Source organism: Micromonospora sp. NPDC000663 (assembly GCF_042898105.1).
GTDB lineage: Bacteria > Actinomycetota > Actinomycetes > Mycobacteriales > Micromonosporaceae > Micromonospora.
Genome location: NZ_JBIAYR010000007.1, coordinates 166,495 through 221,330, shown reverse-complemented (window position 1 = coordinate 221,330; position 54,836 = coordinate 166,495). Strand labels below are relative to the sequence as shown.

46 protein-coding genes, 2 pseudogenes and 2 riboswitches (1 of these 50 running past the window's edge) are annotated in these 54,836 nt (G+C 72.3%); of the genes and pseudogenes, 25 read left to right on the top strand and 23 right to left on the bottom strand.

The window, feature by feature from the left end; all coding sequences use genetic code 11:
- Positions 1 to 176: 176 nt before the first annotated feature.
- The gene (locus ACFY1S_RS23335) at positions 177 to 773 is read right to left on the bottom strand and encodes a hypothetical protein (RefSeq protein WP_387121697.1); all 597 of its coding nucleotides are present in this window, start codon (positions 771 to 773) and stop codon (positions 177 to 179) included.
- A 251-nt stretch (positions 774 to 1,024) separates the two neighbouring features.
- Here ACFY1S_RS23335 and ACFY1S_RS23330 point away from each other — a divergent pair, with 251 nt between their 5' ends.
- Positions 1,025 to 6,631: a GH92 family glycosyl hydrolase gene (locus ACFY1S_RS23330; RefSeq protein ID WP_387121694.1), complete on the top strand. Its 5,607-nt coding sequence runs from the start codon at positions 1,025 to 1,027 to the stop codon at positions 6,629 to 6,631.
- Between the two features lie 142 nt (positions 6,632 to 6,773).
- On the opposite strand, the gene ACFY1S_RS23325 is transcribed toward ACFY1S_RS23330, so the two are convergent.
- Genes ACFY1S_RS23325 through ACFY1S_RS23315 form a run of 3 tightly spaced genes read right to left on the bottom strand, consistent with a single transcriptional unit; the run spans position 6,774 to position 8,319 of the window.
- Entirely contained in the window at positions 6,774 to 7,361 is a 588-nt protein-coding gene (locus ACFY1S_RS23325; protein ID WP_387121691.1) for a histidine phosphatase family protein, read from the bottom strand.
- The gene (locus tag ACFY1S_RS23320) at positions 7,358 to 8,125 is read right to left on the bottom strand and encodes a CbtA family protein (protein ID WP_387121688.1); all 768 of its coding nucleotides are present in this window, start codon (positions 8,123 to 8,125) and stop codon (positions 7,358 to 7,360) included. The genes ACFY1S_RS23325 and ACFY1S_RS23320 overlap by 4 nt, the downstream gene beginning before the upstream one ends.
- Entirely contained in the window at positions 8,116 to 8,319 is a 204-nt protein-coding gene (locus ACFY1S_RS23315; protein ID WP_387121686.1) for a CbtB-domain containing protein, read from the bottom strand. The genes ACFY1S_RS23320 and ACFY1S_RS23315 overlap by 10 nt, the downstream gene beginning before the upstream one ends.
- Positions 8,320 to 8,377: 58 nt before the next feature.
- Positions 8,378 to 8,456: riboswitch (cobalamin riboswitch) on the bottom strand.
- Between the two features lie 282 nt (positions 8,457 to 8,738).
- On the opposite strand from ACFY1S_RS23315, the gene ACFY1S_RS23310 reads away from it, so the two are divergent.
- The 5 genes from ACFY1S_RS23310 to ACFY1S_RS23290 all read left to right on the top strand — a co-directional run bounded on the left by ACFY1S_RS23310 (position 8,739) and on the right by ACFY1S_RS23290 (position 13,948).
- Complete coding sequence (locus ACFY1S_RS23310; RefSeq protein WP_387121683.1) at positions 8,739 to 9,617, top strand: amidohydrolase family protein; 879 nt, start codon at positions 8,739 to 8,741, stop codon at positions 9,615 to 9,617.
- A 421-nt stretch (positions 9,618 to 10,038) separates the two neighbouring features.
- The gene (locus tag ACFY1S_RS23305; RefSeq protein ID WP_387121680.1) at positions 10,039 to 11,046 is read left to right on the top strand and encodes an ABC transporter permease; all 1,008 of its coding nucleotides are present in this window, start codon (positions 10,039 to 10,041) and stop codon (positions 11,044 to 11,046) included.
- A gap of 40 nt (positions 11,047 to 11,086) precedes the next feature.
- Positions 11,087 to 12,139, top strand: coding sequence for an ABC transporter substrate-binding protein (locus tag ACFY1S_RS23300; RefSeq protein WP_387121677.1), 1,053 nt, complete (start codon positions 11,087 to 11,089; stop codon positions 12,137 to 12,139).
- Positions 12,139 to 12,951 (top strand): ATP-binding cassette domain-containing protein, encoded by an 813-nt coding sequence (locus tag ACFY1S_RS23295; protein WP_387121674.1) that lies wholly within the window; start codon positions 12,139 to 12,141, stop codon positions 12,949 to 12,951. Before ACFY1S_RS23300 ends, ACFY1S_RS23295 begins: the two co-directional genes overlap by 1 nt.
- Positions 12,952 to 12,985: 34 nt before the next feature.
- Positions 12,986 to 13,948: an aldo/keto reductase gene (locus tag ACFY1S_RS23290; RefSeq protein WP_387121671.1), complete on the top strand. Its 963-nt coding sequence runs from the start codon at positions 12,986 to 12,988 to the stop codon at positions 13,946 to 13,948.
- Positions 13,949 to 13,958: 10 nt separating this feature from the next.
- On the opposite strand, the gene ACFY1S_RS23285 is transcribed toward ACFY1S_RS23290, so the two are convergent.
- The 3 genes from ACFY1S_RS23285 to ACFY1S_RS23275 all read right to left on the bottom strand — a co-directional run bounded on the left by ACFY1S_RS23285 (position 13,959) and on the right by ACFY1S_RS23275 (position 17,338).
- Positions 13,959 to 14,681: a FadR/GntR family transcriptional regulator gene (locus tag ACFY1S_RS23285; protein ID WP_364376677.1), complete on the bottom strand. Its 723-nt coding sequence runs from the start codon at positions 14,679 to 14,681 to the stop codon at positions 13,959 to 13,961.
- 13 nt (positions 14,682 to 14,694) lie between these two features.
- Complete coding sequence (locus tag ACFY1S_RS23280) at positions 14,695 to 16,089, bottom strand: L-fuconate dehydratase (RefSeq protein ID WP_387121668.1); 1,395 nt, start codon at positions 16,087 to 16,089, stop codon at positions 14,695 to 14,697.
- A 148-nt stretch (positions 16,090 to 16,237) separates the two neighbouring features.
- Positions 16,238 to 17,338, bottom strand: coding sequence for an ROK family protein (locus tag ACFY1S_RS23275; protein ID WP_387121666.1), 1,101 nt, complete (start codon positions 17,336 to 17,338; stop codon positions 16,238 to 16,240).
- A gap of 41 nt (positions 17,339 to 17,379) precedes the next feature.
- Here ACFY1S_RS23275 and ACFY1S_RS23270 point away from each other — a divergent pair, with 41 nt between their 5' ends.
- The 3 genes from ACFY1S_RS23270 to ACFY1S_RS23260 all read left to right on the top strand — a co-directional run bounded on the left by ACFY1S_RS23270 (position 17,380) and on the right by ACFY1S_RS23260 (position 22,484).
- Positions 17,380 to 18,606: an MFS transporter gene (locus ACFY1S_RS23270; protein ID WP_387121663.1), complete on the top strand. Its 1,227-nt coding sequence runs from the start codon at positions 17,380 to 17,382 to the stop codon at positions 18,604 to 18,606.
- 75 nt (positions 18,607 to 18,681) lie between these two features.
- Positions 18,682 to 18,898: riboswitch (cobalamin riboswitch) on the top strand.
- Positions 18,899 to 19,089: 191 nt separating this feature from the next.
- Entirely contained in the window at positions 19,090 to 21,435 is a 2,346-nt protein-coding gene (locus tag ACFY1S_RS23265; RefSeq protein WP_387121723.1) for a ribonucleoside-diphosphate reductase subunit alpha, read from the top strand.
- Positions 21,436 to 21,488: 53 nt separating this feature from the next.
- Positions 21,489 to 22,484 carry a ribonucleotide-diphosphate reductase subunit beta gene (locus tag ACFY1S_RS23260; protein WP_387121720.1) on the top strand — a complete coding sequence of 332 codons (996 nt, stop codon included), beginning with the start codon at positions 21,489 to 21,491 and terminating at the stop codon, positions 22,482 to 22,484.
- 228 nt (positions 22,485 to 22,712) lie between these two features.
- Here ACFY1S_RS23260 and ACFY1S_RS23255 read toward each other — a convergent pair whose 3' ends face one another.
- A complete protein-coding gene (locus ACFY1S_RS23255; protein ID WP_387121660.1) occupies positions 22,713 to 23,339 on the bottom strand; it encodes a TetR/AcrR family transcriptional regulator in 627 nt (208 codons plus the stop codon).
- A gap of 119 nt (positions 23,340 to 23,458) precedes the next feature.
- On the opposite strand from ACFY1S_RS23255, the gene ACFY1S_RS23250 reads away from it, so the two are divergent.
- Positions 23,459 to 23,929: a nuclear transport factor 2 family protein gene (locus tag ACFY1S_RS23250; RefSeq protein WP_387121657.1), complete on the top strand. Its 471-nt coding sequence runs from the start codon at positions 23,459 to 23,461 to the stop codon at positions 23,927 to 23,929.
- 61 nt (positions 23,930 to 23,990) lie between these two features.
- On the opposite strand, the gene ACFY1S_RS23245 is transcribed toward ACFY1S_RS23250, so the two are convergent.
- The 6 genes from ACFY1S_RS23245 to ACFY1S_RS23220 all read right to left on the bottom strand — a co-directional run bounded on the left by ACFY1S_RS23245 (position 23,991) and on the right by ACFY1S_RS23220 (position 31,344).
- Positions 23,991 to 24,689: a cellulose binding domain-containing protein gene (locus ACFY1S_RS23245; protein ID WP_387121654.1), complete on the bottom strand. Its 699-nt coding sequence runs from the start codon at positions 24,687 to 24,689 to the stop codon at positions 23,991 to 23,993.
- A gap of 90 nt (positions 24,690 to 24,779) precedes the next feature.
- Positions 24,780 to 25,163, bottom strand: a complete 384-nt coding sequence (locus ACFY1S_RS23240) for a DUF742 domain-containing protein (RefSeq protein ID WP_387121717.1) — start codon at positions 25,161 to 25,163, stop codon at positions 24,780 to 24,782.
- Complete coding sequence (locus ACFY1S_RS23235; RefSeq protein ID WP_364376650.1) at positions 25,138 to 25,587, bottom strand: roadblock/LC7 domain-containing protein; 450 nt, start codon at positions 25,585 to 25,587, stop codon at positions 25,138 to 25,140. Before ACFY1S_RS23235 ends, ACFY1S_RS23240 begins: the two co-directional genes overlap by 26 nt.
- Complete coding sequence (locus ACFY1S_RS23230) at positions 25,584 to 27,497, bottom strand: nitrate- and nitrite sensing domain-containing protein (protein ID WP_387121651.1); 1,914 nt, start codon at positions 27,495 to 27,497, stop codon at positions 25,584 to 25,586. The genes ACFY1S_RS23235 and ACFY1S_RS23230 overlap by 4 nt, the downstream gene beginning before the upstream one ends.
- The gene (locus ACFY1S_RS23225; RefSeq protein WP_387121648.1) at positions 27,494 to 30,070 is read right to left on the bottom strand and encodes a LuxR C-terminal-related transcriptional regulator; all 2,577 of its coding nucleotides are present in this window, start codon (positions 30,068 to 30,070) and stop codon (positions 27,494 to 27,496) included. Before ACFY1S_RS23225 ends, ACFY1S_RS23230 begins: the two co-directional genes overlap by 4 nt.
- 5 nt (positions 30,071 to 30,075) lie before the next feature.
- Positions 30,076 to 31,344 (bottom strand): Hsp70 family protein, encoded by a 1,269-nt coding sequence (locus tag ACFY1S_RS23220; protein WP_387121645.1) that lies wholly within the window; start codon positions 31,342 to 31,344, stop codon positions 30,076 to 30,078.
- A 289-nt stretch (positions 31,345 to 31,633) separates the two neighbouring features.
- Here ACFY1S_RS23220 and ACFY1S_RS23215 point away from each other — a divergent pair, with 289 nt between their 5' ends.
- The 7 genes and pseudogenes from ACFY1S_RS23215 to ACFY1S_RS23185 all read left to right on the top strand — a co-directional run.
- Positions 31,634 to 32,530 (top strand): IniB N-terminal domain-containing protein, encoded by an 897-nt coding sequence (locus ACFY1S_RS23215; protein WP_387121642.1) that lies wholly within the window; start codon positions 31,634 to 31,636, stop codon positions 32,528 to 32,530.
- A gap of 115 nt (positions 32,531 to 32,645) precedes the next feature.
- The gene (locus ACFY1S_RS23210) at positions 32,646 to 34,496 is read left to right on the top strand and encodes a dynamin family protein (protein WP_387121714.1); all 1,851 of its coding nucleotides are present in this window, start codon (positions 32,646 to 32,648) and stop codon (positions 34,494 to 34,496) included.
- Positions 34,493 to 35,953: a hypothetical protein gene (locus ACFY1S_RS23205; protein WP_387121639.1), complete on the top strand. Its 1,461-nt coding sequence runs from the start codon at positions 34,493 to 34,495 to the stop codon at positions 35,951 to 35,953. The genes ACFY1S_RS23210 and ACFY1S_RS23205 overlap by 4 nt, the downstream gene beginning before the upstream one ends.
- Positions 35,954 to 36,037: 84 nt before the next feature.
- On the top strand, positions 36,038 to 36,307 hold the full coding sequence (locus tag ACFY1S_RS23200; RefSeq protein WP_387121636.1) for a metal-sensitive transcriptional regulator: 270 nt from the start codon (positions 36,038 to 36,040) through the stop codon (positions 36,305 to 36,307).
- A 146-nt stretch (positions 36,308 to 36,453) separates the two neighbouring features.
- The gene (locus tag ACFY1S_RS23195; RefSeq protein ID WP_387121633.1) at positions 36,454 to 37,854 is read left to right on the top strand and encodes a rhodanese-like domain-containing protein; all 1,401 of its coding nucleotides are present in this window, start codon (positions 36,454 to 36,456) and stop codon (positions 37,852 to 37,854) included.
- 15 nt (positions 37,855 to 37,869) lie between these two features.
- The gene (locus ACFY1S_RS23190) at positions 37,870 to 38,466 is read left to right on the top strand and encodes a rhodanese-like domain-containing protein (protein WP_387121631.1); all 597 of its coding nucleotides are present in this window, start codon (positions 37,870 to 37,872) and stop codon (positions 38,464 to 38,466) included.
- A pseudogene (locus ACFY1S_RS23185) lies at positions 38,463 to 39,218 on the top strand (sulfite exporter TauE/SafE family protein); the annotation flags it as partial. The gene ACFY1S_RS23190 and the pseudogene ACFY1S_RS23185, both read left to right, overlap by 4 nt.
- Positions 39,219 to 39,241: 23 nt before the next feature.
- Here the strand turns inward: ACFY1S_RS23185 and ACFY1S_RS23180 are convergent.
- Together ACFY1S_RS23180 and ACFY1S_RS23175 are read right to left on the bottom strand one after the other, a co-directional pair.
- Positions 39,242 to 39,439: pseudogene (locus ACFY1S_RS23180) on the bottom strand (STAS domain-containing protein); the annotation flags it as partial.
- Positions 39,440 to 39,588: 149 nt separating this feature from the next.
- Entirely contained in the window at positions 39,589 to 39,936 is a 348-nt protein-coding gene (locus tag ACFY1S_RS23175) for an ArsR/SmtB family transcription factor (RefSeq protein ID WP_387121628.1), read from the bottom strand.
- A gap of 100 nt (positions 39,937 to 40,036) precedes the next feature.
- Between ACFY1S_RS23175 and ACFY1S_RS23170 the strand changes: the two genes are divergently transcribed.
- Positions 40,037 to 40,531: a GNAT family N-acetyltransferase gene (locus ACFY1S_RS23170; protein ID WP_387121626.1), complete on the top strand. Its 495-nt coding sequence runs from the start codon at positions 40,037 to 40,039 to the stop codon at positions 40,529 to 40,531.
- Positions 40,532 to 40,545: 14 nt separating this feature from the next.
- A complete protein-coding gene (locus ACFY1S_RS23165) occupies positions 40,546 to 41,949 on the top strand; it encodes an FAD-dependent oxidoreductase (RefSeq protein ID WP_387121623.1) in 1,404 nt (467 codons plus the stop codon).
- A gap of 21 nt (positions 41,950 to 41,970) precedes the next feature.
- On the opposite strand, the gene ACFY1S_RS23160 is transcribed toward ACFY1S_RS23165, so the two are convergent.
- The 3 genes from ACFY1S_RS23160 to ACFY1S_RS23150 are packed head-to-tail and all read right to left on the bottom strand — an operon-like array spanning position 41,971 to position 44,163.
- Positions 41,971 to 42,324, bottom strand: coding sequence for a TraR/DksA family transcriptional regulator (locus ACFY1S_RS23160; RefSeq protein ID WP_387121620.1), 354 nt, complete (start codon positions 42,322 to 42,324; stop codon positions 41,971 to 41,973).
- Positions 42,325 to 42,368: 44 nt separating this feature from the next.
- Positions 42,369 to 43,274 (bottom strand): ion transporter, encoded by a 906-nt coding sequence (locus ACFY1S_RS23155; RefSeq protein WP_387121616.1) that lies wholly within the window; start codon positions 43,272 to 43,274, stop codon positions 42,369 to 42,371.
- Between the two features lie 49 nt (positions 43,275 to 43,323).
- Complete coding sequence (locus ACFY1S_RS23150) at positions 43,324 to 44,163, bottom strand: alpha/beta fold hydrolase (RefSeq protein ID WP_387121613.1); 840 nt, start codon at positions 44,161 to 44,163, stop codon at positions 43,324 to 43,326.
- A 58-nt stretch (positions 44,164 to 44,221) separates the two neighbouring features.
- On the opposite strand from ACFY1S_RS23150, the gene ACFY1S_RS23145 reads away from it, so the two are divergent.
- Positions 44,222 to 44,911 (top strand): TetR/AcrR family transcriptional regulator, encoded by a 690-nt coding sequence (locus ACFY1S_RS23145; protein ID WP_387121610.1) that lies wholly within the window; start codon positions 44,222 to 44,224, stop codon positions 44,909 to 44,911.
- A 64-nt stretch (positions 44,912 to 44,975) separates the two neighbouring features.
- Here the strand turns inward: ACFY1S_RS23145 and ACFY1S_RS23140 are convergent, their stop codons facing one another.
- Positions 44,976 to 45,833 (bottom strand): NAD(P)H-binding protein, encoded by an 858-nt coding sequence (locus tag ACFY1S_RS23140; protein WP_387121607.1) that lies wholly within the window; start codon positions 45,831 to 45,833, stop codon positions 44,976 to 44,978.
- An 88-nt stretch (positions 45,834 to 45,921) separates the two neighbouring features.
- Here ACFY1S_RS23140 and ACFY1S_RS23135 point away from each other — a divergent pair, with 88 nt between their 5' ends.
- The gene (locus tag ACFY1S_RS23135; RefSeq protein ID WP_364376581.1) at positions 45,922 to 46,317 is read left to right on the top strand and encodes a helix-turn-helix domain-containing protein; all 396 of its coding nucleotides are present in this window, start codon (positions 45,922 to 45,924) and stop codon (positions 46,315 to 46,317) included.
- On the opposite strand, the gene ACFY1S_RS23130 is transcribed toward ACFY1S_RS23135, so the two are convergent.
- Positions 46,314 to 47,261 carry a DMT family transporter gene (locus ACFY1S_RS23130; protein WP_387121603.1) on the bottom strand — a complete coding sequence of 316 codons (948 nt, stop codon included), beginning with the start codon at positions 47,259 to 47,261 and terminating at the stop codon, positions 46,314 to 46,316. The two genes, ACFY1S_RS23135 and ACFY1S_RS23130, sit on opposite strands and share 4 nt — an antisense overlap.
- Between ACFY1S_RS23130 and ACFY1S_RS23125 the strand changes: the two genes are divergently transcribed.
- Positions 47,260 to 48,666, top strand: coding sequence for a PLP-dependent aminotransferase family protein (locus tag ACFY1S_RS23125; RefSeq protein ID WP_387121600.1), 1,407 nt, complete (start codon positions 47,260 to 47,262; stop codon positions 48,664 to 48,666). The two genes, ACFY1S_RS23130 and ACFY1S_RS23125, sit on opposite strands and share 2 nt — an antisense overlap.
- Here the strand turns inward: ACFY1S_RS23125 and ACFY1S_RS23120 are convergent.
- On the bottom strand, positions 48,663 to 49,307 hold the full coding sequence (locus ACFY1S_RS23120; protein ID WP_387121597.1) for a DUF6624 domain-containing protein: 645 nt from the start codon (positions 49,305 to 49,307) through the stop codon (positions 48,663 to 48,665). The two genes, ACFY1S_RS23125 and ACFY1S_RS23120, sit on opposite strands and share 4 nt — an antisense overlap.
- A gap of 55 nt (positions 49,308 to 49,362) precedes the next feature.
- Positions 49,363 to 50,325: a helix-turn-helix transcriptional regulator gene (locus ACFY1S_RS23115; protein ID WP_387121594.1), complete on the bottom strand. Its 963-nt coding sequence runs from the start codon at positions 50,323 to 50,325 to the stop codon at positions 49,363 to 49,365.
- Positions 50,326 to 50,729: 404 nt separating this feature from the next.
- On the opposite strand from ACFY1S_RS23115, the gene ACFY1S_RS23110 reads away from it, so the two are divergent.
- The 3 genes from ACFY1S_RS23110 to ACFY1S_RS23100 all read left to right on the top strand — a co-directional run.
- The gene (locus ACFY1S_RS23110; protein WP_387121591.1) at positions 50,730 to 51,392 is read left to right on the top strand and encodes a hypothetical protein; all 663 of its coding nucleotides are present in this window, start codon (positions 50,730 to 50,732) and stop codon (positions 51,390 to 51,392) included.
- Between the two features lie 85 nt (positions 51,393 to 51,477).
- A complete protein-coding gene (locus ACFY1S_RS23105; RefSeq protein WP_387121588.1) occupies positions 51,478 to 53,442 on the top strand; it encodes a Xaa-Pro dipeptidyl-peptidase in 1,965 nt (654 codons plus the stop codon).
- Positions 53,443 to 53,545: 103 nt separating this feature from the next.
- A protein-coding gene (locus ACFY1S_RS23100) for a phosphoesterase (protein WP_387121585.1) crosses the window boundary here: on the top strand, positions 53,546 to 54,836 show its 5' portion. The gene runs 218 nt beyond the window's last position; 1,291 of the gene's 1,509 nt are visible here — the first part of the coding sequence; it begins with the start codon at positions 53,546 to 53,548; the stop codon falls past the right edge of the window.

Below are 54,836 nucleotides of genomic sequence, written 5' to 3'. Positions count from 1 at the left end.
GGCCCGCGGCGCCGCCCCGCTTTTGTTTCCCCCGGCCCCCGGGCTTCTTTTCTTACTTCGTCGCGTCCCGCCCCCCCCCCCCCCGGCGGCGCCCGGCGGGGGGGGGGGGGGGGGCCCCCCCCCCCCCCCCGCCACAGTGCTGTTCGGGATTGTCGTTGATGGACGGCCCGGGTCGGTCACCTGAGCCAGGGCAGGCGCCGCACGATGGGCAGCCGGGCCCACACCGTGCCGAGGCCGAGGGTGTCGCCGGCGCCGGTCAGGGCGAGGACGGCGAGGACGGCGGCGTAGATCAGGTGGTCGTCCATGACCGGGTTGTTCTCCGGAGGGAGTACCGCGGTGAACATGAGGACCAGCAGCAGCCCGCCGGCGACCGCGGCGATCCGCATGCCGATGCCCAGGATCAGGGCCGTGCCGATCGCGGCGAGACCTGTCATGAAGAGCCAGTCCGCCCAGGCGGCGCCGGCGAAGTTCCGGTAGATGTCGGCGAAGGGGCCGGCGACGGCGTTGCCGAGGAACCCTTTGGTGGGGCTGCCGCCGTCGATCCAGCCGTTCCCGGCCTTGGTGGCGAAGCCGAGCCCGAAGACCTTGTCGATGAACGCCCATAGGAAGATCCAGCCGAGGGCGATGCGCAGGCCGGCGAGGGTGTACCGGGTGGCCTTGCGGGCCGGGGTCTCGGTGGTGGCGAGGACGCTCGCGGGAGCGGCAAGCGGGGTGCCGTTGCGCCCCGTCGTGGTGTGGCGCTGCGCGGTCCGGGGGAGCTGTGTGGCGGTCATGGCGTCCACGTCCTTTCTCGTTCGTCGATGTCGTCCTCATTCCACAGTTCGTCGGAGTCGTCGAGCAGTGCCGCCGTACCGCAGTTGACGGGACCTTCGGCCCCCCGGTAAGCCGTCAGCCTGTTTCGCGGCGATCAACCCGTTGACACCGCCGTGCTCCGCCCGGAACCATCAGCGGCAGTCCACAGTCCTCGCCTTCATCGTCACGAGTTCCATGACAACGATGTCAGGCCGACTCCAAAGGAGAGCGCATGCCCCCTGCGCGCCCCCTGTCTCCCCGACTGGTCGCCGCGACGACCGCACTCCTGCTGCCCGTGGGAGTACTCGTCGCCGCCCCCCTGGCCAGCGCCGCGCCTCCGCCACCTGGCGCCTTCAGTTCCTCGTTCGAGTCGACCGACCCCCGCCCCGCGGCGAGCACAGTGGAGGTCGACGCGAACGGAAAACCCGTCCAGGGCAACCTGAGCGGCACCCCCACCACCCTGCCCGGCAGCCTGCTCGACCAGGTCAGCGCGGTGACCGCGAGCGGTGAGAACGCGCCGAACGAGGTCGCCGCCAACCTCAGCGACGACGACTCGTCGACCAAGTGGCTGGTCTTCGACGAGACCGGCTGGGTGACCTACCGACTGGCGAAGCCGGCGACGGTCCTGCGGTACTCGCTGACCTCCGCGAACGACGCCCCCGGCCGGGACCCCCGGGACTTCGTCGTGCAGGGCTCGACCGACGGCAGCACGTGGACCGACCTGGACCGGCGGACCGGCCAGACGTTCGGCGGACGCTTCGCCACCAAGGTCTACAGCTTCACCAACACCACCGCGTACGGCTACTACCGCCTGAACGTCACCGCGAACTCCGGTGACACGCTCGTGCAACTCGCCGACTGGAACATCAGCGACGGCTCCGACGTCCGGCCACCGGCCACCCCGATGGTCACCGAGGTCGGCGCCGGCCCGGAGGGCGGCTACACCACGAAGCCGGGCGTCGGGTTCACCGGGCTGGGCGCGCTGCGCTACTCCGGTGGCGCGGAGGGCGACGGCCGCTCGTACGGCACCAACCTGCTGTTCGACGTGGACATCCCGGTCGGCCCGCGGACCCGGCTGTCCTACAAGATCTTCCCCGAGTTCACAAACGGCGACGCCAGGTACCCGTCCACCTACGCCGCAGTCGACCTGCGCTTCACCGACGGCAGCTACCTGAGCCGGCTCGCGGCGGTGGACCAGCACGGCTACCCGCTCACCGCCACCGGGCAGGGCGCCTCGAAGGTGCTCTACGCCGACCAGTGGAACGCGGTGCAGGCCGACCTGGGCACCGTCGCGCGGGGCAGGACGATCGACCGCATCCTGCTCGCGTACGACAATCCACAGGCCTCCGGCGTCACCCGCTTCCAGGGGTGGCTCGACGACCTCGCGGTGACCGCCTCGCCGGCGCCGATCGACGGCTCGCGGCTGACCAACTACGTCGACACCCGGCGTGGCACCAACTCCACAGGCGGGTTCTCGCGGGGCAACAACCTGCCGATCACCGCTGTGCCCAACGGCTTCAACTTCTTCACCCCGGTCACCGACGCGACGTCCGACTCGTGGGAGTACGAGTACCACCGGGTCAACAACGCGGAGAACCTGCCGATGTTGCAGGGCCTCGCGATCTCCCACGAGCCGAGCCCGTGGATGGGTGACCGGAACCAGATGTCGGTGATGCCTGTCGCCGGCGACCGCCCGCTCACCGGTGCGCCGTCCAGCCGGGCGCTGGCCTTCAGCCACGACGACGAGACGGCGCGGCCGGACCTGTACCGGGTCGCGCTGCGCAACGGCCTGACCGCCGAGATGGTCCCTACCGACCACGCCGGCATCATGCGGTTCACGTTCCCGGCGGGGCAGCCGAACGGCAGCCTCGTGTTCCACAACGGGACGTTCACGATCGGCGCGGACGGCACGTTCACCGGCTGGGTCGACAACGGCAGTGGCCTGTCGGCCGGCCGCAGCCGCATGTTCGTGTCCGGCGCGTTCGACAGGGCGCCGACGGCGACGTCCGCGACGTCCGCGACCTTCGACGTGACCGCCGAGCGTCAGGTGACCATGCGGATCGCCACGTCGTTCCTCTCCGTCGACCAGGCGCAGCGCAACCGTGACCTGGAGGTCACCGGCCGCGGCTTCGAGCAGATCCAGGCCGCCGCCACGGCGGCGTGGAAGGACCGGCTCGGCCGGGTCGAGGTACGCGGCGCGACCGAGACGCAGCTGGTGACGATGTACTCCAACCTGTACCGGCTGAACCTGTACCCGAACTCGCAGTCGGAGAACACCGGCACCGCCGCCGCGCCGCGCTGGCAGTACGCGAGCCCGGTGTCGGCGCCGACCGGCACGTCCACCGCCACCCGGACCGGCGCTAAGATCGTCGACGGGCAGATCTACGTCAACAACGGTTTCTGGGACACCTACCGGACCGTGTGGCCCGCCTACTCGCTGCTCTATCCGGATGTGGCGGCCCGGATCGCCGACGGGTTCGTCCAGCACTACCGCGACGGCGGCTGGATCGCCAGGTGGTCGTCCCCCGGCTACGCCGACCTGATGACAGGCACCAGCGCGAACGTCGCTCTCGCCCAGGCGTACCTCACAGGGGTCAAGCTGCCCGACCCGCTCGCGGCGTACGACGCGGCGGTGAAGGACGCGACTGTCGCGTCCGGACGCGGCGCGGTCGGCCGCAAGGGCATCGAGACCTCGCTGTTCCTCGGCTACACGCCGACCTCCACCGGAGAGTCGGTTTCGTGGGCGCTGGAGGGCTACATCAACGACTACGGCATCGGCAACATGGCCGCCGCGCTGGCCAAGGACCCCGCCACGCCGAAGTCGGAACGCCAGCGGCTCACCGAGGAGTCGCGGTACTTCCTGGAGCGGGCGCGTAACTACGTGCACCTGTTCGACCCGAAGACGAAGCTCTTCCAGGGGCGCGACGCCGCCGGCACGTTCCTCGCCGGTGACCCGCTGGACTGGGGTGGCGTCTACACCGAGACCAACGGGTGGAACTTCGCCTTCACCGCCCAGCAGGACCCTCGGGGCCTGGCCAACCTGTACGGCGGTCAGAAGGCGCTGCGGGACAAGCTCGACACGTTCTTCGCCACCCCGGAGAACGCCGACCGCCCCGGCGGGTACGGCGGGATCATCCACGAGATGCTCGAGGCGCGGGCCGTGCGGATGGGTCAGCTCGGCATGAGCAACCAGCCGTCGCACCACATCCCGTACATGTACGACGTCGCCGGTGCCCCGGCGAAGACGCAGTCGATCGTGCGGGAGCTGCTGCGCCGGCTCTACGTGGGCAGCGAGATCGGCCAGGGCTACCTGGGCGACGAGGACAACGGCGAGATGTCGGCGTGGTACGTCCTCAGCTCGCTGGGCATCTACCCGTTGCAGGCGGGCTCGTCGCAGTGGGCCATCGGCTCGCCGCAGTTCACCAGGATGACCGTCCACCGCGCGGCCGGTGACATCGTGGTCAACGCGCCGAACAACAGCACCAGGAACGTGTACGTGCAGGGCGTGAGCGTCAACGGCAAGAAGCAGCGCGCCGTGTCGGTGGACGTGTCCACCCTCGCCCGGGGCGGCACCGTCGACTTCCAGATGGGCCCCAACCCGTCGTCCTGGGGCAGTGGGAAGAACGACGCCCCTCCGTCGCTGACCAGGGGCGACGACGCGCCGAAGCCGTTGCAGGACACCACAGGCCCCGGCCTCGGCACCGCGACCGCCACCGGCGGGCAGGACGCGGCGAAGCTGTTCGACGACTCGTCGACCACGCAGCTGACCTTCGCCTCGGCCACCCCGCAGATCAGTTGGGCGTTCCGTGGCGGACGGCAGAAGCCGACGTCCTACACCATCACGTCCGGGGCGGGCGCCGGTGATCCGGCGGACTGGCGCCTCCAGGGCTCCAACGACGGCATCACCTGGAGCACAGTCGACTCCCGTAGCGGTCAGGTGTTCCGGTGGCGTAACCAGACCCGCCCGTACACCATCGACAGGCCGGGACGGTTCGCGCAGTTCCGGCTCGTCGTGACCAGGACCGTCGGCGGCGCGCAGACGAACCTCGCCGAGATCGAGCTGCTCGCCGGGGGAGACCTCGACCTGTCCGGCGGCGACGTCGCGGTGACCGCGGCGGATGGCGTGCGGGCGACGGCAGGCGTACCGGTCTCGGTGCCGCTGGCCACCGTCACCGGTGGCACCGCAAGCGGCTACCGGGCCACCATCGACTGGGGTGACGGCACGCCTGTCACCGAGGGCACCGTGACGCCCAGCTCCCGGGCCGTCTACCGGATCGGCGGTTCGCACACGTACGCCACGCCGGGCTACCACCAGGCGAACGTCACGGTGACCGACGGCGCCAGCCAGAGTTCCGCGACGGTAGGCGTCGACGTGGCGTACGTCCCGAAATCCGGCCTGACCGGGGCGTTCGACAGCGTCTGCGTCGGCGACGAGGGAGTCCTCGGGGCCGACTGCGACGCCAAGTCGTGGGCGTACTCGCGGGCCGCCCTGGCGGCGGCCGGCGTGACCCAGGGCGAGCGGCAGCAGGTGCCGGGCACCGAGCTGCGGTTCACGTTGCCGGTGATCCCGCCGGGGCAGCCGGACAACGCCACGGGCAACGGCGCGACCATCGACCTCGACCTGCCGGCCGACGCGCGGACCATCTCGTTCATCGGCGCCGGCACGCAGGGCAACCAGAGCACCACTGGCACGGCGACGTTCAGCGACGGCAGCACCGCCAGCATCCCCATCCAGATGAGTGACTGGACGTTGGGCGGCAACCCCAACGGCACCCCGTCGTACGACAACGTCGTCGTCGCCAGGTCCGCGTACCGGCTCAGTGGCACGAGCCGGGACGGTGCCCAGCCGTTCCTGTTCGCCACCGCGCCGTACCAGATCCCGCAGGGCAGGACGCTGGTCTCGGTGACCCTGCCGACGCAGACCGGCGACCCGCGCTCGGCGGGCCGGATCCACGTGTTCGCCGTCGCCGACGACGGCACGCCGGCCGCCGCCCTGACGACCGTCGCGCCGAACGCCCAGACGGCCACCGCCGGGCAGACGTTCGCGGCGAAACTCGGTTCGGTGACCGGCGGCGTTCCCGGCGCCACCGGCTACCGGGCCCGGGTCCAGTGGGGTGACGGCACGGTTCCGGACGACGTGACTGTCGACGCGTCGGGTGCGATGACCGGTCAGCACACCTACGCGCGCGAGGGCACCTACACGGTGCGGGTCACGGCGTGGGACACCCGCTCGAGCGGCACCGCGAGCTTCACCGTGACCGTGGCACGTGGCGGGGCACGGCCGGCCATCGCGCTCGCCGCGTCCGCGACTGTCGGCACCGGGGACGCGATCACCGTCGCCGGCAGCGGGTTCGCCGCCGGCGAGCAGGTGACCGTCAGCGTCGGGACGGACCCGGCGCGGCGCACGATCGTCGCGGCCTCCGCGACGGGGACGGTGCGGGTCTCGGTGCCGACGTCAGGTGACGCGCAGCCGGGTCGCTACGCCGTGACGGCCACCGGCGCGTCCTCGCGGACACCGGCGACGGCGACCGTCCAGGTCACCGGTGAGGCACAGGCGCCGACCTACCGCCCGCGGGTGGCGTTGCTGAGCACGTCCGGTCCGCGCGGGGCGTCGATCACGCTCGACGGTTCCGGGTTCGCCCCCAACGAGGCGGTCACCGTCACCGTCGGCGACGGCCTCGCGGTCAGAACCGTACGCGCGAACGGTGACGGTGTGCTCGCCGGCGCGACGGTGAGCGTTCCGGGTACGGCGAAGGCGGGCGCGACAAGCGTCACGCTCACCGGCGCCACGTCGGCGACGACGGTGTCCCGGCCGTTCACCGTCACCGCCGCGAGGTGAGCCGCAGGTAGCGCAGCCGCGTCGGGCGGGCCGTGACCACGGTCCGCCCGACGCGGGCGCGGCGGAGAGATCGTGCCGGCTGGCAGTGGTCGGCCCCGGGGCAGCGGCGCGTCGACCAGGTCGCGCGGCGGGCCGGTCGGGGTCAGCGGGCGGCCAGTCGCAGGTGCCACCGCGGGCCGTGGTCGGTGAGTCGGACGATCGCCAGCGGCTCGACGTCCACCTGCCGGTACGTCTCCACCGGCAACCCCAGGGCGTGCACGACGGCGACCCGGATGACGAGCGGGTGGGTGACCGCGATGATCCGCTGCCCGCTCCCGCGTTGCCCGTCCAACCAGCGGCCGACCCGCTCCCGCAGCGCGACGACCGACTCGCCACCGTGGGGCGCCGCCTCCGGTGCCGACAGCCACTCGCGTAGCGCCAGGGGCCGTTCGGCGGCGACCTCGTCGAGGGACCTGCCGGTCCATTGCCCGTGGTCGCAGTCGCTCAACGCGACCTCGACGGTGGGCGCGAGGCCGAGCGCGCCCGCGGTCTGGATGGCCGCGACCGCCGGACTGGACACACAGACGTCGGCGTCGCCCAGCTGCCCCCGGCGACCGGTCCCGGCGGTGGCCAGGGCGAGAGCGGCGCGTAGGCCGCCCTCGTCCAGGGCGTCGTCCGTGCCGCCGAAGCGGGCCCGCCGTTGCGCGGCGGTGTGGGCGTGTGCGACCAGCCGCAGGCTGGTCGTGGTCACCCGGTCGGCGCCGCGCCCGTGGGACGGCGCTGGCCGTGCCGCATCAGGGCCGTGAACAGCAGGCCGATCCCGGTCCAGAGCACCACCTGGGTGCCGAGCGAGGCCAGCCGGAAGTCCCACAGCAGGGTCGCGGGGAAGTCGGCCGGGACCTCCTGGAAGGACGGCATCACCACATAGGACGCGACGGTGACCAGCAGGAATCCACCGACTGCCGCAGTGGCGCGCAGCCCCGGCGCGTCCGTGCCGACCGCCCGGTAGCCCAACGAGCCCGCCCAGACCGCCACCAGGCCGAGCACCACCATCAGCAGGTAGGTGACAGTGCGCTGGTTGATGGTCGCCGGGTCACCCACCGCCGGTGGGTTCGCCGGATATTTGAGGAACGGCACGATGACCGCGCCGAGCAGCGCGGCGCCGGCCAGTGGCAGCCCCGAGCGGCCGTCGTCGTGGACGCGCCGACGGCGGGCCAGCAGGACGTACGCCGTGGCCAGCAGACCACCCATCGCGGCGCCGAACAGGCCGGTGGCCAGGAAGAGACCTCCGCGCTGACCGTTCCGGCCGACCAGGGTGTCCTCGTGATCGTGCCCGCCGGCAGCCGGTTCGGCGTGCGCCGCTGCCGCTTCCTCGATCGCGATTGCCGCCTCGACGTGCGGTTCACCCGCGACGTACGCGAACACCCCCGCGAGCAGGCCGGCCACCAGCCCGGCGAGCAGGCCGCGGGCGAGGACGGTGACGAACGGGGGAGCGGTGGTGGTGGTCAGTGGCACGGAACGCCCAGCAGGTGCCGGCCGTCGTGCATGAGCTCGTGCAGGAACATGCCACTGCGCGAGACGGCGCCCTGGTCGAAGGCGACGAGGTAGGCCAGCAGGGCGAGCGCGGCGACCGTCGCCAAAACCGTCCACAGCAGACGCGCGGTGCCAGCGGGATGAACCAACGGCTGGCTGGACGTGGAACTGGACATGAATACACGAACCTCCCCGGGGATGACGCGTCCCCATCGCAAGGCTGCGGACGACCGAGCGTCCTGGCTCGCGGGCTCCGGTGCTGCTGGAGAACCGCTCACAGTGGCGCGACCGCGCCGGATTCACACCGGCTTCCCTCGCGTCGCCGCAGATAGTGGGTCGACGGTATCGGTGCCGCCCCGGGCGGTCAACCCGGCTCCGCGAGCCCGGCCGCGCCGACCGGGCCGGCGCTCGTCGAGGTGGATGATCGGTCGATATTCGTCCTACCAAAACCGCCCGTCGGCACCGTGCCCATTGGACCGCCGGCTCCCTGAAGGGGCACAAAGATATGATGCTTGACGGGAAACTGTTACCGCTAACATGGGTCAACCGAACGAGCGGGGTCTGGGTTGAACGTGAGCGTGTCAGGGTGGAGCCGATGACTCCCGGCGAGCCGGTCGGGCGACCGGAGATCGTCGACGCGCACCACCACCTCTGGGTCCGGGCGCGGCACCCGCAGCCCTGGATCGACCCGGACACCATGGCCGCGATCGACGCCGACTTCACCCCGGTGGACCTCGCCCCGGTCGCGCACGCCGCCGGAGTCACCCAGACCGTCGTCGTGCAGTCCGTCGCGACCCGCACCGAGACACCGGAGCTGCTGGGCATCGCCGCCGCCGATCCCCTCATCACCGGGGTCGTCGGCTGGGTCGACCTCACCGCCGCCGACGTCGCCGACCGTCTCGACCGGCTCCGGACGGGCCGTGGAGGGGAACGCCTGGTCGGTATCCGTCACCTCGTGCAGTCCGAACCCGATCCGGCGTACCTCGACCGTCCGGACGTCCGGCGGGGCATCGCGGCCGTGGGCGCCGCAGGCCTCACCTTCGACCTGCTGGTACGCGACCACCAGTTGCCCGCCGCCGTCCGGCTGGTGCGGGACCTGCCCGACACGCGGTTCGTCCTGGACCATCTCGGCAAGCCCGCGCTGGGGCGTGGCGATCTCGGCGACTGGCCCCGGAGCCTCGGCGCGCTCGCCGCCGAGCCCAACACGGCGGCGAAGCTCTCCGGCCTGGTGACCGAGGTGGACGGGCCGTCCTGGACGACTGACGATCTGCGACCCGCCGTCGAGCACGCGCTCGACGTGTTCGGGCCCGACCGGCTGATGTTCGGTTCGGACTGGCCGGTGTGCCTGCTCGCCTCCTCGTATCTCCGCTGGATCGGGGCCCTCACCGACCTGCTGGAGCCGCTCGGCGACGACGAGCGTGCGGCGATCTGGCGACGGACCGCTCGTCGCGCGTATCGACTGCCCACGTCGTGACACGGCGGATCTCGCGGGCCGCCGCGAGATCCGCCGCTCGTCCGCCCGCGTCGGGGGAGTACGCCCCGGCGACCCCGGTCCTCGACGCCCCGCCGAGGCATCGTGCCTGGTCGATAGCATGTCCCTGCTGGGCGGCGGTCAAATCTGGGCCGTGGCCGTGCTGGCGTGTGCCGGTTGATCAGACGTATGCGGCTCGCCTGTCGAATAACGGAGCCAAAACCTGGCGGTAAGACCTTGGCAACATACGTGAATACATGGCATGGTAACGCCTGATCGATCGAAACATCCGACCTATCTCGACGGGTGATCCGGGCTGCCGCTCGTGCTCTCCCCTGGGGTGGCTCGGTTTCTGACAAGCGCCCGCTCACCGGCGGTGATCCGTCGGGTGCCGGCGCCACGGTTGGGGAGGTCGGATCCGACGATGAGTACCGTCGAGGCAACCGCCGGCAGGCAGCGCGGCGAGATCAGCGACTGGTTCCGGGAACGGATCTCCCACGCCGTCTCCGAGTTCACCGCCGCCACCGCGCTCGTCGTCCTGTTCATCGCGTTGAGCGTCGCCAGTCCCTACTTCCTGACGGCGGACAACCTCTTCAACATCGGCGCGCAGACGGCGGTGATCGCCATCATCGCCGCCGCGCAGACGATGGTCATCATCACCAAGGGCATCGACCTGTCGGTGGGGTCGGTCGCCGCGCTCGCCGGCGTCGTCGGCGCGATGGTCGTACGTGACCTCGGCTTCCCGCTCTGGGCCGCGACGGCTGTCGCGATCGGCGTCGGCGCCCTGGCCGGGCTGGTGAACGGGCTGCTGATCACCGTGGCCCGGATTCCGCCGTTCATCGCGACACTGGGAACGATGTCGGTCGGTCGCGGCCTGGTCTTCATCATCACCGGCGCGGTAGGCGTGTACGGGCTGCCCCGGTCCTTCCAACTGCTGGGCAACGGCGAGATCATCGGCATCCCGTTCGCCGTGGTGGTCACCGCGCTCGTGGCGGTCGGGGTCGCCTTCCTGCTCTCCCAGACCCGCTTCGGCCAGTACACGTACGCGATGGGCTCCAACCTGGAGGCGGCCCGCCGCTCGGGCATCCGGGTCGGTCGGTACCTCACCGGGGTGTACGTGCTGGCGGGCGTTCTGGTCGGGCTCGGCGGCATGATCGCCGCCTCCCGCGTCAACTCCGGTCAACCCAACTACGGCATCTCGCTGGAGCTCGACGTCATCGCCGCCGCCGTCATCGGCGGCGCCAGCCTGTTCGGCGGGCAGGGCCGGATCGTCGGGACGATCATCGGCGCGTTCCTCATCGCCCTGGTGCGCAACGGCGCCGTGCTGCTCGACATCAGCATCCACTACCAGCAGGTGATCGTCGGCCTGATCATCTGGGCCGCCGTCTACTTCGACCAGTTCCGCCGCCGGCGGCTGGAATCACGCGGTTGACATGCCATTTCGGAAGTCCGAACGAGGAAGGACACACACCATGGCACACACCACCACCAGCCGGCGGGTCCGAGGCCGACTTCCGCGTACCCGCGCCGTGCTGGCCGCCGCCGCGGCGACCGCGCTGCTCAGCGCCTGCGGCGGGGTCGAGGTCCGCGACGGGGGCGACGGCGCGACCAGGGACGCGGCCGGGCCACTGAAGCTCGCCGTGGTGCCCAAGGCCGTCGGCGCCGACTACTGGAACACGGTCAAGGCGGGCGCCGAGTGCGCCGCCCAGCGCGCCGGCAACGTCACCGTCCAGTGGGACGGGGTGACCACCGAGACCGACGTCGAGGGGCAGGTCAACCTGATCCAGAACTTCGTCACCAAGAAGGTCGACGGGATCGTCTACGCGGCCACCGACTCGCAGGCGTTGGCGCCGGCGACCGACCAGGCGCTCAGCGCCGACATTCCGGTCGCGATGATCGACTCCGGCACCAGCCCGCAGCCGTCGGAGGTGCCGCTCTTCGCCACCGACAACAAGGCGTCGGCCGTCGAGGCCGCCAAGTTGCTCGCCAGCGAACTCGGCCCTGGCAACCACGACGTGGCGCTTGTGGAGTTCCAGCCCGGGTCGCAGACCAACACCGAGCGGGTCGAGGGTTTCAAGGCAGGCCTCGCCCAGTTCCCCAACCTCAAGCTGGTCGGCCAGCAGCCCAGCCGCAGCGACGTCAACGAGGCGCGGCGGGTCACCGAGAACATCCTCACCGCCAACCCCAACCTCGCTGGCATCTTCGCGGCCAACGAGCCGAGCGTGCTCGGCGCCGCGCAGGCCGTCCGGGCCGCCGGCAAGTCCGGCAAGGTGGTCATCATCGGCTGGGATGCCGCCCCCGACGAGGTCGCCGGCCTGCGCAACGGCCAGATCTCGGCGCTTGTCGTGCAGAACCCCTTCAAGATGGGCTACTTCGGCGTCGACAAGATGGTCAAGCACCTGCGGGACAAGGCGCCGCTTGCGTCGGCCGACACCGGCGTCACGTTCGTCACCAAGGAGAACATCGACTCGCCGGAGACCAAGGCGGTGCTCGAACCCAGCTGCGCGAACCCTCCGGTGCAGTGATGGCCACGACTCCGACGGCCGCCGCCGAAGCCGACGAACGCCCACCGGCCGGGGAACCGCCGGTCCTGGAGGCCCGGGGCATCGTCAAGCGTTTCGGGCACGTCGAGGCGCTGCGCGGCGCCGACTTCACGGTCCACCGGGGCGAGGTCGTCGCGCTGATCGGTGACAACGGCGCCGGCAAGAGCACACTGATCAAGACCCTGTCCGGTGTGCACCCGCCCGACGAGGGCGAGATCCGGGTGGGTGGCCGTCCGGTGCGGTTCTCGACCCCTGTCGACGCGCGTCGCGCGGGGGTGGAGACGGTCTACCAGGATCTCGCCGTCGCCGACGACCTCAGCGTGGCGGCCAACCTGTACCTGGGACGGGAGATCGTGCGCTCCGGCCCACTCGGGCGGCTCGGCCTGCTCGACAAGCGGGCCATGCGGCAGGGCGCCGCCGCGGCCCTGGACGAACTGGGCGTACGGATCCCCCGGGTCACCACCCCGATCGCCATGCTGTCCGGTGGGCAGCGGCAGTGCGTGGCGGTGGCCCGGGCGATCATCTGGGCGACGAACGTGGTCATCCTCGACGAGCCCACCGCGGCACTCGGGGTCGTCCAGACCGGACGGGTGCTCGACGTCGTCCGGCGGGCGCGGGACGCCGGCATGTCGGTAGTACTGGTGAGCCACAACATGCCCCAGGTGCTGGAGATCGCCGACCGGGTCGAGGTGCTGCGACTGGGCCGGCGAGCCGCCCGGCTGCGCGCCGACGAGGTCACCACCGACGACCTGGTGGCGGCGATGACCGGGAGTGCGGAACGGGAGGACCGGTGACGGCGGTCGGGGCCGACCGCGGCGGGGTGGGCCGGTGACCTGTCGCACGCCGCACCTCACCGCGCTGGGCTTCGGCGCCGCGCAGGGTGGCAACCTCTACCGGGCGACGTCCGACGAGGACTTCGCCGCGGCGGTGGACATCGCGTGGAACGGCGGCATCCGGTACTTCGACACGGCGCCGCACTACGGGCTCGGCCTGTCCGAGCGACGCCTGGGGGAGGCTCTGCGCTCCCGACCACGCGACGAGTACGTGGTGTCGACGAAGGTCGGCCGGCTGCTGGTGCCGTCGCCCGAGACCGCGCACCTGCTGGATCCGGAGGGCTTCGCGGTCCCGGCCGACCACCGGCGGGTCTGGGACTTCAGCCGCGACGGCGTACGCCGGTCGTTGGAGGCGAGCCTTCGGCGTACCGGCCTGGACCGGATCGACATCGTGTACCTGCACGACCCGGACGCGCACTGGGAGCAGGCCGCGGACGAGGCGGTGCCGGCGCTGGTGGAGCTGCGGGATCAGGGGGTGATCGGCGCGATCGGCGCTGGGATGAACCAGTCCGCCATGCTCGCCCGGTTCGTGACGGAGACGGACGTCGACGTGGTGATGTGCGCCGGCCGGTTCACCCTGCTGGAGCAGGGCGCGCTTGTCGACCTGCTCCCCGCCGCGCGGGCCCGCCGGGTCGGCGTGGTGATCGCCGGGGTCTACAACTCCGGGCTGCTGGCCCGGGACACCCCGCCGTCCGACGCGGTCTACAACTACCAGCAGGCCCCGCCGGAGGTGATCGAGCAGGCCCGCCGGACAGCGCGGGTGTGCCAGTCGTACGGCGTCACCCTGCCCGAGGCGGCGTTGGCGTTCGTCCGCCGGCATCCGGCAGTGGTCTCGACAGTGGTCGGCATGCGCGACGAGGCGCAGGTGACCGAGACCCTGCGCCGCTCGGCCGCCGAGGTGCCGGATCAGCTCTGGACGGCGCTGTACGAGGAGGGGCTGCTCGACGTGCGGGCGTGAGGGCGGGCGGTCACGGGCCGGCGGCCTCGCCGTTGGTGTCGGCGTCGTCGGGCAGCTCCTGCAACGACTCCTCCACCCCGATCAGGTGGTTGGCCATCCGGGTGCGGGCGCGTTCGGGGTCGCGTGCCACGAGGGCCTTCAGGATCGCCACGTGCTCGTCGTGGGTACGCCGGTCCGCGCCCTCCTCGTGCAGGCTGCGCCAGAGCCGCCCGCGCAGGGTGCGCCCGGCGAACGCCTCGATCAGGCCGACGAGCACCGGATTGTCGGCGTGCACCGCGATGATCCGGTGGAAGGCGATGTCGATTTCCATTATGCGTTCGTGGTCCTGCGGCAACCGGCCGGCGATCCGGGCCGCCTCGTCGAGCAGTTCTCCCGCCTGGGCGAGGGCCTCGTCGGTGATCCTGGTCGCCGCCAATCCTGCGGCCTCGCACTCCAGCAGGCGTCGGACGGTGTGGATGTGCCGCGGGTCGCCCTGGCCCTGGAAGTCCACGACGAAGCCCATCGGCGCCAGCAGCTGCGGTGCGTCCAGGTTGGTGATGTAGGTGCCGTCGCCCTGCCGGATGTTGACGATGCCGAGGATCGACAGGGCCGACATCCCCTCGCGCAACGAGCCCCGTGAGACGCCCAGCGACTCGGCGAGGTCCTTCTCGACGGGCAGCCGATCCCCGGGCTTGAACGTCCCTTCGAGGATCATCCGCTTGATGCCGTTCACCACCTCGTCGGTACGGGACACGACGCGACACCCCCTAACGGCCGGCGGGGGTGGCCGCCCCACCCGCGATGACGTACGGCTCCGGAGATGACACGGTAGCCGGGTCCGCCGCCGCCCAGTAGTGGCCGTCGGGGAACCGGTACAGCGCGATCGACTCCTGACGCATCCGGGTGGAGTAGCCGGGCTGCCCGGGCAGGACGTAACCGCTGCCCGAACCGGTGTCCCGTACGACGCACGGGTCGGTGAAGTGCTCGTGCAGGTGGTCGACGAACTCGGTGACCCGGCCGGTGAGGTCTCCGGAGACCGCGACGTAGTCGAGCACCGAGACGTGCTGGACCATCTCGCACAGGCCGACGCCCCCCGCGTGCGGGCACACGGGGACGCCGAACTTCGCGGCGAGGAGCAGCACGGCGACGATCTCGTTGACGCTGGCCAGCCGGCCGGTGTCCAGCTGGCAGAAGTCGATGGCCCCGGCCTGGAACAGCTGCTTGAACATCACCCGGTTGTGGCAGTGCTCGCCGGTGGCGACGCCGATGGGCGCGACGGCACGGCGGATGGCCGCGTGGCCGAGGATGTCGTCGGGGCTGGTGGGTTCCTCGATCCACAGTGGCTTGAACCGGGCGAGAGCCGTCACCCACTCGATGGCCTGACCTACGTCCCACACCTGGTTGGCGTCGATCATGAGGTGGCGGTCCGGGCCGAGGATCTCCCGGGCGATCGTGCACCGGCGGATGTCGTCGTCGAGGTTGGCGCCCACCTTGAGCTTGACGTACCCGTAGCCGGTGTCCACCGCCTCCTGGCACAGCCGGCGCAGCTTGTCGTCGCCGTAGCCGAGCCAGCCGGCCGAGGTGGTATAGGCGGGGTAACCGGTGCGGCGCAGCTCGGCGAGGCGGTCGGCCTTGGTGCTCTCCTTGGCGCGCAGGATGGCGAGCGCCTCGTCCCGGGTCAGCGCGTCGGACAGGTAACGCAGGTCCGCGATGTCGACGAGCTGCTCGGGGGACATGTCGACGAGCAGGCGCCACAGCGGTTTGGCGGCGAGCCGGGCCACCAGATCCCAGGAGGCGTTCAACACGGCGGCGAGGGACAGGTGCACGACGCCTTTCTCCGGGCCGAGCCAGCGCAGCTGCGAGTCGGAGGTGAGCAGGCGGTAGACCGCCCCCATGTCCGCCGCCATCGTCGTCACGTCCAGGCCGACCAGGCGCCGGGCCTGGTGGACCGCCGCGGCGGCGACGATGTCGTTGCCGCGCCCGATGGTGAAGGTCAGCCCGTGACCGGCGAGCGGCGCACCCGTGCTGTCCAGACCGTCGGTGTGCAGGACGACGTACGCCGCCGAGTAGTCACCGTCCTTGTTCATGGCGTCGGAGCCGTCAGCGGTCAGGGAGGTGGGGAAGCGGACGTCCTCGACGGTGACGGCAGTGATCTGCGGCATGCGCTCCTCGCCCGGCTAACGAAAGATCGGATGATGCCTGGGAGTGTACGGACGCCCGATCAGGGCCGTCAACGATGTCGATCAACGCCTGGGCCCAGACATCCGATGTTTGCCGGGCTCCCTTCCAGCCGGTGGGATGGCTTCCCGGTCAGCCCTGGCGCGGGATGAGGCCCGGTACGCCGTACTGCCGGTCGAGGACCAGCATGGCCGCGCCCGCCGCGATCACGTCCGCGCCCAGGCTGGACAGGGCGACGTCGGTGACCAGCCAGTCCGCGCGGGGCACCTGGGTGTGCACCGCCTCCTCGACCGCCGCGAGGTAGGCGTCCTGGTGCCGCAGGAGGTCGGCGCCCGCCAGCACCACGTGGGCGAGGTCGAGGGTCTGGAGCAGGTTGACCACGCCGACGGCCAGGACGCGGGCGGCCCGCGCGATGTCGCCGGCCTCGGCGGCCCGGTTGTGCACGATCTCCAGACATCCGTGGCGTCCGCACACGCAGCGCGGTCCGTCGAGGTCGACGACCGTGTGGCCGAACTCGCCGGCGTTGGTGTGCGCTCCCCGGTGGGCAGTGCCGCCCAGCCAGAAGCCGCCGCCGATGCCAGACTCGACCATGATGAGGACCGCGTCGCCGAAGGTCCCGCCGCGCCGCCACGCTTCGGCCGTGACCCCTGCGGTGACGTCCTTGTCCAGGTGGACCGGCAGGCCCAGGTGCGCCTGCGCGAGCTTGCGCAGCGGTACGTCGTGCCAGTGCCGCAGGCCGTGGGCGTCGCGGACCAGGCCGTTCTCGTGGTCCAGTGGGCCGATCATGCCGATGCCGACGCCTGTGAGCCGGCCTCGCGGCTCCCAGTCCGCGGTGATCGCGTCGATGCCGGCGCGCAGGGCGTGCAGCAGGTGTTCGGGGGTGAAGTCGCGGGGGAGCGGGCTGACCGCCGAGTGGTGCACCTTGCCGGCCAGGTCGACGAGCACCAGCCGCAGCGTGCGCCGGGCGACGTGGGCGCCGATGGCGTACCGGCTGTCGGGGACCAGCTCGTAGACGACGGCGGGCTTGCCGATGCCCGGACGGCGCACGCCAGCGGACCGGATCAGCCCGTCGGCGGTCAGGCGGGCGATGACCTTGGAAACCGCCTGCGGGGTCAGGCCGGTGGCGGTGACGACTGTCGACCGCTCGAATGTCGGCACGGAACGCCCCACCGCCATGACCAGCGCCTGGTTGTAGCCGCGCAGGAACGTCACGTCGGCTGTGGTGCGCGTCATCCCACCACCCTATTACGCAACGCTGTTGCTAAATTTTCCCGGTGGATGGACTGAGCAGAAATCGACGCCTCGCCGCGGTGGCCGCCCTGGCCCTGGGCGGCGTCGCGGTAGGCCTGACCGAGTTCGTGGCGATGGGCCTGCTGCCCGACATCGCGCGGGGACTGCTCCCGCAGCGGTACGCCCAGTCGCCGTCCGACGCGGTGGCCCGGGCCGGCTGGATGATCACCGCGTACGCGCTAGGCGTGGTCGTGGGCGCTCCGCTGATCGCCGCGCTGAGCGCGCGCCTGCCCCGCAAGAAGCTGGTGCTCGGGCTGCTCGTCCTCTTCGCCGTCGGGACCGTCGCGTCGGCGACCGCCCCGACGTTCGACCTGGTGCTTGTCGCGCGGTTCGTCGCGGCGCTGCCGCACGGCGCGTACTTCGGGGCGGCTGGTCTGCTCGCGGCGGCCCTGCTGGGACCCGGCAACGAGGCCCGTGGCTTCGCCGCCGTGCTCAGCGGGTTGACCGTGAGCAACGTGGTGGGCGTACCCTTGATCACCCGGCTCGGGCAGGAGGCCGGCTGGCGTACCGCGTACCTGGTCATCGCCGGGGTCTTCCTGCTCACCCTGCTGGCGGTCCTCGCGGTCGTCCCGGAGGTCGCCGCGGCGGTGGACAGCTCGCCGGCCGCCGAGCTGCGGGCCCTGCGGACCCGGCAGGTGTGGCTCGTCGCGGCCACCGGGGCTGTCGGGTTCGCCGGCTTCTTCGCGGTCAACACGTACATCGCCCCGGTCACCACCGACGTCGCCGGCCTCGCCGCCGCGACGGTGCCGTGGGCGCTCGTCGCGGTGGGCCTGGGCATGACCGTCGGCAACGCGCTGGGCGGCTGGCTCGCGGACCGGGACCTGCGCCGCAGCATGATCGTCGGCTTCGTCTCGATGATCGTGAGTATCACCGTCTTCGGCCTCGTCGCGTCGAACCCCGTCGGCCTGTTCGTGGGGGCGTTCCTGGTCGGCGCGACGAGTCTCTACCTCGGGCCGGTCCTGCAGGCGCGCCTCATCACCGTCGCCCCGGGAGCCCAGCTCATGGGCGCGGCCATGAACCAGTCGGCGATGAACATCGCGAACAGTCTCGGCGCGGCCCTGGGCAGTGTCGCCATCGCCGCCGGGTTCGGCTACCTCGCACCGGCCTGGGTCGGCGTGCTCCTGGCCGTCCTCGGGTTGGGCCTGGCCGGTGTCAGCGTCACCGTCGAGCGCCGCTCGCGTACCCCCGAGCCGATCGCCGTCGCCAGCTGAACGCCTGCCGTGACGGCAGTCACCGACACGCCCGACACCGAGATGTGGGGTGCGACAACCGCGGCGTCCCTATATATGGTGTCGAGCGCAGCTGGTTCGGCCGCTCATCCGGAGTGGTCGAGGCAAGAGGGAACCCGGTGGGAATCCGGGACTGTCCCGCAGCGGTGAGTGGGAACGACAGCCGTCATCAGCACTGGGCCACCAAACGCCTGGGAAGCGACGGCCGGTAGGAGACCGGCGAGACCGGTCGTGCCCGCGAGTCCGAAGACCTGCCAGCGCGCCGTACGTCCGCACCCGGGCGAACGGCGGTCCGAGGCCGCGTGGGACGGCCGACGCCACATGACCCGCGCCGTGCCGGCGTGGCGTCCGCCGGTGTCTGTCTCCTCGTGTCCGGACCATCAGGTCTCGAACTCCGAGGAGCGAGTGGTGACAGTCACCGAGGTAGTCCCGACCGCCAGCGACACGGCGCCGTGCCGCGCGCAGATGCGGGTCCGCAAGCGCGACGGCAACACCGAACCGGTGGACGTCAACAGGATCGTCCGGGCCGTCGAGCGGTGGTCCGACGACCTCACCGACGTCGACCCGCTGCGGGTCGCGACCCGCACGATCAGCGGCCTGTACGACGGCGCGACGACAGCGGAACTGGACCGGCTCTCCATCCAGACCGCCGCCGAGATGATCGGCGAGGAGCCGCAGTACTCGCGCCTGGCCGCCCGACTGCTGGCCGGGTACGTCGACAAGGAGGTCCGCCGGCAGGGAGTCACCTCGTTCAGCGCTGCCATCCGCACCGGTCACGCCGAGGGCCTGATCGGCGACGACACGGCCGCGTTCGTGGCCGCGCACGCTGCGACGCTCGACGACGCCGTCGACCCGGACGGCGACCGCCGCTTCGAGTACTTCGGCCTGCGCACGGTGTACGACAGGTACCTGCTGCGCCACCCGAGCACCCGGCTGGTGCTGGAGACCCCGCAGTACTGGCTGCTGCGGGTGGCCTGCGGCCTGTCCACCACCCCCGACGAGGCGGTCGGCTTCTACCGGCTGATGTCCAGCCTGGCCTACCTGCCCAGCTCGCCGACGCTGTTCAACTCCGGCACCCGGCACACCCAGATGTCCTCCTGCTACCTGGTCGACTCCCCGCGCGACGAGCTGGATTCGATCTACCAGCGGTACGCCCAGGTCGCCAACCTGTCCAAGTTCGCCGGCGGTATCGGCATCGCGTACTCGCGGGTCCGGTCCCGGGGCGCGCTGATCCGCGGCACCAACGGGCAGTCCAACGGGATCGTGCCGTGGCTGCGTACCCTCGACGCCAGCGTCGCCGCAGTCAACCAGGGCGGCCGGCGCAAGGGCGCGGCCTGCGTCTACCTGGAGCCGTGGCACCCGGACATCGAGGAGTTCCTGCACCTGCGCGACAACACGGGCGAGGACGCCAGGCGCACCCACAACCTGAACCTGGCCAACTGGATCCCGGACGAGTTCATGCGCCGGGTCGAGGCCGACGGGATGTGGTCGCTGTTCGACCCGCACGAGGTGCCCGAGCTGCCCGACCTGTGGGGGGAGCGGTTCGACGTCGCGTACCGGACCGCCGAGGCGCAGGGCCGCTACGTGCGGCAGGTGCCGGCGCGGGAGCTGTACGCGACGATGATGCGTACCCTCGCCCAGACCGGCAACGGGTGGATGACCTTCAAGGACGCCGCGAACCGGCTGTGCAACCAGACCGCCGACGACGGCAACGTGGTGCACCTGTCCAACCTGTGCACCGAGATCATCGAGGTGTCCAGCGACGCCGAGACCGCCGTGTGCAACCTCGGCTCGGTCAACCTCGCCGCCCACCTCGCCGACGGTGACCTCGACTGGGATCGGCTGCGCGCCACGGTACGCACCGCCGTGACCTTCCTCGACCGGGTCATCGACATCAACTACTACCCGACAGCGCAGGCGGCGGCGAGCAACCCGCGCTGGCGCCCCGTCGGGCTCGGACTGATGGGCCTTCAGGACGTGTTCTTCGCCCTGCGGCTGCCGTTCGACTCCGCGGCCGCCCGGGAACTGTCCACCCGGATCAGCGAGGAGCTGTACCTGACCGCGCTGGAAACCTCCGCCGACCTGGCCCGCCGCTTCGGCGCGCACCCGGCGTACGCCCAGACCCGCGCCGCGCGCGGGCAGTTGCAGCCCGACCCGTGGGGCGTCGAGGGTACGCAGACCGCGCGTTGGGCCGCGCTTCGCGAGCGGGTCGAGGCGTACGGGCTGCGCAACTCGCTGCTGGTGGCGGTCGCCCCGACGGCGACCATCGCGTCGATCGCCGGCTGCTACGAGTGCATCGAGCCGCAGGTGTCCAACCTGTTCAAGCGCGAGACCCTGTCGGGGGAGTTCCTCCAGGTCAACACCGCCCTGGTCCGCGAGCTGAAGGCCCGTGGCCTGTGGACCGAACCGATCCGCTCGGCGATCAAGCGCGCCGAGGGCTCGGTGCAGGACATCGCCGAACTGCCGGCCGGCGTCCGGGAGCTGTTCCGCACCGCCTGGGAGCTGCCGCAGCGGGCGTTGATCGACCTCGCCGCCGCCCGGGCCCCGTTCATCGACCAGTCGCAGTCGCTGAACCTGTTCCTGGCCTCGCCGACCATCGGCAAGCTCTCCTCGATGTACCTGTACGCCTGGAAGGCCGGCCTGAAGACCACGTACTACCTGCGATCGCGCCCGGCCACGAGGATCCAGCAGGCGACAGTGGCCGTCGTCGCGCCCGCCGCGTCCGTGGCTGTCGGTGCTGTCGGTGCTGTCGACGCCGAGGCGCTGGCCTGCTCGCTGGAGAACCCCGAGTCGTGCGAGGCCTGCCAGTGACCGCCGCCGACGTCACCACCGACCCCGGCACCACCGACACGAGGACCACGCACATGCTGCTCGACCCCGGGATGGATCTCACCCTGCGCCCGATGCGCTACCCGCACTTCTTCGACAGGTTCCGCGACGCCATCCGCAACACCTGGACCGTCGAGGAGGTCGACCTGCACGCCGACCTCGCCGACCTGGACAGGCTCTCACCTGCCGAGCGGCACCTGGTGAGCCGTCTGGTGGCGTTCTTCGCCACCGGCGACACGATCGTCGCCAACAACCTGGTGCTCAACCTCTATCAGCACGTCAACAGCCCCGAGGGTCGGCTCTACCTGTCCCGGCAACTGTTCGAGGAGGCGGTGCACGTCCAGTTCTACCTGAACCTGCTCGACACGTACGTGCCCGACGAGACCGAGCGGTTCGCGGCCTTCTCGGCCATCGAGAACATCCCCTCCATCCGCCGCAAGGCCGAGTTCTGCTTCCGGTGGATCAACTCCCTGCACGATCTGCGCGAGCTGCGGACCCGTGAGGACCGACGGACGTTCCTGCTCAACCTGATCTGCTTCGCCGCCTGCATAGAGGGGCTGTTCTTCTACGGCGCGTTCGCGTACGTCTACTTCCTGCGCTCCCGGGGCCTGCTGCACGGGCTGGCCTCGGGCACCAACTGGGTGTTCCGCGACGAGTCCATGCACATGGCCTTCGCGTTCGACGTCGTCGACACCGTACGCGCCGAGGAACCCGACCTGTTCGACGACGACCTCGCAGACCAGGTCCGTGAGATGCTCACCGAGGCCGTCGAGTGCGAGGTCCAGTTCGCCGAGGACCTGGTCGGCCAGGGCGTACCCGGTCTGACGCTCACCGACATGCGGGAGTACCTCCAGCACGTCGCCGACCGCCGCCTCGCCCAGCTCGGCATCGACGCGCACTACGGCTCGGCCAACCCGTTCGCCTTCATGGAGTTGCAGGACGTTCAGGAACTGTCGAACTTCTTCGAGCGGCGGGTGTCCGCGTACCAGGTGGGGGTGACCGGCGCGGTGGCCTTCGACGACGATTTCTGAGGGGCGGCGCAGGGGCGGGGAGGGGTTGTGGCGGTGGTCAACCTGGCCGTCGCCGCGGTGCTCCTGGTCAGGAGTCGCGGCGGCACCGCGCTGCCCACGATCCTCGGGCGTCCGCAGCCCTCCCCGCGCCTTCGGGCCGCGATGCACGCCTGTCTGGGGCTCCGCATCGGCGTCGGCTGGCTCGTCAAGGACGCCTTCCCGCCCCACTCCACGGGCGACAGCCGGCGGTCACTCCCGCACGGGCGGGCGGGCACCCGGCTCTTCCGCCCGCTGAGTGTGGAGCACGCGAAGCGAGTCGAGTGCCACGGCGGTGAGTACGCCGCGGCCGACACCGGCGCGGCCCAGCAACTCCATCCCTCGGGTGACGGCCACGAAGTAGACGGCCAGCGATTGCACATTCGCGTCGTGCGGAATGTCCCCGTACTCCCGCGCATGCTCCAGGCACTGGGCATAGACTCCCGCGAGCTGTTCGATACCGGCCTTCGTGGCCGTCGAGAGCGGATCCTCCGCACCTGTCGATTCGACAAGCGCACGCGTGGTGAGCGAGACCCGCCGATCACTGCTACTGAACTCGATCGCCATCCGGAGCAGGTGACCCCTGATTCGTTCCAGTGGCGAGGCGTCGTCGTGGCCGAGTGCCTCCGAGACAGCGCGCGTCGCCTCCTCCCGGTCTTCCGAGAGTGCCCGGAGAAACAATTCCCGCTTCCCGCCGAACGCGTTGTACAAGCTCTGCTTCCCCAGGCCTGTCGCCCGCACCAGGTCGTCAAGTGTCGCAGCGGCGAGGCCGTGCACGGCGAACACCTCACTGGCGCTGCTGACGACATCACTCTCGCGAAACTTGCGGGGACGAGGCACGTGGGCGAGCTTACATTATTGACCATACGGTCAAAAACTTGCTAGCGTGCAGGGAGCGCGCATCAGTGGGACCGCGTCGGAGTTTCCTGTAGCAACACCGAGCACCGAGGAGAGTGGCCGTGGAGACCAACGAAGAGGTTGTTCGCGAGGCGTACCGGCTGGCGGAGGGAAGCGTCCTCGACGGACCTGGCTTTCGCGCCCTGTTCACCGAGGACGGAACGTTCAACGACGTGCCCAATTCGCTGACGTTCCGCGGAGACGATATTCCGCAGGCACTGACGGGCTTCGCCAGCATTTTCCCCGACATCCACCGGGAGTTGATCGAGATGCGTGCGCTCGGGGATGTCGTCGCGGTCGAACTACGAATTCAGGCAACACACCTCGGTGCGTTCCCGACTCCGATCGGCGACATCCGTCCGACCGGTAACCGTATCGACATGCCGGCGGCGGACCTCTGGTATCTCCGGGATGGAAAAATCGAGAGGTTCAACTGTTACAACGCGACGAACGTGATGCTCGCCCAAATCGGTGCCGGCCCCGACTTCACTTCGGCGGTCGAGGCCGCCAAGGCAGCTGCCACAGCTGCGTAGCTGCTCGGCGGATGCCGCAAGCCGAGCTGCCGGTAGAGAACGTCAGGTGGAGAGAACGCGCTCAGTCCGGCATGCCGGCGCACGCCGTCCCGTCGATGGTGCAGGCCGTGGGGGAGGCGCCGACCGTGGCGCCGTTCACCCGGAACGTCACACGCACCGACGCGCCGGCGGGCACCTTCCCCACGCTGCCGTCGGGCACGAACGTCCACACCGCACCGTCCTGCACGGCCCGCGCGCCCTCGACCTGACTGACCCGCAGTGACTCACGGGGCAGGGTGACGGCGAGCGTCCACTGCGGCACCGGCACCCGGCCGGGATTGCTGATCGTCACGCTGGCGCCGTAACTGAGCAGCGCGGTGTCCGCGATGGCGAACTCCGCGCCCAGGGCGGCGGGCGTCGGCGCCGTCGTCCCGGCCGACGGCGTCGGCGCGCCGGTGGGGGGGCCTGCGGAGGGCGGCGCGGCCGGGCTGCCCGACGGCGACGCGGGCGCGGTCGTGGCCGCCGGGATGGCGTGCGCCCGGGGTGTACCTGCCGACGGCGTCCCGACCTGGTCGACCGACGGCGGCGGGTTGAGGGTCACCGGCGCCAGCTTCTCCGGCGTACGCAGCACCACGACAACGGACACCGTCGTCGCGACCAGCACCCCGACCGCCGAGACCACCGCGACCCAGGTGGCCCGCGAGACGTCGCTCCGACCGGTGAGCACCCGCCGTGTGGCCGAGGCGACCGCCACGACCCGGTCCAGCAGAATGATCGCCACGGTACGACGTGGCTGTGGCGGTGGTGCCGGCACTGCCTTTCTCCCCCTCACATCGTCACCGGGCGCGCGGCCCGCGGTCCGTCCGGTCGCTCACAGAGCGCGGAGCCCGACGAGTATCGACTCGAGCAGCTCCGCGGACGGCAGCTCCGACAGCGTCGGCGGTTCGTGCGTCTCGATCAGGCCGGCCGTGAGCAGGTCACCGAGGAGCACCCGGACGGTGCCCAACGGCAGGTCCAGTTCGGCGCCGACCTCGGCAACCGACACTGGATGGTGACACAACTCCACGATCCTCGCCTGTTCGGGGAAGAGCGGTGTCCGCGGGGTGGCCGCTCGCCTGGCGACGACAAGCGAGATGAGGTCGAACTGGCCGCGCTCGGGCGCCGTACGCCCACCGGTCATGGTGTAGGGCCGCGCCACCGGCCCGGCGTCGTCGTCGTACCACGCCTCGTCAGCGGAGTCGTTGGTGGACACCAGCGTCCCCGCTCCGTACCGAGGAGGCCGGTTCCAGGCTGACCGGCAGATGCCGTTCGGCCTGGCCGACGAAGAGCGCCACCTCGTACGCCATGTCGCCGACCTCGGCGTCGTCCCCGGCGATCCGCACCGTCAGGATGGTCCCGTTGCGGATGGTGGCGACGAACAGGAACGCCCGCGACATCTGCACCACGATCTGACGCAGCCCACCCGCGTCGCAGGTGCGGGTGGCGGCCAGCCCCAACGCCAGCAGGCCGGCGACGACTCCGGAGATCTGCTCGGCCAGCTTCGCGCCCACGTGGCGGGAACCTCCCAGGGGTAGACCGTCCGGGGAGAGCACCACGGCGAACTCCGCGCCGTGGACCCGGTCGACCAGCCGGTCCAGGGCACCGGTCAGGCTGTCCCCGGTCGCCACTGCGTGCGTCATCGATGTCTCCTTGTTGCTCTCGCGACCGGCAACTCGACGGTGTCGGGGCCGGCGCTGCCGGGGTTGGGCCCGATCGGCCCGGGTTGACGGATCCGCATCGGCAGGTCCCCGTCCAGGTCCAACCCGCCGCGCGGGTGCCCGGCGCCGAGATGCCGCGGCACCGACCCGTCGCCGGTGGCGCGCACCGTGACCAGACCGTTGGGCAGGAGGACCACCGCTGCCGTACCGCCGCGCTGGCTGCGCCGCAGCGACACGTGCGCGCCGCAGCGGGCGGCCAGCACGGCGGCCGTGTACAGGCCCGCCGGACCGGTGGGCGGGTCGCCCGACGGCGGGTTGCCGAGCAGGTGGTTCGCGTCGGCCAGCGCGTCCGCGTCGAGGCCTGGCCCGTCGTCGACGACCAGGACGGCGCAGCCCTGCGGCCACTGCTCACCGGCGATCCGGACCGTGGTGTCCTGCGGTGAGTGGGACAGGGCGTTCTCGACCAGTTCGGCGAGCAGGTGCACGACGTCGGTGACGGCCGGGCCGGAGAGGGACCACGGCCAGTGCGGCGCGATGAGGACCCGGTGGTAGTCGGCCACCTCGGCGACCGCGCCCCGCGCGACGTCGAGCAGCGGCACCGGCCGCCGCCAGCGCCGGGCCGGCGTCGCGCCGGCCAGGGCGATCACCGTCTCCACGTTGCGGCGGACCCGGGTGGTGAGATGGTCGAGCTGGAACAGTTCGTCGGTCTCCTCGGCGGACCGCTCCCTCCGCTGCAGGGTGTCCAGCAGGTTGAGCTGGTCACGCAGCAGCGCCTGGTTGCGGCGGGTCAACCGCAGCACCAGTTCCCGGGCGGCGGCGCCGTCGGGGGCCGGCGCCTCGGGAGCCGGCGCGTGGTCGATCGGCGCCGGAGGTGGCGCCGCCGAGTCGGCGGGGGAGTGGGCCAGTCCTTCGGTTAGTCGCCGCAGCAGGCCGACCCAGCTCAGCAGGACCGCGAGCACCGCGATGAGCCCGAGGCCCAGCACCGCGCCGGTACGGGCGACGAGCACCGCGGCGCCAGGCGTGGCCCGCTCCACACTGTCCCGGGCCGACGCGGTCACCAGCTCGTGCAGGGCGACGAGGACGCCGTCGGCCGCCTCCCGCCAGCCCGCCCTGGTGATCCCGTCCACGAGGGTGGCGGTGTCCGTCCGCGACAGCGCCTCCTCCAGGGCTAGCAGGTTGGTGAAGGGCGGCCCGACCGCCAGCCGCTGCTGCTGCGCCGGCAGAGCGGCGACCGCCTCACCGAGCGCGTACCGCTGGTTGTTCACAAGCGCGACAAGTCCACGCCGCTCGTCGCGGTCGAACCGTCCACCGGCCAACGCGGCGCTGACAAGCGTGTCCTCGCGGGCGAGCAGTTCACGGGCCCGCGCCAGCGCGATCACCGTACGGGTGTCGGCGGCCAGGCCGCTCTCGTACGCGCCCCACTCCGGGCCGTACACGGCGAAGGCGGCGTCGACGAGCTGGTCGTACCCGTCGACGGCCCCGGAGCGGTCGAGCCGCCCGGCGTCCACCTGGGAACGGATGGTGCCCAGGCCGTTCAGTCGCCGGATGAGCTGGTCGGCCCGATCCCGTACGGCGCCTGCGGTGAGCAGTCGAAGGTCGTTGCCCTCGGCGAAGGCGCGAACCTCGGCCGCCGCCCGGTCGGTCCCTCCACGTGCCGCCGCCAGCGCGGGATCCGCCGACCCGGCCGCGGCGATCGTCTCGACGGTCAACCGGCGCTCGGTCTGCAGACCCAGGACCAGCCGGTCGATGGGCTGGCCCAGCGTCTCGGCGAGTGCCCGGACCCGCAGCAGGTCGACCGCGTCCTGACCGGTCAGGTAGGCCGCGTACGACCACAGCGTGAGCAGCACGGCCGCCAGCGCGACGAGTCTGGCCCGGATCCCTGGTCGGGTCATCGGGTCGACCGCCGTGGCCACGGCTGTCCGGCGGTGGTGCTGGCCCGGTCGGCGACGACGGTCCGCAGCAGCGCGAGGAGTTCGGCGCGGTTGGCGCAGTTGAGCCTGCTGCGCATCCGGGCCACGTGGTGCTCGACGGTCTTGGCCGAGATGAAGAGCCGGTCGCCGATCTCCCGGTAGGTCAGCCCGGCCAGGACCAGCTCGGCCACCTCGTACTCGCGGTCGCTGAGCCCCGGCCGGGTGGGGCCGGCGATGGCGTCGGCGACCTGCGCGGCGTCCTCGCCGGTAGCCGGCCGCTGCCCGCCGTCGACGCCGGCCGGGCGGCCCTGCAACGCCCGCGCGCATTCGAGCAGCGTCGTCATGGCCCTGCGGTCGGCGGTACGGATCGCGGCCTGCCCGGCCAGCCGGGCGCCGTCCCACCACAGGCCTGTGTCGTGCAGCCCGCGGGCCGCGGCCTCCACACGCACCGGGTCGACCGCGCCCCGCAGCACCTCCACCCAACTCTCCGCCGCCGCGGCGACGACCGCGGCGTACCGGCTGTGGCCGGCGGCGGCGAGCAGCGCGGCGACCCGGTCGTCGGCGACCGCCGGCTCGTCGGCCAGGATCGCCGCGTGCAGGCCGCTCCAGTGCAGCGGGACGCTCCACAGTGGTGGATCGCCCAGCCTGTTGAGCAGGTTTCGGCCCTCGCGCAGGTACGGCTCCAGGCGGGCCAGGTCGCCGAGGCGGGCGCCCGCGATGGCGAGTTCACCCAACGGCAGCAACGTGAACAGGTCCACGGGGTGCCGCACCACCGCCTCCAGGGCCTGCTCCCATCCGCCCTTGAGCGCTCCGAGGTCGCTGTTGCGCCTGGCGATGCCCATCCGCAGCGCGGCGGCGAAGAGCAGATCGCGGGATTCCAGCGGGCGCCCGTCGGCGGTGGTGGCGGCGAGACGGTCCGCGGCGGCGGCCGTCTGACCCCGGACCATCAGGATCCAGGCCTGCAACAGGCGGTGCCGGCGGGTCATCAACGGGCCGCCGACACCGGCCGCCAGCGCCCGGTGCAGCACCCGTTCGGCGATCTCCAGCTCACCGCAGTGCACGGCGGTCAGGGCGGCCAGCGCCGCCGGGCTGTCCGGCAGGAGCGCCGCCCGGCCGTCCGGCTCCAGCAGGGCCGCGGCCTGCACGAGCGCGGAGAGGGCGGCGGTCGGTGGGCCGGTGACGCTCTCGCGTACCCCGTCGGCCATCAGCCGGGCCGCGCTGGCCCGCAACGTGGGTGGCTCGCCGGCCGGGTCGCCCGCCGGCGCCTCGCCGGCGGCGGCCAGGTCACCGCCGGCCAGCCCGCCGACGGTGGCGAACGCGACCGACGAGGCGCTGCCCGACCACCGGTACAGCTCCACGCTGCGACCGACGTGCCCCCGGTGCGCCAGGGCGGTCGCAGCCACCACTGCCGCCTCGGCGCGTTCGGCCGGCGGGGCGGTGGCCAGCAGCCGGTCCGCCAGTCGCAGCGCGTCGTCGAGGTCGCCGGCGAGGGCCGTGGCGAGCGCCTGCTTGGCGCTCGCCGGCGCGCCGGCGGCCGTGGCCGCCGCGAACAGGTCGGCGGCGAACGCCGGCTCGTCGGCGAGCGCCTCCGTGGCGGCGGCCGTCAGGGTCGTGGCCGGGCAGTCGGCGAGCGCGCCCACCGCCCGCAGGGAACGGACCAGCGGCAGGACCGCGCCGCCGCGGGCCAGTTGCAACTCGGTGAGCCGGCGCCACACGGCGGCGCGGTCGGTGGCCGGGCTGAGCGCCGTGACGACCCGCCGGACGATCGGCGCGAGCCGGCCGTCGGCGCCGATCAACCCCGCCGCCCGGGTCGCGGCGATCAGCTCGTCCACGGCCTCCGGTTCCTTGTCGAGCAGAGCGCCGAGCATGCTCACCGGCAGGGGAACGCCCGCCGCGACCGCGAGCAGCAGACGCCGCACGGCGGTGGGCTGCGCCTCCAGATCCGGCCCGAACTCCAGCACGACCGACCGGGGTGCCTCCACCGGGGTGCCGGCCGGGGCGTCCGCGCCGACCAGACCACGGGCCATCCGCTCCACGTCCCGGGGCACCCCGGCGGTCTGCGTGTGCACGAAGTCGGCCAGGTCGCTGCGCCCGCCCAGCTCGGGCACGGCGGCGAGGTAGGCCGCGGTCAGCTCCCGGGTGAACGGGCCGAGCAGCACCGCCTGCCCGTCCCGTCGCAGGACGTCCGCCAGGTCGGTGAGCGCCGCCGACCGGGGCCACGGGCGGTACGCCACCACGAGCCGGTGCCGGCGGCCGGCCACCAGGCGCAGCAGCACGCCCAGGCGCGCGTCGTCGAGCAGGTGCGCGTCGTCGACGAGCACCAGCGCGTCCGGGTCGACGGTCTCGCCCGGCTGGGGGGCGCCGGTGCGGACGGCGAACCCGGCCTGCCGCCGCGTGCGGGCCACCTGGGCGAGCAGGGCGGTCTTGCCGTGCCCGCCCGGCCCGCTCACCCCGACGACGAGCGGACCCCGGGGGTCTCGCCCGACCAGGTCCAGAAGGGAATCCGCCCCCCTGCCCAGCAGCAGTCGGGACTCGGCGACGTCATTCATGATCATTGTGGTCATCCTTCGCGTCCCCGGCTGAGGGTCAACGCCAGACGGGACGCCTTCGGCAGGTCCAGTGGGGGGATCCGGACCGGCGGACGGGGAGGTGGGTCGGCCGGGACGGGAGTGTCGTGGTGCGGGCGGCGCGGCACCGGGAGGGTGGCCCGGGCCTGGCCCGCCTGCTCGCGTACCGGAGCAGGGCCGCCGCCCGGTGCGGGCCGGCGCGGCGACACGACCTGGCAGGCGGCCATCGCCGCGCCGGTCGCGGCGGTCAACTGCGAATCGGGCTGCACCTCCACGGGCACCGCGAGAGCCGCCCCGACCAGCTCGGCGACGAGCGGGATGCGGGCGGAGCCGCCGGCCAGCAGGACGGCGTCGAGCTGCGCGGGCGTCCGGTCGGCGCCGTGCACCGTCCGCAGCAGGAGGTCGACGGTGGCCTGCACCGTCGGGCGGATCATCTCCTCGAACTGCGCCCGGGTCACCGGAATCCGCGCCGGGCCGCCCGGCAGGTTCACCACCACGTCGGCCGTCAGGTCGACGGTCAGCTCGCGCTTGACACGCGCGCACTCCGCCCGCAGGCCGCGCAGGGCGGCCTGGGTGCCCCGGCGCGCGCCGGCCGCCAACTCCCGGGCCAGCACCGTACGCACGTGCGTGGCAAGTGCCTCGTCGAAGTCGGCGCCGCCGATCGGGTCGAGACCCTGCGGGGTGCCGAAACCCTCGTACGTGCCGCGCGGGGTACGCCGCACCAGCGCCGCCTCGAAGCTGTTGCCGCCCAGCGCGTAGACCGCTGCCGTCGTACCGCCGAACCCGCGGGCCGCGTGGCTCTCCGCCACCGTCACCGTGCGGGGCAGCAGCGTGACGTGACGCAGGCCCAGGTCGGACAACGCCCGGTGCAGCAGATCCCGCCGGTACGGGCGCCAACCGGCCGGGTGACTGAGAACGATCGCCTCGGCCGGTGCCCCCTCCAGGGCGTGGACCCGATCCACCACCCACCCGGCCAGCTCCGCGGTGAGCGTCTGCGGCGCGCACGCCTCGCCGCCGAGCAGCAGCGGCACGTCGTCGCCGATCCGGCGGACGAAGTCCCTGGTGGTGCGGCTGCCGTCGTCGGTCGGCGGTTCCCCGACGCGCAGCGAGCCGTCCTCCGACAGGTACAGCACCGACGGCACGAGAGGCGAGTCGGCGCCGAGCCCGACGGGTTCCGGACGCGTCCAGGTCGTGCCGTTACGCCGTGCGACGGCGGCGGCCGTGTTGGTGCTTCCGATGTCGATCCCCAGGACGTACCGCATCCGTCTCTTCTCTCCCCGTGAGGTGGCCGGCCGGTGGGCGCTCGCGCCGACGACCAACCCCGGCGAACCCCCGTGGGCTCCTACGTTCGTACCAGAGATCGCTCCCTGGTCGGGACCCTAATCTGGCCGGGACGGTTTCCCCCTGTCCCCCTAACGTACGAAGCGGTGGAGCCCCTAGTTCAAGGGGATCGGATGCGGGCCGAGCCCCGATGTCCGGAGGTGCCCCCGGTCGTAGCGTTCCTGTCGACGCAAGACGGTCGCTGACGCCACATCCGAGGAGAACCGGCACATGGACTCGCAACAGACCCTCCACGACTTCGTGCTCGACCTGCTGACCAACCCCGACGCGCGGTCGGCGTTCGACCTCGACCCGGAGGGCGCGCTGCACGCCGCCGGGCTCAGCGACATCACCGCCGCCGACGTGCAGGACGTCGTCCCGCTCGTGGTCGACTACGCGCCGGGTCAGGGCCTCGCGCCGCTCGCCCCGGTCACCGGTCAGCTCGGCCTGGACCCGCTGGTGACCGACACCACCGACGTGGTCGGTCAGTTGCAGAGCGTGGCGCAGCAGATCAGCATCACCAGCTCGCCCAGCGGCCTGGACGTCAAGGCAGGCGTGCTGGGCGCCATCGCTGTCGACCCGAGCGCCGTCGCGGCCGGGGTCACGGTGCTGCCGGGGATCGGCCTGGGCGTCGGCCCGAGCGGTCTGGACACCGACCTGACCGGCGTGAACGACGTGGCGCACACCCTCGACGCCGACGTGGTGCAGCCGGTCGACGGCATCGTCGACCCGGTCCTCGGCGATGTCACGGGCACCGTCGGCAACACCGGCGGTCTGCTGGACACCGGCGACCACGGCCTGCTCGGCGGCGACCTGACCGGCGGCGTCCTGCCCGGCACCCAGGGTCACCTCGGTGGTGTGGTCGGCTCGCTGGGTGTCGGCGACACCCTCGGCGGGCTGGGCCTGGGCGACGGCGGCGGCGCCGTCGGCGGCGTTCTCCCGCCCCTTGACGTCCCGTCCACTGTGGGCGGCGTGACGCACCAGGTGGAGGGTCTCCTCCCCGGCGTCACCGGCACTGTCGGTGACGTGACCGGCGGTGTCACCGACGGTGTGCTCGGCGACACGCACGACGGGGGGCCCGCCTCGTCGGACCACGGTCTGCTGGGCATCACCGGGGGCCTGCTCTGACGGGGTGTTCCACCTGGAGCGGGAGGCCGGACCGTCTCGGGCGGTCCGGCCTTCTCCAGTTCCCCAACCGGTCCCTCTTGATAATTGAGCCGAAATCCGCACACTTGGTGCGGTGATGGCGGGGATCTGGTTGGACGTCCTGGACGAGATCGCCCGTACGTGCAGCGCGCACGGGCGAGACGACCTGCTCGAAACGGTGCGGCAGAAGCGTGCCCAACTGCTGGACCCGAAACTGCGCGTCCTGGTCATCGGCGAGCCCAACCAGGGCAAGAGCCAGCTGATCAACGCGATCATCAACGCGCCCGCCTGCCCGGTCGGCGACGGGCGTACCACGGTCCTGCCGACAGTCGTGCAGCACGCCGAGGCCGCGTACGCCGCGGTGGCCCAGGGGCCACCCCCGGGTCGAGGCGCCGGTGGCGCCGCCGTCATCGCCGTCGAGCGGACCCCGGTGGCGCTGGACCAGGTCGCGGCGGGTGTGGCAGGCACCGTCGGGCGCCGGTCCGGAGGCGGTCCGGCGTACGTCGAGATCGGGGTGCCCCGCGCGCTGCTCGGCGCGGGACTGGTGCTCGTGGACACTCCGGGCGCCGACGAGGTCGCCGCCGTCGGCGGAGCGGGCCCGGTCGCCTCGCCCGGTCGCGCGGACACGGTGCTGCTGGTCTCCGACTCGACCCGGGAGCTCTCGGTCACCGAACTGGACATGCTGCTGCACGTCATGCGCTCGCACCCGAACGTGGTGGTGGTGCAGAGCAAGACGGATCTCGTCGCGGACTGGCGAGCGGTGGCCGAGCGCAACCGCCAGCACCTGGCCGACGCCGGCATCCCCGCGCCGGTGATCCCGGTCTCGGCGACGCTGCGGCTGCGCGCGGCCACCGCCGACGACCGGGATCTGAACGCAGAGTCCGGCTTCCCCACGCTCATCGCGCGGCTGCGCCGGGACATGTCCGGCAAGGCCGACCAGTTGGCCCGTGGCGCGGTGCAGGCGGTGGCCCGGACGGTGGTGGAGCAGTTGGCGGCGCCGCTGCGCGCCGAGCTGGCGACCCAGGAGGCCGAGGAGCAGTCCGGGCCGATCTCCCGCCTGCACGCGGCGCAGCGTGAGGTCGACGAGCTGCGCCGCTGCTCCACCCGCTGGCAGAACACCCTGAACGACGAGGTCGCGGACCTGCTCTCCGACATCGAGTACGACCTGCGCGACCGGACCCGGCAGATCCTGCGCGCGGTGGACGACGCGTTCGACACGGCCGATCCGCTGGTCGCCTGGGACACCTTCCAGGACTGGCTGGAGCGCAGCCTGGTGGAGGCGGCGGAGGCGAACCACGAGTGGCTGATCCAGCGCTGCGACTGGATCGCCCGTCGGGTGGCCGCCAACTTCGCCAGGTACGGCTACGACGTGCTGCCGCCGTGGTCGATGACGATGCCCGACGACATCGGCGAGCGGCTGCCGGAGCTGGAGCGGCCCAAGATCGACCGGTTCACCACAGGGCAGAAACTGTTCACCGGCATGAAGGGCTCGTACGGCGGGATGCTGATGTTCGGTCTGGCGACGACGCTTGCCGGAATGCCGATGATCAACCCGGTCTCGGTGGGGATCGGCGCGCTGTTCGGCGGCAAGAGCATCCGCGACGAGAGCAAGCAGTTGCTGCGTCGTCGGCAGGCGACGGTGAAGACGGCCATCCAGCGGCACGTGGACGACGTCTTCGTCCGCGTCATCAGGGACTGCCGCGACGCCGTACGCCAGGTACAGCGGATGCTGCGGGATCACTTCACGGGGCTCACCGAGGAGCTTCAGGAGGCCATCGTGCAGTCGTTCCGCAGCGCCAAGCAGGAGGCCGACACCGACGCGGCCCAGCGTGAGCAGCGCCAGCGCGAGATCCGGTTGAGGATGACCCGGTTGGCGGCCGTCTACGAGCAGGCCCAGCAGCTCAGCGGCGCCCGTGCCACCCCGGGGCTGTTGGAGCCTCGGGCGTGACCGTCGGCGTACGCCTGGACGAGGCGGCGTGGGGGTTGCTGCACCAGGCGCTCGACCTCTACCGGGCCAATCCGCGGGCCGTCGGGCAGTTGCGGCACCAGGTGGCCCGGCTGGAGGAGCCGCTGCGGATCGCGGTCGCCGGCCCCTGGCGTTCGGGCAAGTCGACGGTGCTGAACGCGCTGATGGGTGAGGAGGTCGCGCCTGTCGAGGGAGCCGACGGCGCCTTCACATGGTACGAGGACGCCCCCGCGCCGCGCGCCACCGCGTACCCGGCCGGTCAGCCCCCGCAGGAGTTGACAGTGGTCAAGTCGGCGACCGGGATGCGTGTGGATCTGGGCTGGGGTGCGGGGGAGGTGCGTGACGTCGTGGTGCGGTGGCCGACGCGGGCGCTGCGGCAGATCACGTTGATCGACACCCCGGCGCTGAGCGGCGCCGGTGAGCGGGGCCACGTGTCGGTGATGGACCGGGTGCTGCGCGACGCGGACGCGGTGCTGTTCCTGACCCGCGACGGTCGCGACAGTGATCTGCGGGTGCTGGAGTCCGGCCGGGAGAGCGCCGTCGGCCAAGCCGCCCCGGTGAACGTGATCATGGTGTTGTCCCGGGCGGACGAGACCGGCGGTGGCCGGATCGACGGGCTGCTCACCGCTCGCCAGTTGGCGCGACGGCACTACCGCGATCCCCGGGTGGGCGCGCTGGCGGTGAACGTGGTGGCGTGCAGCGGGTCGATCGGACTGGCCGGCCGGATGCTCGGCGAGTCGGACTTCGGGGCCCTCGCGACGCTGGCCGGGGTCCCCCGCGCGGAGTTGGACACCCACCTGCTCTCCGCCGACCGCTTCCTCCGTGGCGACCTGCCGGTACGCGTGGACCCGGACCTGCGGACGGCCCTGCTGGACCGTTTCGGTCTCTTCGGGATCCGGTTGGCGACCACCCTGGTCCGCTCCGGCTTCGACACGCGGGTGAAGCTCTCCGCCGAACTCATCCGCCGCAGCGGCCTCACCGAGCTGCGCGAGGCGGTGACCCGCTGCTTCATCGACCGCCGCGACACGCTCAAGGCGCGGTCGGCGCTGGCCGCCGTGGAGGCCCTGCTCCGGGCCGAGCCGGTCCGGGGCTCCGCCGAGCTGGTCGCCACGATCGAGCAGATCCTCGCCGGCGCCCACGAGTTCCGGGAGTTGCGCCTGCTGGTGGCGCTGCGGCACACCCGGCTCGGGTTCGACGCGGAGCTGGCCGCGGAGGCGCAGCGGCTGATCGGTGGCGACGGGGTGGGGCTCGCCGCCCGTCTCGGTGTCGAGCACGAGGCGACCGTGCAGCGGCTCTGGGAGGTCGCCGCCGACGCGCAGTGGCGGTGGCGGGACCGGGCGGAGGACCCGGCGCTGCCGCTGGCCCAGCGCCGTGGCGCGGAGGTGGTCGTGCGCAGCTGCGAGGGGATGCTCGCGGAGCTGGCCGCCGGTGGGCGCTGAGGTGCGCTGACGGGTGGAACCCGTCACTGCGGGTGGCCGCCTTTATACCCCCTGGGGTATCGTTCGGCGCAGGAGGTGGCGAGCGTGAAGCTTCGACCCGAGATGACAGGCGAGGCGCTGACCCGTCTCAAGCGAGCCCGTGGGCAGCTGAACGCGGTGATCGAGATGATGGAGGAGGGTCAGGACTGCCGGGAGGCGCTGACCCAGCTCGCCGCCGTGTCGAAGGCCATCGACCGGGCCGGCTACAAGATCATCGCTTCGGGCATGCGGCACTGCGCCATCGCGCGCGATCGGGGCGATCAGCCCGAGATGACCGAAGAGGAGCTGGAGAAGCTGTTCCTCGCCCTGGCGTGAGCCGCCGGGTCTGAGGAGCCTTCTGGCGGGTGACCGGCTGCCCGCGCCGCGTGATCCCGGTGTGGGCGGGTAGGCGTCGTGCACTCGCAGACGTCTGCCTTCCCTATACCCCCGGGGGTATTCGAGTCTGAAGAAGGAGTACGCACATGACAGTCCAGGTGTCCGTCATCGCGACCTCGCCACTCGGTGACCGCAGCTACCTGGCCACCGACGGCCAGCGGGCAGTGGTCGTCGACCCGCAGCGCGACGTCGACCGGGTGCTGGCGCTGGCCGGCAAGCTCGGGGTACGCGTCACGCACGTGCTCGAGACGCACCTGCACAACGACTACGTCTCCGGCGGGCTGGACCTCGCCCGGCTCACCGGCGCCGAGTACCTGGTGTGCGCCGACGACGAGGTGGCCTTCGACCGCCGGGCGGTGGCCGACGGGGACGTCGTCACCGTGTCCGAGACGCTGCGGATCCGCGTCGCCGCCACACCCGGACACACCTTCCACCACCTGTCGTACGTCCTCGACGACGCCACCGACGGCGGGTGGTCACCGGTCGGCGTGTTCACCGGAGGGTCGCTGCTGTTCGGTACCACCGGCCGCACCGACCTGCTCGGCCAGCAGCACGCCCACACCCTCGCCCACCACCAGTACGCATCCGCCCGGCGCCTGGCCGACCTGCTGCCCGACGGCGCTCAGGTCTGGCCCACCCACGGCTTCGGAAGTTTCTGCTCCGCCAGCCAGGCCGATGCCCCCGAGTCGACTATCGGTCGGGAGAAGCAGGCCAATCCGGTGCTGCGGCTCGCCGCCGACGAATTCGTCACCGACACCCTCGCCGGGCTCGACGCCTACCCGGCGTACTACGCCCACATGGGCGTCGCCAACGCGGCCGGCCCGGCACCTGTCGACCTCAGCCCCGTGGCGCGCGCCGACGCCGCCGAGCTGCGGCAGCGGATCGACGCGGGGGAGTGGGTGGTCGACCTGCGGCACCGCAGGGCGTACGCCGCCGCGCACCTCGCCGGAACCGTCAGCCTGGGCCTCGACGGCCCGATGTCGACCTGGCTCGGCTGGCTGATCGACTGGGGCGTCCCGGTCACCCTGCTCGCCGAGACACCCGAGCAGGTCGCCGACGCCCAGCGCGAGCTCGTCCGGATCGGCATCGACAGGCCCGCCGCGCGCGCCACAGGCGCACCGGACGAGTGGGCCACCAGCCGGGACGACCTGCGTGAGCTGACAGTCGCCGACTTCGACGCGCTGGCCGCCGCCCAGACCGGGAACACCCCGGCCGGGCTGCCCGACCCGCGGGTCGTCCTCGATGTGCGGATGACGAACGAGTGGAGGGCGGGCCACGTGGCCGACGCCGTCCACATCCCGCTGCCCGACCTGCCCGGACGCCTGGCCGAGGTGCCCGCCGGGACGGTCTGGGTGCACTGCGGCTCCGGATACCGGGCCGCGGCCGCCGCGTCCCTGCTGGCCAACACCGGACGCGACGTCGTCCTGATCGACGACATGTTCGGCCGGGCCGAGCAGGCCGGCGTCGCCATGACCACGAATTCCTGAACCGAACGAGGAGACATGAACCCGTCCCACCCGCACAGCCTGGACGCGACCGCCCTGCGCGACCTTCTCGACTCGGGCGATGCGCCCCGGGTGCTTGACGTGCGTACGCCTGCGGAGTTCGAGTCCGCGCACATCCCCGGCTCCTACAACGTCCCCCTCGACCTGCTCCGGGAGCACCGTGACGAGCTGCGTCGGCACCTCGACGAGGACGTGGTGCTGGTCTGCCGCTCCGGGGCCCGGGCCGCTCAGGCCGGACAGGCCCTCGCCCAGGCCGGTCTGCCGAACCTGAAGGTCCTCACCGGCGGCATCCTCGCCTGGCAGGCCACGAACGCGCCAGTCAACCTGGGTCGGGCCCGCTGGGACCTGGAACGTCAGGTACGCCTCGTCGCCGGCTCCATCGTGCTGCTCAGCGTCCTCGCGTCGGTGGTGCTGCCGGGCGCCAAGTGGGTGGCCGCGTTCGTCGGCGCCGGCCTGACCTTCGCCGCGATCAGCAACACCTGCGCGATGGGCATGCTGCTGAGCAAGCTGCCCTACAACAGGGGTGCGCGCTGCGACCTGGACGCCGTCGTCGATCACCTGCGCGACCGGAGTCCGGCCGCGAGCAGGTCGTGACCTCTCTGGTCCTGACCCTCGCGTTGGCCGTGGTCATCGGCGTCAGTCTGGGCCTGCTCGGCGGCGGCGGATCCATCCTCGCCGTGCCGCTGCTGATCTACGTCACCGGCCTGCCGGTCGACGAGGCCATCGCCACCTCGCTGTTCGTCGTCGGCGTCACGAGCGCGGTGGCCCTGGTGCCGTACGCGTGGGCCCGGCGGGTCCGTTGGCGTACCGGCCTGCTCCTCGGTCTGGCGGGGATGGCCGGCGCGTACGGGGGTGGGCGCCTCGCGGCGGTCGTTCCGGGCACGGTGCTGGTGGTCCTGTTCGCGCTGATGATGCTCGCCACCGCCGTCGGCATGATCCGTGGTCGCCGCGCCGGTGACGGCGAGCCCGGCGACGACGCCGGACGAGGGCAGGCGCCGTCGCGGGCAGTTGCCGTCGGCGCGGCGGTCGGGGTCGTCGCCGGTCTCGTCGGCGCGGGCGGCGGGTTCCTCGTCGTGCCCGCGCTGACTCTGCTCGGCGGTCTGCCGATGGCCGTGGCGGTCGGCACCTCCCTGGCGGTCATCGCGATGCAGAGCCTGGCCGGGTTCGTCGGTCACCTCGCCGCCGTGGCGGTCGACTGGACGCTCACCGCCGCGCTCACCGCCGCCGCGGTCGCCGGCAGCCTCGTGGGGAGCCGGCTCTCCCGCCGCGTCCCGGAGCGTCGCCTGCGTCCGGCTTTCGGCTGGTTCGTCCTGGCGGTGGGCGTTCTCGTCCTGGGCCAGCAGGTGACCGCCCTGGCGGCGTAGGACGCTCAGGATCCCGCGAGCGCGCCGGTCTCCCGGTGGTTGACATGGGCGACAGCGTCGTCGCGCCTGTCGAAGACCGGAAACACGCCGTCCAGGCGCATGGTGTGCAGGACGGTCCGGATGAAGCGGGACGGCGCGGCGAGGCAGAGCGTGACACCACGGTCGCGGGCGTCGCGGTGGGCGCGGACGAGCTGACCACCGCCGGCCGGGGCTGCGGGCGGTCGGTGACGATCCGTGGCGAGCAGCTTCTCCACCCGCGTGCGCATCCAGACCGGCAGCAGCCGGTCGAGTCGCGAGAGGCGCCGGACAATCGCGCTGTCGGCGCTGGCGGCCCGGGGAATCGACGCGGTGCTCACCGGCCCTGCGGGACCGTGAGCAGGGCGGCGAGCTGGCGAAGGATCGCCGGGCGGGCGCGGTAGTAGACCCAGGTGCCCCGGCGCTCGGCGTCGACGAGCCCTGCGGCGCGCAGCGTCCGCAGGTGGTGCGAGATGGTGGGGCCGGTGAGGTCGAAGGCGGGGGTGAGGTCGCAGACGCAGATCTCCCCGCCCTCGGCGGAGGCGATCATCGACATCAGCTGAAGGCGGACCGGGTCGCCGAGGGCCTTGAACGCGGGGGAGAGCGCGGCGGCGGCCTCGGTCGGTAGGCGCCGTTCGGCCAGGGAGGGGCAGCAGGCCACGTCGACGGTCGCTTGTTTCGACATTCGTCTAGGTTGACAGTTATCTAATCAGCGTGCAACTGTCTGATTCGACAGACGTCGAGACAGTGTCTCAGGTAGCCGCACCCAGAACGGAGCCTCGCCGATGCCCGACCTCACCGTACGTCCGATGAGCGTCCGCGACGCCGACCGCGTCCTTGCCATCTACCAGGCCGGACTCGACGGTGGTGACGCGAGCTTCGAGGTCGTGGCACCGACCTGGGCGGCCTTCGACGCCAGCCGCCTGCCCGCGCACCGATTCGTGGCAGTCGACGGCGAGACCATCCTCGGCTGGGTCGCCGTCTCGCCGACGTCGACCCGTCAGGTCTACTCCGGAGTGGTCGAGCACTCCGTCTACGTCGACCCGGCAGCCCGGGGACGCGGAGTCGGCCGACTGCTGCTCGACACCCTGATCACCTCGACCGAAGCCGCGGGCATCTGGACGATCCAGTCCGGGATCTTCCCGGAGAACGTCGCCAGCCTCGCCCTGCACCAACGGGCCGGGTTCCGCGTCATCGGGGTCCGCGAACGGGTCGGCCGCCACCACGACCGCTGGCGCGATGTCGTCCTGCTGGAGCGGCGCAGCCCCACCATCACCTGACAAGGAGTCACCCGATGAACGCCCTGGACAGCCTTCCCGTCGTGGTCGTCGGCGCCGGTCCGACCGGTCTGGCCGCCGCCGCCCACCTGCACGAACGCGGTCTGCCCTTCGTCGTCCTGGAGGCCGGCGACACCCCCGGCGCCGCCGTACGGCAGTGGGGGCACGTGCGGGTCTTCTCACCCTGGCGCTACAACGTCGACCCGGCCGCCCGCCGGCTGCTCGACGAGGCCGGTTGGGTCGCTCCCGACCCGGAGGCCCTGCCCACCGGCGCGGAGCTGGTCGGCGACTACCTCCAACCGCTCGCCGAGCTGCCCCAGCTCAAGCCGCACGTCCGGTACGGCGCCCGGGTCGGGGCGATCAGCCGCCTCGGCCTGGACCGGCTGCGCACCGCCGGACGCGACCGCACGCCGTTCCTGGTCCGCCTCACCGACGGCACCGAGCTGCTGGCCCGCGCCGTCATCGACGCCTCCGGCACCTGGGACACCCCCAACGTCCTCGGCGCGTCAGGCCTGCCCGCCCGGGGTGAGGCCGACGTCGCCGCATACCTCGAGCACGCGCTGCCGGACGTCCTCGGCGCCGATCGGGACCGCTTCGCCGGCCGGCACACCCTCGTCGTCGGCGCCGGCCACTCCGCGGCGAACACCCTGCTGTCCCTGGCGGAGCTGGCCGCCGCCACGCCCGGTACCGAGGTGACCTGGGCGATCCGCACCACCTCGCCCGCGCGGACGTACGGCGGCGGGGACGCCGACGCCCTGCCGGCGCGCGGGGCGCTCGGATCGCGGCTGCGCCACCATGTCGACGCCGACCGGATCCGCCTGCTCACCGGTTTCTCGGTGCACGCCCTCACCCCTGCCGACGGCCGGGTGGTCGTTGTGGTGCGGCATGCCGACGGTGGCGAGGAGGCGGTGGCCGTCGACCGTGTCGTCGCCGCCACAGGCTTTCGCCCCGACCACTCCATCGCCTCGGAACTGCGCCTGGACCTGGACCCGGTCCTGGGCGCCACCCGCGCCCTGGCGCCGCTGATCGACCCGAACGAGCATTCCTGCGGCACGGTTCCTCCGCACGGCGTCGACGAACTCGCCCACCCGGAGAGGGGCTACTACGCGGTCGGCATGAAGTCCTACGGTCGGGCGCCGACGTTCCTCATGGCCACCGGCTACGAGCAGGTCCGCTCCGTGGTCGCGGCCCTCGCCGGGGACTGGGCCGCCGCCCGTGACGTCCAGCTCGACCTGCCCGAGACCGGCGTGTGCACCAGCAACGCCGCCGACGCGGCGTCCGGCGACGGCTGCGGGTCGACCGCAGAACCCGAGCCGGCCGGCCGTGGCCTGGCCGCCGGCCTCACCGGTGACCTCCGGTCCGCGCCGCTCAGGCTCGTCGCGCTCGACGCGGGTCAGAGCGGCGGCTGCTGCGCCAGCTGACGTCCGTCCCGGGCGGCGCGGTCACCGTCGGCTGGCGCACGCCACACAGGTACGCGCCGACGGGCGGGCGGCGAGCCGTTCGGCGGGGATGGGGCGGGAGCACCGTTCGCACACGCCGTAGTTGCCCGCGTCGACCCGGCTCAGCGCCACGTCCAGTTCCGCCAGGCGTCGACGTGTCGCGTCCAGGACGGCGGTGAGCTGGGCCCGTTCGAACGCGATAGTGCTGCCCTCGGGGTCGTGCTCGTCGTCGGCGTTCGACGACCGGGACGCCTCGAAGAGGCTCCGCAGGTCGCCCTCCAGCGCGGTGGCCTGGCTGGCCGTCTCGTCGCGCCGCCGGAGCAGGTCCGCGCGGATCGCGCTGGATTCGCTGTTCATGGTGGTTCAACGGTACGCCGGACGACCGGGACCTCCGTGCGCGCTCATCCTCGGGAGCGGAGGTCCTCGCGATGGGGGCGGCCGTGCCCGTCCTCACGGTCGATCCGCAGTTCCCGTTCCAACTCGGCGATGACCGCCCGCAGGTCGTCCAGCCGTTGGGTGAGCGCGATGCGGTCCACCTCGTCGGGGACGCCGTCGCCGTCCTCGTCGTAGCCGGGGGCCAACCGCTCGGTCATCTCCAGCCGGCGTGCCTCCTCCATCGAGTTGACGATGACCGCGATGAGGATGTTGAGGAGCAGGTTGACCGTGATGATCACGTAGCTGACGTAGTAGAGCAGCGTCCACGGCGACATGGCCAGTCCCTGCTCGATGAGGTCGGGCAGGGTCTCCAGCGACAGCAGCACGAACAGCGTCAGCAGCGACCGGCCGATGTCGCCGTACTCGTCGGGATAGCGGTCGCCGAAGATCAGCCAGCCGGCCATCCCGTACACGTAGAGCGTCACCACGGCCAGGGCGAGGAATCCGGCGACGCCCGGCAGGCTGCGCCACAGGGCGGAGACGATGGTCCGCAGGCCCGGCGAGAACCGCACCAGCCGCACCATCCGGGCAACCCGGACCACGCGCAGCAGGGCCGAGTCACCGTGCAGGCCCGGAACGAAGATGGCCGCGATCACGAGGAAGTCGAAGACGTTCCAGCCGTGCCTGAAGAAGTCCTGCGGACGGCGGCCGTAGGCCGCCAGCCGGATGGTGATCTCCAAAACGAAGACCGCGCGGAAGAGCCATTCCAGCCCGTGCAGCGCCGCGTTCGCGGGGATCAGACCGTCGTACGTCTCCAGGCCGAGAACGACGCCGTTGGCGAGGATGGCGACGACGATGACGATCTCGAAGGGGCGTGACCGGGCGAGCCGCGCGCAGGCGTCGGCCAGCGCGGGCCGGCGGTGCGGGGGCATGGCGAGCAGCCTATCCAAGATCAAGCTCGCCCGGCGAGCGCGCGACCGCTCAGGAATGGCCCGCCAGGTCCGGCGTCACGGGTGCGGCGAAGAAGTCGACGAGCGGTTCGACGATCCTCGGGTGTGCGCGGTTGATGGCGTCGTGGCCGCTGCGGGGGATCGTCAGCGCCCGTGCGCGAGGCAGTGCGCGGGCCAACGCCTCGTTCATGTCGGCGTAGTAGGGCGGGCCGTCGGCGCCGCAGGCCAGCAGCACCTCCGCGGTCACCCCGGCCCACCGCGTGGCGGGCCCGTCGTGCGCCAGGATCAGGGCCGTCTCGTCCAGCGTCATCGGCAGCAGATCGCCCATCATGCGGCCGATCGGGGTCTGCAGGAAAGCGCGGATGATCGCCACCCGGACGGCGAGCGGAAGCCTCGCCGCCGCCATCTGCGGGTTGATTCCGGCGGTCGTGATGGCGAGACCCCTGGCGATGTCGCCATCACGTGCCGCCGCGCGTGCCGCCTCGAGCCACGCGAAGGGCATGCCGCCGTCGACGGAGATGGCGGCGTCGTAGAGGGCGAGCCGGTCGATCGGCAGATGACGTGCGCCCTCGAGTGCGATGAACCCGCCGGCACTGTGGCCGATGACGTTTCTGGCTCCGGTGTTTTCCAGCACCGTGGCGAGGTCGTCGATCTCCTGGCCGACGGTGTACGGCTCGGATCTGGGTGGCGCGTCGGCCCGTCCCCGCCGGTTGTAGAGGTGCACGGTGAACCGGTCGGCGAGGGCGGCGGTCAGCCGGCGGTAGACGTCGATGGTGACGCCGCCGCCGTGTACGAGGACGATCCCCGGGCCGTCGCCCGTGGAGTGCAACGCCACGGTCTGCCCGTCGCGCGCCCTGATCCGCTCCGTCATCGGTCCGCCTCTCCGTGTCAGCAAACTGCGAACGACGTTTGCAGTTTACAGTGGATCGGTGACCGACGCACCCAGGAAATCCGGCGACCCTGCCGCCGACGGTCGGCAGTCGGTCTGGGCCCGGCCCGAACGGGGCAGCCGTGGACCGGCGCCGGCCCACAGTCGGGACGCCATCGTCGTGGCGGCCATCGCCCTGGCCGACGCCGAAGGGCTCGCCGCGGTGTCGATGCGTGCCGTCGCCACCGCACTCGGCACCGGCGCGGGATCGCTCTACCGCTACCTGTCGTCCCGCGACGATCTGCTGGACCTGATGACCGACCGTGTCGTGGGGGAGATGCGGCCGTACCCGCAGGATCGGGGCGACTGGCTGGACACGATGATGCTGCTGGCCCGTCGGCAGTTGGCGCTGCACCGCGCCCACCCGTGGCTGCTGGACGTGATCCATCGCGGCTCCGGTGTCGGCCCCGAGGGCCTGGCCTGGTTCGACAACTGCATCCGGGTCCTGGAGCCGGTGCCCTGTGCCGTCTCGGCCAAGTTCGAGGCGATCGCCATGATGACCGGCGTGGTGACCCTGTTCGCCCGTAGCGAGGCCGCCTCCGGGGCGGTCGGTTTCGCGGGCGTCGACCTCGCGGCGTACCCGCATCTGGTCGCGGCGCTCCGCCAACCCTCCGCGCCGCCGCCCCCGGAGGACCTCTTCGAGCGGACGCTCCGCAGCATGCTGAGTGGCCTGCTCACCGACCCGGCATGACGTCGGACGGCGACGCGGAGGGCTGTGCCGCAGTGGAGGTCGGCTACTTCGGCGTCGCGGCCGGTCAGCCCCGCGCGGCCCGGATGGCGTCGCGCAGCGGGGTGCTCGGCCGGCCGATCAGGCGGCTGAGGTCGTCGCTGTCGGTCGCCAGCTCGCCGAGGGCGATCGAGTGGTCGAGCGCGGCGACGAAGCCGGCGGTGCCGGCGTCCAGCCCGACGCTCTGCAGGGTGGCGGCCAGGTCGGTGGCCGACATGTCCCGGTGCACGACAGTGGTGCCGGTGACCTCGGTGACGGCCTCGGCCAGTTCGTCGAAGGTGAACGCCGTGCCGCCCAGTTCGTAGACGACTGTGCCGCCCTCGTCGCGGGTCAGCACCGCGGCCGCGGCTGCCGCGTAGTCGGCCCGGGTCGCGGCGGAGACCCGGCCGCCGCCGGTGGCTCCGAGGATGGCGCCGCTCTGGAGGTACTGCGGTAGCTGGTCGGTGTAGTTCTCGGTGTACCAGCTGTTGCGCAGCGCCGTGTACGGCAGGCCCGACGCGGCGAGGACCGCCTCGGTCGCCTTGTGCTCGGGTGCCAGGGGGTTCGTGGTCGTGTCGGCCTTCAGGATGCTCGTGTAGACGACGCGCTCGACCCCGGCGAGTCTGGCGGCGTCGATGACGGCGGTGTGCTGGGCGACACGCTGCCCGGGGGTGTCGCCGGAGATGAGCAGCAGGCGGCGTACGCCAGCCACGGCGCCGGGCAGCGTCGACGGGTCGTCGTAGTCGGCCTGTCGGATCTCGACGCCGCGCGCGGCCAGGTCGACGGCCTTGTCGGTGTCGCGGACCACGGCGGCGATCTCGGTGGCGGGCACGCCTGTGTCGAGCAGGCACTCGATGACCAGGCGGCCCAGCCGGCCGGTGGCGCCGGTGACGGCATAGGTGGGCATGGGGACCTCCGAAGGGGCGGTAATGATCGGCAAGCACTTACGAATCTACAGTACGAATGATTGTGTAAGCGTCGGGTAGGCTGGTGAGGTGAACGACAAGCCGGCCCACGACCCGGCGGGGCCTACCCAGGAACTCGTCAGCGATGTCTTCGCGCGGGGCTGCACCTCGCGTGCTGCCTTCGAGGACGTGACCTCGAAGTGGGCCTCACTCGCGCTGCTCGCCCTCGGCGAGGGCCGGTACCGGTTCAACGCGCTGCGGCGGCGCATCGACGGGGTCAGCGAACGGATGCTCTCGCAGACTCTGCAGACGCTCGAACGCGACGGCATGCTCACCCGCGAGGTGCTCACCGCGATCCCGCCGCGCGTCGAATACTCCCTGACGCCCCTCGGCGCCCGCGTCGCCGAACAGTTGCGTGGCCTCGCGGACCTGCTGGAGGCCTCGGTGCCCGAGTTGCAGACGGCCCGCGAGCGCGAGCGGGCCTAACGCACGCCAGCCCGCTCCCGTCGCACCGCCGGCCCCGGCCGCCGGGTGCGCTGGATCAACACGACGCACGCCAGCACCATCACCGCCGCCACGATCGAGGTGGGGGTGACGTTCTCGCCCAGCAGCAGCGCCGACCACCCGAGGGTGAGTACCGGCTGCGCGAGCTGGACCTGACCGACCTGCGCGATGCCGCCCCGGGCCAGCCCCGCGTACCAGGCGAAGAAACCCAGGAACATCGAGACGACAGTGAGGTAGCCGAACGCCGACCAGCCGACGGTGTCGGCGTGCGGCCGGTCGGCCAGCGCGGCGACGACAGTAACGGGCACGGTGACGGGCAGCGACAGCAGCAGCGCCCAGCAGATCGTCCGGGCGCCGCCCAGATCGCGGGCCAGCGCGCCGCCCTCGGCGTAGCCCAGGCCGCAGAGCACGATCGCCGCGAGCAGGAACACGTCGGGCAGGGTGATCGTGCCGCGTACCGCGCCGCTGGCGGCGAGGAAGGCCAGCACCGCCAGCAGCCCGCCGGCGCTCGCGATCCAGAACAGCCGCGGCGGGCGTTCCCCCGCCCGCAGCACCGCGAACACGGCGGTCATCGCGGGCAGCGCGGCGATGACGACCGCGCCGTGCGCCGAGGTCTGGGTGAGCAGCGCCAGCGAGGTGAACAACGGGAAGCCGACGACGACGCCCAGGGCCACGACCGCCAGCCGCCGCCACTGGCCGCGCGAGGGCCGTGGCGCGCCCGTGAGACGCAGGTACGCCCAGGCCAGCAGACCCGCGCCGACCGCGCGTCCGAAGGCGACGAACCACGGATCGAGTTGTTGGACGGCCAGGCGGGTCGCCGGCAGGGAGAGGCTGAAGCCGAGCACACCCAGCGCGCCGAGGGCGAAGCCGCCGGCCCGGCTCGTTGTTACCGTGCTGGCGGTAGTAGCGCTACTATCGTCCTTCATGGAAGACGGTAACGCAGCCGCTCGCGTTATCCAAGATCTGCGGGTGCTGGTGGCCGCCGCGGGTCCGGGCGCCCGACTGCCCTCAGTCCGGGAGTTGACCGCCCGGCACCAGGCCTCACCTGTCACCGTCGCCGAGGCCATCCGGCGGTTGGTGGCCGAAGGGCTGATCGAGGCGCGGCCCGGCAGAGGCACCTTCGTGGCCGCCGCGCCGGACGTGCGGCGCGTACCCGACCTGTCCTGGCAGACGGTCGCGCTCGGCCCCCGCCCGTCCGGCGAGAGCGAGATGCAGGCACTGCTGGCGCTACCGCGCGACGGTGCGATCCCGTTGTCCGGCGGCTACCTGGACGCCGACCTTCAGCCGGCCGCCGCGTTGGGCGCCGCCCTCGCCCGCGCCGCCCGCCAGCCCGCCACCTGGCAGCGCGGACCGGTCGAGGGGCGCGAGGACCTGCGCGCCTGGTTCGCCCGCGAGGCCGGGACCGGGCTGCGGGCCGAGGACATGGTGATCTGCCCCGGTGGGCAGGCCGCGCTGTCCTCGGCGGTGCGGGCGCTCACCGCCCCCGGCGACGCCCTGCTCGTCGAGTCCCCGACCTACCTGGGCGCGCTGGCCGTCGCACGAGCCGCCGGACTCCGGGTGGTGCCCGTGCCGGCGGACGCCGACGGGGTACGCCCCGACCACCTCGCCGCCGCGTTCGCCCGCACCGGCGCGCGGCTCTTCTACTGCCAGCCGCTGCACGCCAACCCGCACGGCGCGACGCTCGCGGCTGACCGCCGGGTCCGGGTCGCCGACGCGGTGCGCGACGCCGGCGCCTTCCTGATCGAGGACGACTACGCCCGCGACCTCACCATCGACGGTCCGGCCCCACCGCCGCTGGCCGCCGACGACCCCGACGGCCACGTCATCTACCTGCGTTCGTTGACCAAGTCGACAGCGCCCGGGCTGCGCGTCGCGGCGATCGGCGCCCGCGGGCCGGCCGGTGCCCGGTTGCGGGCGGCACGGCTGCTCGACGACCTCTTCGTGGCAGGTCCACTACAACAGGCGGCGTTGGAGTTCCTCACCTCCCCGGCGTGGTCGCGACACCGTCGGACCCTCGCCACATCGCTCCGGACGCGCCGCGAGGCGTTGGTGGCCGCGCTGCGGCGACACCTGCCCAGCCTCTGCCCGCAGTCGGTCCCGCGTGGCGGCCTGCACCTGTGGATCCGCCTGCCCGACGGCGTCGACGACGTGACGGTGGCCGCCGCCGCTGCCGCCGAGGGCGTCGTCGTCTTTCCGGGTCGCCCCTGGTACGCGGCCGAACCCCCGGCACCGCACCTGCGCCTCACCTACGCCGCCGCCGCACCCGACCTCATGGACGAGGCCGTCGGCCGCCTCGCCCGGGCTCTGCGCGCGGAACGGGCACCTGTCTAGTTGGTGTCCTGCGCGCAGATCGTGGTCATCTCGGCCAGGTAGCTCGCGAGCGTGGGCAGGCCGGCCTCGGCGCGACGTCGTTCGACATCGGCCTCGTCCCTGATCGGGGTGGCCGGGACGGGGCCGTCGGGTCCACATCGGATCTGCGTCCCGTACTCCTGCGGCTCGCCCCTGCCTGTCGCGACCCGGTCGTGGAGGTAGGCGAGGTTGCCCGGCGACGCCTGGCCGGCGGCGACGGCCGCGCGTAACAGGTCCAGCGCCTCCTGCTGGAACGCGGGATCCAGGTCGGAGTGTTGGGCGATGGCCCACGCGGCGTTGCCGCCGTCCTCGCCGACCAGGGCGAAGGTCGGCCAGCCGTGGGCCCGGACGATGTCCTTGAGCCGGGCGGTGCGCGCCTGGTCGGACTCGGCCTGCGGACTGCCCTCGCGGTCGGCCTGGTCGCGTTCCAGCATCGCGATCAACTCGTCGTGCAGCGCCTTGTCGAAGGCGACAGGGGAGGCTGACGCGCTGGACGGGGCCGGGGGAGTGGGGGTAGGTGTGGTGCCACCCGTCGGTGTGCCGGCCGGTTCGGGCGCCGTGTCGCACGCGGCGAGGATCAGCAGGCCCACAAGCGTCACCGCGACCCGCGAGGGGAGCTTCACGGGGCCGATTGTCGCCTGTGCGTGGCGGTGTCACAAGGCGGGTGCCGCAGCCGTCTCAGGCGCGGAGCGTCTCGCGGGGCGGTACGCCGTAGCTGGCGTGGTACCGGGCGGTGAACCTGCTGTGGCTGGCGAACCCCCACCGGCTGGCGATCGCCGACACGGTCTCCCGTCGAGGGTCGGCCCGGACCAGGTCGTGGTGGGCGCGGTCGAGGCGGATCCCGCGCAGGTACGCCATCGGGGTGGTGCCGAGGTGGCGGCGGAACGCGAGTTGCACGGCCCGCAGGGAGACGGCGGCGGCGCCGGCGATGTCTGCCGCGCTGATGTCCCGGTCGGCGTTCTCCTCCATGAAGGCGATGGCGCGGCGCAGGGTGGCCGTGCTGGCGTCGCGGCGGTCCGCGGCTGTCTCGTCGGTGAAGGCCGTGTTGGGAAAGATCGCCAGCGCCGCCGCGGCGAGCATCCGCGCGGCGTTGCCGACCACCAGCGGCTGAACCCGGGAGTTCGGGTTGCTCAGGACGACGTCGGTGATGTAGCTCGTGGTCTTTCGCCACTGCCGGGCGAGGAGCGCGTTTGCGGCGCCCAGGTCGGTGAACCGGATCCGGCCGGGCCGCCGGCCCGGTGCGGCGGTCGCCACCTGCGTCAGCACCGCGAGGTCCAGGACGCAGAGTTCCACCAGACCAGGCTGCCAGTGCAGGCTGAACCGCCGGCCGGGCCGGGTGGTGAGAAAGACGTCACCCGGACCGAACCGGTGGGTGGATCCCTCGCAGGTGCGGTCGATGAGGGCGGTGCGGCTACGGCAGACGACCAACCCGTCGATGTCGTCGACCTCGATGTCGAGATGCGCGGTCTGGCCGGTGGCGGCGAGGGCGAACGGCCCGGTGTCGACGCGCTGGTGAACGAGGTGGTATCCGGTCTCCTCGGCGCGGATGCGCAGGTCCGCCTCGTACGTGCTGGCCAGGAAACGGTGGATGGCCGCCGGGTCGCGGCTGTCGAATCCTCGGGTCTGCACTGATGACGTCATCCGCTGTCTCCGTCCGGGGAAGGACCCGCCGGTGGTCCACCAGGGCCGGCGGTGTGGTCGGGACGTGTCCGGGCGCACGGGCCGGTGGGTCGCGGCACGGTGCTGACCGGCGGTTCGGCGGTGGTGGCGGTCGAGAGTTGTCGGACTGGACCGGGCTTTAAGGATTCCCAACTATTCGCATATTCATTGATGGGAATTCCACCATACGGTAGCCAGCGGCGTGTCGCCGACCTTTTGGCCGACTCCTGAGCCCACTTCGCATTCCGGCTATCGCACGCGGCGATCTGCGCCCGCTGTCCTAGTCGCCCCGCCCACGGCGACGAAATCTTGTCAATGATCTCCCGGACGCCGCACCGGAGTCCGGGAACGTTGCCGGGAATCCGGCCTCGTGATGGGGGTGGACGTTGGACATAAGCGATCCGGATCGCGTCGTACGACTGGCGGTGGGCGAGGCGTTGGCGCGGGTGGCGGACGAGGACAGCCTGGGACTGGGCGAGGGCGACGCCCTGGAGAACCTGGGAGTCGCGCTGCGCGAGGTGCTCCGCCGTGCTCTCGACGACCGGGTGCCACTGACCACACCCGAGTTCGTCGACCTGTGCCGCGACCTGCGGCTGAACCGGGACTCCTTCGACCTGCTCGGGCACTACCTGCTCACCGCGTTGCTGGCCCACCACGTGGGACCCGACGCCCTGATCCGCGTCGGGGTGCTCCTGGGCACCGTCCGGCGCTATCTGCCCGCGCCCCGGCCACCCGCGCACCGCAACGCCGGCCCCGCTCCCCGGCGACGGGACGTGCGCGCCGACAACAGCGTCGTGGGCCGGTACCAGCGACCGAAGCTGCCCGAACACCTTCCCAACCCGCCGAGCTGGACCTGCACGGGCTGCGGTCGGGAGTGGCCCTGCGCCACCAAGCAGAGTCAACTGCTCGCCGAGTTCGGTGGGGCGCGCGCCTCCCTCGCCGTCTACCTCGGTTCCTGTCTCGTCGCCGCAGCCGAGGATCTGCCGACCCTGCCACTGCCCCGGGCGCGGCTCCGGTTCCTGGGCTGGCTGCCCCGCGCCCGGATCTGACAACGACTCGCCGCCGCGGCACTAGGCAAGAGGGACATCGATGCGATGGAATGTGATCCACGCGTCGCACCCCGGGAGGACACCGATGTCGACCGCCCGTACCCGCGCCCGGGTCGCCAGCATCCTGGCCGGCCTGCTGGTCGCGGCGCTGTTCGCCGCTCCCGCCGCACCCGCGGCCGCCGACCCGACCACCCGGCACCGGCAGTCCCCGCCGCACGTCGTCGGCACCGAGACGGTCCCCGTCTACTCCTACGCCGACGCCATCCGGGAGAGCGTCTGGGTCGAGACACGGGCCGACAGCGACGGCGACGGCGTACGGGACCGGGTGGCCGTCGACGTCGTCCGACCGCGCGAGGCGGCCACCGCCGGGGTCCGGGTACCGGTCATCATGGACGCGTCGCCCTACTACCTCTGCTGCGGTCGGGGCAACGAGAGCGAACGCAAGACGTACGACGCGGCAGGCGTGATCGCCAAGGCTCCGCTGTTCTACGACAACTACTTCGTCCCGCGCGGGTACGCGTTCGTCGCCGCCGACCTGGCCGGCACCGCCCGCTCCACCGGCTGCGAGGACGTCGGCGGCCCGGCCGAGGTGGGCAGCGCCACCGCAGTGGTGGACTGGCTCAACGGGCGCGCCCGCGCGTACGCCGCCGACGGGCGGCAGGTGAGCGCCGCCTGGAGCACCGGACGGGTCGGCATGATCGGCAAGTCGTGGGACGGCTCGGTCGCCAACGGGGTCGCCGCCACTGGTGTGCCGGGGCTGGCCACGATCGTGCCGATCTCGGCGATCTCCAGCTGGTACGACTACATGCGTTACAACGGTGTCCTGCGCGCCGCCGACTACCCCGGCTACCTGCACTCGTACGTCAACGGGCGCGGCGAGCAGGCGTGCGCCGACGTCCTGGCCCGACTGCGGTCGGACAGCGCGGAGGAGACCGGCGACCGCAACGGGTTCTGGGCGCAGCGCGACTACCGGCCCTCGGCCGGGCGGGTCCGGGCCAGCGTGTTCGTGGCGCACGGCGTGAACGACCTGAACGTCACGACCAACCAGTTCGCCCGCTGGTGGCAGGAGCTGGCCGAGCAGGGCGTGCCCCGCAAGCTCTGGCTCTACCAGGCCGGCCACGAGGACCCGTTCGACGTCCGGCGCGGCGCGTGGGTCGGCACGCTGCACCGCTGGTTCGACTACTGGTTGCAGGGGCTGCGCAACGGCGTGATGGACGAGCCCCGGGTCGACCTGGAGACCGCCCCGGGCACCTGGACGACCCAGCGGGACTGGCCCGCCCCCGGCACCCGGGACGTGCGGGTCGCCCTCGGCGCCGGAGACGGCGTGACCGGGACGCTCGGCGGGCGCGGCGCGCGGCCGGGTCGGGAGCGGGCGTACGTCGACGAGTCGCTGTCCGAGGACGCACTGGTGGCCGAGCCGAACAGCGCAGCCTCCGGCCGGCTGGTGTTCCTCTCCGGTGCGCTCACCGCACCCCTGCGAATCTCCGGCAGCCCGTCGGTGCGGCTGCGGATCCGGGTGGACCGCCCGACCACCGAGCTGACCGCCCGGCTCGTCGACTACGGCACCGCCGAGCGGATCCGCTACGACAGCTCCGAGGGCGTGCGGACGCTGACCACCGAGTCCTGCTGGGGAGCGTCGACGGCCGCCGACGACGCCTGCTACCGGGACACCGAGGAGATCACCGCGGTCACCGACCACGCCGTGCTGACCCGGGGATGGCTCGACGCCGCGCACCACCGCTCGCTGCGGTTCACCAGCCCGCTGCGCCCGGACCGGTGGTACACGGTGACGGTGCCGTTGAACGCGTACGACGCGGTGGTGCCGGCCGGGCACGTGCTCGGCCTGGTGCTCGGTCAGAGCGACCCGGACTTCACCGAGACCGACGACCGCGACGCCACCGTCCGGGTCGACCTGGGTCGCAGCGAGTTGGTCCTTCCGGTCACCGGCCGGGCCGGGCTGCCCAGCGTCGCCGTCGCGCCGTCGGTGGTCACCGCGCCGGCCGAGCGGTCGTCGGCCCGGACGGCGCCGGACAACCGGCAGGTGCCCTGAATCAGTTCATCGTCGCCCCGTGCCACGTACAACACTTGTTCATCACCCTCTCCGAGGCTTCTTGATCGAAAGAGCATCCGCTTGATCGAGGAGAGGCTCTCAGGTGAGAGACAAGCAATCCGAACAGGCCGAGCACGCGCAGCTGTCGCGGCGCAAGCTGGTCAAGTACGCAGGCGTCGGCGCGACGCTTGCCGCGGCCAGCCCGCTGGTGGGGGCCGGCGCGGCGTGGGCCGACGAGGAGCGTCGGCCGGCCGGCGACACGAGCGACAGGGGCGCCGCGAAGAACCGGTCGTGGCGTGCGGGCGACCACCACGTCCACTCCGAGTACAGCGGCGAGTTCGACACGACGAAGAGCCCTATCGTCTTCCACAAGGGCGCGGACGCCGTCTACCCGATCGTCACCAACGCCATCATGGCCAAGAACTTCGGCCTGACCTGGGCCATGTGCACCGACCATGGGGGACCGACGCATTCCAGGGTGAACATCGAGCAGGCGTACCCCGATCTGCTGCGCTCGCGCAAGCTGGTCCCCGAGGTGCTCCAGTTCTGGGGCATGGAGTTCGACGCGCCGTCGCTCGACCACCACACGCTGATGATCCCGCGCCACGACGACGAGGCGAAGCAGCTCTTCGAGCTGGAGAGCCGGTTCGCCAAGTACGACGCGTTCCCGACCGACCCGGCCCGCGACACCGAGGCCAGGATGGTGGAGTTCCTCAAGGTCGCGCGGGGGATGCCGCACAAGCCCCTCGTGATCGCCCACCACGCGTCCCGCTCGGCGCCCGGTCTCGGCGTCTACGGCCAGGACACGCCACGCGAGTTCCGCAACGGCAACAACGCCGCGCCGGACGTCTACATCGGCTTCGAGGGGGCTCCCGGGCACCAGGCGGGTCCGCTCAACGGGGGCAAGCGGGGCGGGTACGGCAACCACCCCACCTACGGCGGCTTCGACCAGATGACCGCGCGGGTCGGTGGTCTCTGGGATTCGCTGCTCGGTGAGGGCCGGCGCTGGTGGATCACCGCGACGTCGGACTCGCACGTGCACTGGACGCGCGGCGGCTCGGACTTCTGGCCGGGGGAGTACAGCAAGACCTACGTGCACGCCCGTCAGGACTACGGCGACATCATGGACGGCCTGCGCAACGGCCGGATCTGGGTGACCACAGGTGACCTGATCCGCGGCCTCGACGTGACAGCCAGGTCGCAGGGGAGGACGGCCGAGGTGGGCGAAACCATCACCCTCAGCCGCCGCGGCCGCACCGACGTCGAGATCGAGATCCGGTTCCGCCCGCTGGGGGGCGTGAACGCCAACGGGGACCGCCCCGAGGTCCGCCGGGTCGACCTGATCGTCGGTCAGATCACCGGGCCGAGCGCCGACCCGGACGCCGACACCAACC

Coding starts and splice junctions, on each gene's coding strand:
- ACFY1S_RS23335 (WP_387121697.1), bottom strand. CDS start 773: ATGACCGCCACACAGCTCCCCCGGACCGCGCAGCGCCACACCACGACG.
- ACFY1S_RS23330 (WP_387121694.1), top strand. CDS start 1,025: ATGCCCCCTGCGCGCCCCCTGTCTCCCCGACTGGTCGCCGCGACGACC.
- ACFY1S_RS23315 (WP_387121686.1), bottom strand. CDS start 8,319: ATGTCCAGTTCCACGTCCAGCCAGCCGTTGGTTCATCCCGCTGGCACC.
- ACFY1S_RS23310 (WP_387121683.1), top strand. CDS start 8,739: ATGACTCCCGGCGAGCCGGTCGGGCGACCGGAGATCGTCGACGCGCAC.
- ACFY1S_RS23305 (WP_387121680.1), top strand. CDS start 10,039: ATGAGTACCGTCGAGGCAACCGCCGGCAGGCAGCGCGGCGAGATCAGC.
- ACFY1S_RS23300 (WP_387121677.1), top strand. CDS start 11,087: ATGGCACACACCACCACCAGCCGGCGGGTCCGAGGCCGACTTCCGCGT.
- ACFY1S_RS23295 (WP_387121674.1), top strand. CDS start 12,139: ATGGCCACGACTCCGACGGCCGCCGCCGAAGCCGACGAACGCCCACCG.
- ACFY1S_RS23280 (WP_387121668.1), bottom strand. CDS start 16,089: ATGCCGCAGATCACTGCCGTCACCGTCGAGGACGTCCGCTTCCCCACC.
- ACFY1S_RS23275 (WP_387121666.1), bottom strand. CDS start 17,338: ATGACGCGCACCACAGCCGACGTGACGTTCCTGCGCGGCTACAACCAG.
- ACFY1S_RS23265 (WP_387121723.1), top strand. CDS start 19,090: ATGCGGGTCCGCAAGCGCGACGGCAACACCGAACCGGTGGACGTCAAC.
- ACFY1S_RS23260 (WP_387121720.1), top strand. CDS start 21,489: ATGCTGCTCGACCCCGGGATGGATCTCACCCTGCGCCCGATGCGCTAC.
- ACFY1S_RS23235 (WP_364376650.1), bottom strand. CDS start 25,587: ATGACGCACGCAGTGGCGACCGGGGACAGCCTGACCGGTGCCCTGGAC.
- ACFY1S_RS23230 (WP_387121651.1), bottom strand. CDS start 27,497: ATGACCCGACCAGGGATCCGGGCCAGACTCGTCGCGCTGGCGGCCGTG.
- ACFY1S_RS23225 (WP_387121648.1), bottom strand. CDS start 30,070: ATGATCATGAATGACGTCGCCGAGTCCCGACTGCTGCTGGGCAGGGGG.
- ACFY1S_RS23220 (WP_387121645.1), bottom strand. CDS start 31,344: ATGCGGTACGTCCTGGGGATCGACATCGGAAGCACCAACACGGCCGCC.
- ACFY1S_RS23215 (WP_387121642.1), top strand. CDS start 31,634: ATGGACTCGCAACAGACCCTCCACGACTTCGTGCTCGACCTGCTGACC.
- ACFY1S_RS23210 (WP_387121714.1), top strand. CDS start 32,646: ATGGCGGGGATCTGGTTGGACGTCCTGGACGAGATCGCCCGTACGTGC.
- ACFY1S_RS23195 (WP_387121633.1), top strand. CDS start 36,454: ATGACAGTCCAGGTGTCCGTCATCGCGACCTCGCCACTCGGTGACCGC.
- ACFY1S_RS23190 (WP_387121631.1), top strand. CDS start 37,870: ATGAACCCGTCCCACCCGCACAGCCTGGACGCGACCGCCCTGCGCGAC.
- ACFY1S_RS23175 (WP_387121628.1), bottom strand. CDS start 39,936: ATGTCGAAACAAGCGACCGTCGACGTGGCCTGCTGCCCCTCCCTGGCC.
- ACFY1S_RS23170 (WP_387121626.1), top strand. CDS start 40,037: ATGCCCGACCTCACCGTACGTCCGATGAGCGTCCGCGACGCCGACCGC.
- ACFY1S_RS23165 (WP_387121623.1), top strand. CDS start 40,546: ATGAACGCCCTGGACAGCCTTCCCGTCGTGGTCGTCGGCGCCGGTCCG.
- ACFY1S_RS23160 (WP_387121620.1), bottom strand. CDS start 42,324: ATGAACAGCGAATCCAGCGCGATCCGCGCGGACCTGCTCCGGCGGCGC.
- ACFY1S_RS23155 (WP_387121616.1), bottom strand. CDS start 43,274: ATGCCCCCGCACCGCCGGCCCGCGCTGGCCGACGCCTGCGCGCGGCTC.
- ACFY1S_RS23150 (WP_387121613.1), bottom strand. CDS start 44,163: ATGACGGAGCGGATCAGGGCGCGCGACGGGCAGACCGTGGCGTTGCAC.
- ACFY1S_RS23140 (WP_387121607.1), bottom strand. CDS start 45,833: ATGCCCACCTATGCCGTCACCGGCGCCACCGGCCGGCTGGGCCGCCTG.
- ACFY1S_RS23125 (WP_387121600.1), top strand. CDS start 47,260: ATGGAAGACGGTAACGCAGCCGCTCGCGTTATCCAAGATCTGCGGGTG.
- ACFY1S_RS23130 (WP_387121603.1), bottom strand. CDS start 47,261: ATGAAGGACGATAGTAGCGCTACTACCGCCAGCACGGTAACAACGAGC.
- ACFY1S_RS23115 (WP_387121594.1), bottom strand. CDS start 50,325: ATGACGTCATCAGTGCAGACCCGAGGATTCGACAGCCGCGACCCGGCG.
- ACFY1S_RS23105 (WP_387121588.1), top strand. CDS start 51,478: ATGTCGACCGCCCGTACCCGCGCCCGGGTCGCCAGCATCCTGGCCGGC.